We start from the raw sequence: 52,308 nt of genomic DNA on the forward strand, positions 1-52,308 counted from the left end.
GCGACCACCACGGCGAACGAGGCCCCGGCGCTGACGCCGAGCAGGCCCGGTTCGGCGAGCGGGTTGCGGGCGACGGCCTGCAGCAGGGAGCCGGCGACCCCGAGGGCGGCCCCGACGGCGATCGCGACGAGCGTTCGTGGCCAGCGCAGCATCCCCACGGTGAACGTCGCGTCGGGATCGCCGGCCCCGGTGAGCACGGCGAGGGCCCGGGCCGGCGTCACGTCCCCCGCACCGACCGCGAGGCTCGCGAGCACGGTGAGCCCGAGCAGGACCGCGGTGGGCGCGAGACCGCGGCGGACCAGCGTGGCGGTGTCCACGCCCACACCTCCCGGTTCCTTGGCATTCCCTTGACATTCAGGCGAGGCTGACCTTACCTCTGCCGGCAGAGGTTTCAGAGGCCTCCCCGGATGAGGAAGGACACGTCATGACGACTCGCCCCGCCGGCCGGGCCGCGCACCGGCGCCGCGGTGCCGCCGGACTGCTGCTGGCCGCCGCCGCGCTCCTGCTCGCCGCCTGCAGCTCCGGCGGTCAGGACGCGCAGGCGCCCGCCACCGGCCCCGCCGGCGCCACCCGCCCGGTCGCGACGGCGTTCGGCCAGGTCGAGGTGCCGTCGGCGCCGCAGCGCGTCGTCGCGCTGGGCGAGCCGGCCCTGGACACCGCGCTCGCACTCGGCGTGACGCCGGTCGGGACCACCGCCAGCCGCGGCGGCACCGCGCCGCCCGCGTACCTGGGCGCGCAGGCCGCGTCGCTGCCGATCGTCGGCACGGTCGGCGAGCCGAACGTCGAGGAGGTGCTCGCCGCGGAGCCGGACCTGATCCTCGGGACGACCAGCACCACCCGGGAGCAGTACGACGCGCTGAGCAAGATCGCCCCGACCGTCGCCCCGGCGGCCGCGGAGATGGGCCGCTGGCAGGAACCGCTGAAGGTCTACGCCCAGGCGCTGGGCAAGGCCGACGAGCTCGACACGCAGCTCGCCGACCTCGACGAGCGGGCGGCCGCGCTGCAGCAGCAGGGCACGTTCGCGGTGCTGCGCTGGATGCCGGCCGGGGCCGTGGTGATGAACGCCGGCCTGATGCCGGGCTCGCTGCTCTCGGCCACGGGCGCGACGCCGGTCCAGCCGGCGACCGCGCTCGGGAGGTCCCCGCACAGCGACCCGCTGTCGCTGGAGAACCTCACCCGGGTCGACGCGGACCGGATCTTCGTCGCCAGCCTGAACGCGGAGGGCCGCACCGCCCTCGAGGCCGCGCAGCAGCAGCCGGCGTTCACCCGGCTCAAGGCCGCGCAGGCCGGCGCGGTGGAGAGCGTCGACGGCGCGGTGTGGAGCAGCAGCTCCGGCCCGATCGCCGCCCGCCTCGTGGTGGAGGACATCGAGAAGGCCGTCGGGGGATGATGACCGCATGATCGACGGGGCGGGCGCGGCCGACGACCCGGCCGCGCTCGCGGCCGCCGTCCCCGGCGCGCTCGGCCCCTTCTTCCGGCTGATCCGCGCCGCCGTCCGCGTCGACCTCCCCACCCCCGGGCTGCCGACCGCCGAGGTCGACCTCCTGCGCGTGGTGGAGCGGCACCCCGGCATCACCGTGGCCGCCGCGGCCGAACGGCTGCGCCTCGCGCCCAACACCGTGAGCACCCGGGTGACCCACCTCGTCGGGGCCGGGTTGCTCGACCGCAGGCCGGGCGAGGCGGACCGGCGGCAGGCGACGCTGCACCTGACCGCCGAGACCGAGGCCCGGTTCGCCGCCTGGGCCGAGCACCGGTCCGCGGTGCTGGACGACCTGGTCGCCCGGCTGACCCCGGAGGAGCGGACCGCGATCACCGCGGCGCTGCCGGCGCTGGGACACCTGCGCCGCCTGCTCGAGGAGCGGGCCGGGACCGGGCCGGCGCGGTGAGACCTTCCCCCTCGATCCGAGGCTCCCCCTCACACGGACGTGCGGAACCGTCGGCACCGTTCCTCCTCGGGTCGACGGGGACCCCGCCGGGTGAGGCCGGCACCCCTTCCCACGACACTGGACGACGATGCGACGGACCTTGTTCCCCTCCCGGGAGACCCGGCCGGGCGGCGGCCCCCGACGCCGGCGGGCCCCGGGCCCTACCCGGTTCCTCGCCGTGCTCGGCGCCGTGCTCACCGGTGCCGTCCTCCTGACCGCCGCGCTCTTCCTGCTCCTCGGCGGCGCGGGGAGCCCGGGCGGCGCGACCGGTACCCCGGCCGGGTCCGCCACGAGCGGGCGCGACGTCGACCGGGTCGTCGGGCAGTTGGTCAGCGTGTTCGAGAACGGCACGCCCGAGATCCAGTACGCCTACGTCGAGGACCTCGACGACGGCCGCGGCTACACGGCGGGCCGGGCGGGCTTCTGCACCGCGTGCGGCGACCTGCTCACCGTGGTCGACCGCTACACCGCGCAGGTGCCGGACAACGCCCTCGCCGGCTACGTCCCGACGTTGAAGGCGCTCGCCGCGTCGTTCAGCGACTCCACCTCCGACCTGGACGGCTTCCCGGACGCCTGGCGCAGCGCCGCCGCGGACCCGGAGTTCCGCCAGGTGCAGGACGAGGTCACGGACGAGCTCTACGTCGCCCCGGCGCGGACCCTCGCGGACGCCAACGGGGTGTCCTCGCCGCTGGGCCTCGCCGCGCTCGTGGACACCGCCGTGCAGCACGGCACCCAGGACGGCCCCGACGGCCTCCCCGACCTCGTGCGGCGCACGAACGCGGACATGGGCGGCAGCCCCGCCGACGGGATCGACGAGAGCGAGTGGCTGCGGGGCTTCCTCGACATCCGCCGCGCCACCCTGGAGAACCCGAGCTCCTCGGCGACCAGCGAGGTCTGGGGCGAGTCCGTCGGCCGGGTCGACGCGCTCGACGCCCTGCTCGACGCCGGCAACCTCGACCTGGACACGCCGTTCACGGTCGACCCGTGGGGCGATCCGCAGACGATCGGCTGACGCCGCTCGGGGCCGGTGCCCGCGGGGTCCCGCAGCGCGGCAGGCTCGGCGGCGACGCCGCCCGCGTGATCTCCTGGGCCCTCGCGAGCGAGGAGGGCACGTGGCGGAACTGGCGATCGGGGCCTGGCTGGGCACCACGTGGTCGGCCGAGGACATCGTCGCGGTGGCGCGCGAGGTGGAGGCCGCCGGGTTCGACGGCATCTGGGTCGCCGACCACTTCATGGGCAACACGGGCACCGAGGAGCGGTCCGACACCACGCTGCGCGAGTGCTTCGCCGTGCTCGCCGGCCTGGCGACGGCGGTGCCAAGGGTCCGGCTGGGCAGCCTCGTCGCCTCCATGACCTACCGGCATCCCGCGGTGCTCGCCAACACCGCCGCCACGGTCGACGACCTCAGCGGCGGCCGGTTGGTGCTGGGCATGGGCGCGGGCTGGCAGCTCAACGAGCACGCCGCCTACGGCATCGCCCTGGGCCCGGTCCGCGAGCGGATCGACCGGCTCGAGGAGGGCCTGGCCGTGCTCGACGGCCTGCTCCGCACCCCGCGCACGACCGTCGCCGGCACGCACTACACGGTCACCGACGCCCCGGCCGTCACCAGGGGGCGGCGGATCCCGCTGCTGCTCGGGGCCTCGGGCGAGCAGCGGATGCTCGGCGTCGTGGCCCGGTGGGCCGACGAGTGGAACTGCTGGTCCACCCCGGAGGTGTTCGCGCACAAGTCCGCCGTGCTGGACGAGCACTGCGCCCGGATCGGCCGGGACCCGCGCACGATCCGCCGCTCCACCCAGGCGATCCTGCGAATCGGCGGCTCCGCCGCGGACGCGCCCGCCGGCGTCGTGGCGGGGTCGGTGGACCGGATCGTCGACACCGTCGGCCGCTGGCGCGAAGCGGGACTCGACGAGCTGATCGTGCCGGCCATCCGCGGCGACGCCGCCGAGGGGCGCGAGCTGTTCGGCCGGTTCCACACCGAGATCCGGCCCCAGCTCGACTAGCGGGCCCTCACCCCGTCCCGACCACGGCCAGGCAGTCCGCCAGGCCGTTGCACAGACGGACGGCGGGTTCGAGCGCCGCACCCTCCCAGGCGGGTCCCGCGGCGACGACCGCCCCCGGATCGGGCAGGGACCGCACGGCGCCCTCCGGGTCGTCGAGCCGCATCTGGGCGTAGACCACGATCGGGCCCGAGCCGGGCAGGCCGGCGGCGGTCAGGAGCGTCGCCGCCGGGGTGCGGGCGCCGAGCAGGGTCGTGCGCACCGCGCGCTCGGCCAGCGCGGCGGCGAGCACCGTCATCGGCAGCTCGTGCTGCTCGGCGGGGGCGCAGGCCAGCACGACGGCGGGCCGGTCCGGCGGCTCGCGGCCCACCCGTGCGCCCAGCGCCCCGGTCACCACGTGCGAGAGCAGGTGCTCCGCACCCACCGTGCGGGCGGGCGACATCGGCAGGCGCTCCAGCGCCACGAAGGCCGGGCGGATCAGCGACTCCCAGGCGCGGACCACCCCGTCCGCGGCCAGGGCCGCGCCGACGAACTGACGGGCGGTGTGCCCGTCGAGCTCCACGCAGGCGGCCACGAGCCGGCGGGCGGCGGGCTCGTCGGGGTCGGGCGCCGAGGGTGTCTGCGGCGGCCCCAGCACGGCCCGCACCGCTCCCGCCGTGGACGTCCCGGCCGCGACCAGGTCCCGCACGGTCCGCAGCCGGACCAGGTCGTCGAAGGTGTAGCGGCGATGGCCGCCGGGCGTCACCGCGCTCGCGCCGATGCCGTAGCGCCGCTGCCACGCCCGCAGGGTCTCCACCGAGACCCCGACGTAGTCCGCCGCGGCTCCGATCGACACCCCGGCGGGGCCGGGTCCCGGTCCCTCCACGCAGTGTTCCCTCACCCGGGCCACCCCCTCGCGGCAAGGTGTCGTCCGCGCCGTTCCGGCCGGGACCTCCGACCCGAACCTGAACGGCGTGGCCAGAGAATCTACTAGCCCGTGGACAGGTGCGCCCACCGGTGACTACCACTGACATCAGCCGGTGCGACACCCCCGACCTCCGGCGAGTACCACGGCATCGTCGCTGGGGAGCCGGCGATGCCCGCCCCGCGTGCTGGGCCCGGCGGGAGGGGCACCCGGGCCCAGCACGCATTATCCGGCCGCTGCGCCGGCGCTTCTCAGCGCCGCCACAGGAACCGTGCCCGCTCTCAGCGCCGCTACAGCATCGGCGACCCACACTCCTCGCAACGGATCCCGCCGACCGGCGGGCGCCCGGGACGCGACGACGAGGAGGCACGAAGTGCGGTTCGCCGATCTGCAGCAGGGCGCCGGGGTGCTCCTGTCGGTGTGCTGGCTCGTCACCGCCCTGGCCCTCTGCGCCTACCGGGTCGGGCTGCGCGCCACCACGACCGGCGGCGCGCTGGGGGTGCCGGCCCCCGGCACGCTCGTCGCGCCGGCCCGGCGGGTGCTGCGCCGGCCCGCGGTCTGGGGGACCGGCAGCGCCTCGGTCCTGTTCACCGCGCACGCGACGGTGGTGGACGCGGTCGAGGACCACGGGCCCCTCGCCGCCGCCGACCGGCCCGTGCTGGGCTGGTTCGTGGCGCACCGGGTCCCGGACTGGACCGCGGTCATGGAGACCGCCAGCCGGTACGGCGGCACCCTCGGCACGCTGGTGCTGGCCCTCGTCGCGGTCGCGCTGCTGGTGTGGCGGCGGCACTGGTGGGAGGCCGCGACCGTGACGGTCGCGAGCGCCGGGGTGGCGGTCCTCGTGCCGGTCTTCAAGGCCCTCTACGGCCGCCCGCGCCCGCCCGTCGCCACCCAGCTCGTGCGCGAGACCGACCTGTCGCTGCCCTCCGGGCACGCCCTGGGGTCGATCGTGATCGTCGGGGTCGTCGCGGTGGTGGCCGCCCGGCTCGTGCGGTCGGTCGCGGTGCGCGTGGCCGCGCTGGGCACCGCCGCCGGCACGGTCGTCCTCATCGGCGCCTCGCGGCTCTACCTGGGCGTGCACTGGTTCACCGACGTGCTGGCGGGGTGGTTCCTGGGTGCCGTGTGGCTGGCCGTCTGCCTGGCCGCGTCGGCGGCGCTCACCGCCGGTCGCGCCCCGGTCCGGCGGGACGGGACACCCGCCCTCGGCTGATCGTCCGGAGCCCTTGTGCTCCAGGTCACAGGCGACGAGTATCGGGACCGCAGGCGTCCACCACCGCCAGTCCCGGGAGCCCGCATGGCCGTGCTCGAACCGCGCAACTTCCTGCAACCCTGCCTGCTCCTGCTCCTGCGCGAGCAGGCCGACCACGGCTACGAGCTGGTCTCCCGGCTCGGCCCCCTGCACGACGGCGAGGGGGACTCCGGAGGTGTGTACCGCGCGCTCCGCGGGCTGGAGCGGCGCGGCCTGGTGCGCTCGCAGTGGTCCATCCCCAGGGCCGGGCCCGCCCGCCGCACCTACCACCTGACGGGGGAGGGCGAGGCCTTCCTCGACCTGCAGGCCGCCGAGCTGCGGCAGGTCGACGACGCCCTCCACCTCTTCCTGGACCGCTACGAACGCTCGGCGGCTCCGTCCGGCCCCGGAGGGGCGCCGGACGACGGGTTCGGGCCCGCCCACGCCCGGCCGGGAGCAGGAGGCGCCGCCCGCTGAGGCCGTCCGCCGGGCGGTGCGGCCGGCCCACCCGCGACCAACATCGACTTGCGGGCACTGGCGCCGACCTCGACGCTTCGACGTCGAGACATCGTGAGGCGGTGGCGCGGATGGCGCGGATACTGAAGGACCTCAGCGGGCCGCGGCCGGCGCGTGGCCGGTCGCTGCGCCGCGCCCTGGTGCTGCTGCCGTCGATCGGCTCCCTGGTGCGCAGGGCGCCGCGCACCTGACCCTTCCGCACCGGTTCCGCGGCTGCTTCACTCGGTCCCATGACGGCCCGCCCGCGGTGGCGCCTGGCGGAGGAGCGCCACGGGTCCCTGCCGGTGCTGCTGCTCGTCCTCACCCTGGTGACCGGCGTGATCGACGCGATCAGCATCCTCACCTTCGGCCGGGTCTTCGTCGCCAACATGACCGGCAACGTCGTCATCTCCGGCTTCGCGATCGCCGGCGTCCGGGAGTTCTCGCTGCGGACCTCGCTGTCCGTGCTGGTGGCCTTCCTGTTCGGTGCCGCGGTGGGCGGGTTCCTCATCGACCGGATCGACGGCCGGGGAGGGCTGCTGCGCGCCGCGGTGTCGACCGAGTGGGTGCTCCTGGCCGTGTGCCTGGTCCTGGTGCTCGTCCACCCGCCGGTGGTCGACTCCGCGTCGACCCTGGCGGCGGCGGTGATCGCGGCCGTCGCGATGGGCATCCAGAACGCCGTGGCCCGGCGGATCGCGGTGCCCGACCTCAGCACCAGCGTCGTCGGGATGTCGATGATCGGGCTCGCCGCGGACCACTCGCACTCGACGCGGCAGGCGGTCGTGCGCCGGGCCACGGCGGTGCTCAGCCTGCTCATGGGCGCGATCGTCGGTGCGGTGCTGGTCCGGACCGTGGGGGCCGCGGCCGGCTTCGGGCTCATCCTCGTGCTGCTCGCGGTCGTCGGTCTCGCGGCCCACTCGTTCCTGCGGCGGGGCCCGGACTGGGAGGAGGGCTGAGGGGCTCCGCCGTGAGAGCCGCGGAGGAGCCCCGCGTCAGACGAGCCCGTAGGCGGCCAGGCCGAGCACGACCAGCCCGGCGACCTTGAGGATCTCGAGGCCCACGTACCCGAGGTGCGCCCGGGAGCGGGTGTGCGGGTCGCCGGCGAGGACGCGTCGGGTGCGGGCGGACAGGGCCGGCCGGACCACCGCGAGCTGCACGAGGAGGAGGAGCGCGACCGCGCACGCCGTCCACCCCACCGGCGACGGCCGCGGGCCGGCGTACAGCGCGACCCCGACGCCGAGGAGCAGGACGACCTCGACCGCGTTCAGGGCGCGGAACACCAGGCGCCCGATGCCCAGCCCCAGCGGCACGGTGATCCCCGGCGCGCGGAACTTCAGCGGCGCCTCCAGGAACGACAGGGCCAGCACCATGCCCAGCCACACGAAGGCGATCGCGCCGACCGCGAGGTTCACGGCTCCTCCTCCGCCCGGGTCGTTCCTGCCCCGTCATCCTGCAACGCGGCCGCCGCCGACACGACAGCGGCCGCGCCGACGCACGAGCGCCGGCACGGCCGCGAGGAGAGTCGTGTCCGCCCTTCGACGGTCACGGGCCGCCGGTGGGAGGCGTCGCGGGGACCCCGCGACGGGGGAGCACCCTCCTAGAAATAGTGCTTGCGCCCGCCCACCGCCCGGCCGGCCGCACCGAGGATCGCCAGGACGGCACCCACGACCAGCAGGATGATGCCCAGGATCCACAGCAGGGAGATCTTCAGCAGGAACCCCAGCACCAACAGGATCACGCCGAGAATGATCATTGTTCCGTTTCCTCCACAGTGTCGCGCCCCCTTCCGACGGGGAGTCGCCAGAGGACCGTGCCCCCAACCGTCCACTCGCGTTTCGATGCGGAACCGTGATCATGGTGAACGCGCTGCTCACGCCCGCGGCGGCCGGCGCTCCACCGCCTCCGGCCCGGACGGGCTGCCGGTGACCGGCGGGCCGGCGTCGCCGGCGAGGGCGCGGCGGATCCGGGCGAGGTTGTCGCACAGGGCGTGCAGCCAGCCCCACCCGTCGAGCAGCCGGGCGTCGTCCTCCCCGGGGACCTGCGGGAACCGGCTGCGGCACTCCTCGGCGAGGCGGTCCGGCACGTGGCCCGCGGCGATCGCGTCCGCGCTGCTCCGGTAGGCGCGGGCGACGTCCGCGGTGGCCTCCCGCAGCGCGTCCGCGTCGGGGTCGGCGGCCCCCGGCGCGCCGGGCAGCGCGGGATGGCGCTCGCGCAGCGCCCCGTCGTAGGCGTCGAGCCGGTGCACCACGAGCACGACGCTCAACCAGTCGGGGCCCGCGTCCCCGCGCGGCATCGGTTCGGTCCGGTACTGGACGTACGCGTGCTCGAGCAGGCCTGCGGCGACGTGCAGCCGGACGGGCTCGTCCGCGCCCGGCGTGGCGGCCCGGGCCAGCATCGCGGCGAGGGCCTCGGCGTCGTCCGCCACCGCGCGGAGGGCGTCGGCGGCGGCCCGGCGGACCTCCCCGCCGCCGCCCCGGGGCCACACCGCCGCGCCGATCAGGGCCCCGATCAGCCCGCCCACCAGGACGTCGACCAGCCGGACCTCGGCGAGCTGCCAGGTCGGTGGGGAGAGCTGCGCGAACAGTGCCGCGACCAGCAGCGTGAACCCCGCCTGCGCCGCGGCGACGCCCAGCAGCGGGCCCGCCGCGAACGTGACGATCATGAGGACGGGCAGCAGCCAGACGTAGACGGCCCGGTGGTCGCCGACCAGGACCAGCATCCCGGCGGCCAGGACCGCGCCGACCAGCGTGCCGGCGAAGGCCCGGACCAGCACCGGCCGGTCGGCCGACGCGGAGGTCCGCATGAGGCTGAGCGTCGCGAGCAGCACCCAGAAGCCGTGCGCGAGGTCGAACACCCCCGCGACCACGCGGGCGACCGCCAGGCCGAGCGCGAGCCGGACGGCGTTCTGCAGGTAGACCGAGCGCGGGGTCAGGTGCGACCCCAGCCGCCGGCCCCACAGCTCGGCGGGCCCGGCGTGCAGGAACCAGAGCATGGGCGGGGTGTCCGCGGGCGCCGGGCGCGGCGCACCCGACCAGCCCGAGACGGCGAGCGCGGCGAGCCGGACGTCCTCGGCCAATGCGACGGCGGCGAGCCCGGCGCGCAGGGTCACCGCGGGCCCCGGGATGCGGGCGGCGTCGTAGGCGCCGAGGGCGGCGTCGAGCGCCGCCGTGTCGACCGGGACCGCCTCCCGGCCGGCCCGCAGGGTGCGGGCGAGCCCGCTCAGCACGTGGGCCGACTCCGCGACGAGGTCGCCGGTCCGCGGGTGGGCCGTCGCGCCCGGCCCGGTGAGCAGGTCGGCCAGCGCCACCGAACGGTCCGCCGCCGCCCGGACGGCCGCGGCGGTGGTGAGCAGGCTGCGGTCCCGCCGCCCGGGACCGAGCGGCCGTTCGGCGCGGGCGAGGCGGGTGATCCGCAGGTCCTCGGAGGACTGCAGCACCTCGCGCTGGTGGGCGAGCTCCGGGGCCGCCGCGCCCGGGACGCGGAGCGACCCGGCCAACGCTCCCGCGAAGCCCGCGACCTCGTCCGCCAGGACGGCCATCCGGTCGGGCACGGGCCGTGGCACCGGCGGGGGCAGCAGCCAGCGGTCGGCGGCGACGAGCAGCGCACCGCCGAGGACGAGCCCGAGCAGCCGCTGGTCGAGGGTGTCGGGCTGGAACGGCGGGAAGCAGGGCAGCACGTAGAGCAGCTGCAGCCCGTTGGCCACGCCCACCACGCGCGGCCCGCCCGTGCCGGCGTAGGCGACCACGAACCCGACGACGAGCATGCCCGCCGCCGCGGCCCAGGTCGAGACGGCCAGCAGGGTGCCGAGGCCGACCAGCACGGCCCCGGCGGCGATCGCGGCCAGGAAGGTCCGCAACCGCCGGTCCGGAGGCCCGGTGACCTCCGACAACGCGCCCAGTGCGATCACGGTGAACAGCGCGTAGAGCGCGGTCACCGAGTCACCGAAGCCGTACAGGCAGCCGTAGAAACCGGCGAGCGCGGCCACCGAGGTCCGGATCGCCCGTCGCACGACCGGCCCGGCCGGTCGGCTCACCGGGCGAGGGCTCCCTCCGGCGCGGCCCGCGCCGCCGGGCCGGCCGCCGCGGGGGGCGTCGCGGGCGGCAGCGGCACCCAGCCGTCGGGGCCCGGCAACCGCTCGGCCGCCTCGGGACCCCACGAGCCCCGCGGGTAGGACGTCGGCGGGGTCGCCGGGTCGAGGATCGGCTCGACGATCCGCCAGGCCTGCTCGATGGTGTCCATCCGCGCGAAGTGCGCCGGGTCGCCGGCGAGCGCGTCGGCGAAGATCCGCTCGTAGGGAGCGTGGACCGGCCCGAGCACCTCCCGGAAGTCGACGGCGAGCGGGATCCCGGTGGGCACGTCGCCGCGCCCGGGCTGCTTGGCGAGCAAGGTGATCGTGATCCCGGCCCGGGGCTGCAGGCGCAGCCGGATCCGGTCCGGCGCCATGGCGCCGTGCCCCCCGGAGAACAGCGCGCGGGGCGGCGGCCGCAGCACGGCGACGATGTCCAGCAGGGTGTCCGGGAGCGCCTTGCCGGCCCGCAGGTGCACGGGCACCCCGGCCCACCGCCAGTCGTCGACGTGGAAGGTGGCCGCCACGAACGTCTCCGTGGTCGAGTCCGGCGCGACACCCGGGGTGTCGAGGTAGCCGTCGTACCGCCCGCGGACCACGTCGGCGGGGTCGAGGCGGCGCACCGCCCGCAGCAGCCGGCACTTGGCGTCGCGCTGGTCGTCCGCGGCGTCGGAGAGCGGGGCGTCCATCAGCAGGTAGGCCATGACCTGCAGCAGGTGGTTCTGGACGACGTCGCGGACCGCGCCCACGGCGTCGTAGAACGAGCCGCGTTCGGCGACGTCGAAGTCCTCGGCCATGGTGATCTCGAACCGGTCGATCCACTGCCGGTTCCACAGCGGCTCCAGCAGCGTGTTGGCGAACCGCAGCACCAGCAGGTCCTCCACCGGCTCCTTGCCGAGGAAGTGGTCCACCCGGAAGATCCGGTCCTCCGGGTAGTGCTTCGCCAGCAGGGCCTGCAGCGCGCGGGCGGAGGCGAGGTCGCGCCCGAAGGGCTTCTCGACGACGAGGCGGGACCGGGTGTGCAGGCCCACCCCGGCGATCCCGTCGGCCACCGTGCCGAACAACGACGGCGGGACGGCGAGGTAGTGCACCGCGAACGCCGTCGGCCCGGCCTGCTCGGTGATCGCGTCGGCGAGCCGGGTGAACACGGCGGGGTCGGTGTAGTTGCCCGCCACCAGGTGCGTCGACCGCTGCAGGCGCTCCAGCGCCGCGGCGTCGACGTCCCCCTCGACCGCCCGGACGCAGTCGGCCAGGTGGGCGCGCAGCCGGTCGTCGTCCCAGTCGGTGAGCGCGACGCCGATGACCGGCACGGTCAGCTCGCCGCGGGCCGTGAGCCGGTACAGCGCCGGGATGATCATCTTCTTGGCGAGGTCGCCCGTGATGCCGAACAGCACCAGGACGTCGCCCGTGGGAGCACTCACGCCGGCCCCTTCTCCAGGTGACCGCCGAACTCCAGCCGCTGCGCGGACTCGACCTTGTCGGCGAACAGCTCGCTGCCGCGGGAGGCGAACCGGCTGTAGAGCGCCGCGGTGAGCAGCGGCGCCGACACGCCCTCCTCGATGGCGGCGATCGACGTCCAGCGGCCCTCGCCCGAGTCGGACACCCGGCCGGCGAACTGCTCCAGCCCCGGGTCCTGCCGCAGCGCCTCGGCGGTGAGGTCGAGCAGCCAGGACCCGATGACGCTGCCGCGCCGCCAGACCTCGGACACCTCGGCCAGGTCGATGCCGTCGTACGGGTAGTACTTCGGCTCGCGCAGCGGGGCCGTCTCCGCGTCGGCCGCCGCCGGCCGGACGCCCACGCCCGCGTTGCGGATGACGTTGAGTCCCTCCGCGTAGGCCGCCATCAGGGCGTACTCGATGCCGTTGTGCACCATCTTGACGAAGTGCCCGGCACCGGACGGCCCGCAGTGCAGCCAGCCCTGCTCGGCGGGGCTCGGGTCGCCGCTGCGGCCCGGGGTGCGCGGCGCGGCGGCGACGCCCGGGGCGAGCGAGGCGAACACCGGCCGCAGCCGGGAGACCGCCCGGTCCGGCCCGCCGATCATCAGGCAGTAGCCGCGGTCGAGCCCCCAGACCCCGCCGCTGGTGCCGCAGTCGACGTAGTCGACGCCGCTCGCCGCGGCCCGTTCGGCGCGGTCGATGTCGTCGCGGTAGGAGGAGTTGCCGCCGTCGACGATCGCGTCGCCGGGGTCCAGCGCCCCGAGCAGCGCGGTGACGGTGTCGCCGGTGATCGCGGCGGGCAGCATCAGCCAGACGGAGCGGGGCGCGTCGAGGCCGGCGACCAGCTCCTCGAGCGAGCCGGCGCCCCGCGCGCCCTCGGCCTCGAGGGCGGCGACGGCGTCGGGGGAGACGTCGTAGACGTGGCACTCGTGCCCGGCGCGCAGCAGCCTGCGCACCATGTTGGCACCCATCCGGCCGAGGCCGATCATCGCGATCTGCATCCCGTGGTCCTCCCGTGCGTCAGGTGAGTCGGTGCGGGCCGGAGGCGTGCGCGACCCGTCCCGGGCCGTGGTCGAGCTGGTGGTCGAGGTCCACCGCGGCGCTGATCAGCGCGAGGTGGCTGAAGGCCTGCGGGAAGTTGCCGAGCTGCTCGCCGGTCGCGCCGATCTCCTCGGAGTAGAGGCCGAGGTGGTTGGCGTAGGTCAGCATCTTCTCGAAGGCGGTGCGGGCGTCACCGAGCCGGCCGGAGCGGGCCAGGGCGTCGACGTACCAGAAGCTGCAGAGCGAGAAGGTGCCCTCGGTGCCGGTGAGCCCGTCCGGCGACGCCGAGGGGTCGTAGCGGAACACCAGGCCGTCGGACACCAGGGTCCGGTCGATGGCCTGCAGGGTGGAGTGCCACAGCGGGTCGCTCGGCACCACGAACCCGGCGCGGGGCATCATCAGCACCGCCGCGTCGAGCACGTCGCCGCCGAGGTACTGCACGAACGCCTGCCGGCCGGGGTCGAAGCCCTTGCCCATCACCTGGTCATAGAGGGCGTCGCGCTGGCGGGTCCAGTTCGCGATGTCGCCGGGGCGGGCGCGCTCGCGGGACATCCGGATCGCCCGGTCGAACGCCACCCAGGACATCAGCCGGCCGTAGACGAAGTCCCTGCGCCCGCCGCGGGTCTCCCAGATCCCCTCGTCGACCCGGTCCCAGTTCTCGCAGAGCCACGACAACATGTCCCGCACCGCCTGCCAGCCCCGGTGGTCGAGGCGCACGGCGTGCTGGTCGGCGAGCTGGAGCGAGTCCAGCGCCTCGCCGAAGATGTCCAGCTGCAGCTGCTCGGCCGCCCCGTTGCCGATGCGGACCGGCCGCGAGCCCCGATAGCCCTCGAGGTGGCCGAGGGTCTCCTCGGTGAGGTCCGCGGTGCCGTCGACCCGGTACATGATCCGCAGCGGCCGGCCCTCGGGGCCCTCGTGCTCGCCGACCCGGTCCGCCAGCCAGCGGCCGAACGCCGCGGCCTCCTCGGTGTAGCCCAGGCTCAGCAGGGCGTGCACGGAGAACGACGCGTCGCGGATCCAGGTGTAGCGGTAGTCCCAGTTCCGTTCGCCGCCGACCTGCTCGGGCAGCCCGGCCGTCGGCGCGGCGACGAGCGCGCCGGTCGGGGCGTAGGTCATGAGCTTGAGCGACATGGCGGAGCGGTGGACCGTCTCGCGCCACCGCCCGACGTAGGTCGAGCGCTCCAGCCAGGCCCGCCAGAAGGACACGGTGGCGTCGAACCGCTCGTCGGCCTCGGCGATCGGGATGCGCCGGGGCTGCAGGCCGGAGCCGGACTCCAGCACCGCGCCGACCGCCTGCCCGGCGGAGAGGGTGATCGTGGCCCGCACGTCCTGCCCGTCGCGCTCCCAGCCGAGTGCACCCCCGCCGTCGACGACGGTGTTCAGGCAGAGGTCGAAGTCCGGCCCGTGGAAGACCACGCCGTCGGCCGTGATCTCCGTCGTGTGCCCGGCGCGGCCGTAGTCGAAGCGCGGCCGGCACTCCACGATGAAGCGCATGGTCCCGCGCACCACCCGCAGCACCCGGACGATCTCGTGCCGGTCGGTCGCGGCGCCGTCCCGGACGGGCATGTAGTCGTAGAGGGCCCCGACGCCGTCCTCGGTCATGAAGCGGGTCATCAGCACGGCGGTGTCGTGGAAGTACCACTGCCGGCGCGTGACCTCCCCGTCCGTGTCCGGCGCGATCCGGAAGTAGCCGCCGCGGCGGCGGTCGAGCAGCGCCCCGAAGACGCTCGGCGAGTCGAACCGCGGGCAGCAGAACCAGTCGACGCTGCCGTCCGTGGTCACCAGCGCCGCGGTCTGCAGGTCACCGATCAGCCCGTGCTCGGCGATCGGGGGGTAGTCGTCGGGGTAGGCCACGCCGCGCCGCTCCTCCCTCGCCCGGACGCGGGCGACCGTGATCGCGCTCGTCCCGATCACTCCGGCCGTTAACGACGGCCGTGACGGGAGGCGGGTTCGGGGTACTGCGTGGACATGACCGAGTACGAGGCCGAGCGCCGGCTCCACCATCCCGCCGACACCGTATTCGCTGCCGTGGCCGATCTGCATCACGCGGACGAGTGGGGTCCGGGCGACCTCCACGTCCGCGGCCACGACGGCGACCTGACGACGGTCGACAAGGGCGGGAGCGAGGGGGACGGCGGCGTGCCCGGGCTGGCCCGGATCCGGCCCGAGCAGATGCGGGTGGAGTGGGGCGTGGAGGGCTCGCCGGACTACACGGGCTGGATCCAGGTGATGCACGCCGACGAGGGGCACTCGAGGGTGGTGGTGCACCTGTCCTTCCTCGGCGACCGGCCCGAGGCACACCCCGGGCCCGCGGCCGACGCGGTGCAGCGGCGGCTCGAGGAGGGGCTCGCGCGCCTGGCGGAGCGGCTGGACGCGTGACGGTCGGCGTCATTGCGAGGTCGCCGGCGGCTGGGCCGTCGGCCGGAACGGTAGGGCGCTCAGGTGGCCGAGCAGCCGACGGGCGGCCGCCGACGTGCGACGACCTGCCGGCGGCCGTCCGGCTTCCCGGTGGGCGTAGCGCGGTTGACGCCGGTGCGACGGGTGGAGCACGGTGCTTCAGGAAGCCGATCTCGACGAGGAGAGCGCCCATGACGACGGACGTGCCCACCGCCCACACCGCCCCCGGCCGGCTGGGCGATCCCGCCCTCACGCTCGGGACGGACCCCCGGGCCGATCCGCGGATGGTCGCGGTCCTGGGCCGGCTCGGGCTGCTCGACCACGCCGACGGCGCCCCGCTCACGCCCGACGCGGGCCGGGAGACGCTGCTGCAGTTCGTCGACGCCGTCGAGGAGGGCTTCGAGGGGCTCTTCGCCACGCTCGCGGACGGCCTGCCGCCGATCCACGGCGTCACGTCCGAGCTGCGCACGATCACCGGCGACGGCGGCCACGAGATCGGGCTGCACGTGCACCGGCCGGAGGGCGCCGAGGGCCCGCTGCCGGTGATCTACCAGGTGCACGGCGGCGGGATGGTCATGCTGGCCGCGAAGGGCGCGCTCTACACCCGCTGGCGGGACGAGCTGGCCGCGGCCGGGGCCGTCGTCGTCGGGGTGGAGTACCGCAACGGCGGCGGCGCGCTCGGCCCGCACCCGTTCCCGGCGGGGCTGGAGGACTGCGCGACGGGGCTGCGCTGGGTCGCCGGGCACCTCGAGGAGCTCGGCGGCACCCACGTCGTGGTCACCGGCGACTCGGGCGGGGGCAACCTCGCCCTCGCCCTGCCGATCAAGGCGAAGCGGGAGGGCTGGGCGGACGCGATCGCGGGCGTCTACGCGCAGTGCCCGTACATCCTCGGCGACTGGACCGAGGCCTCGCTGCCGTCGCTCGTCGAGAACGACCGGTACTGGCTGAACCGCAGCCTGTTCCCGCTGCTCTCCGAGGTCTACGACCCGGGGGCGGGCAACGCGACCGAGGCGACCTGCTGGCCGTACCACGCGACGGAGGCCGACCTGCGCGGCCTGCCGCCGCACGTGGTCTCGTGCAACGAGCTGGACCCGTTGCGGGACGAGGGGATCGCCTACCACCGCGCGCTGCTCGCGGCCGGGGTGCCGTCCGTCGGGAAGGTCAACCTCGGGCTCTGCCACGTGGGCGAGCTGATGTTCCGCGCGGCGATGCCGGACGTCTACGCCCAGGCCGTCCGGGACGTCCTCGGCTTCGCCCGGTCGCTCGGCTGACCCCGCCGGAGGGCCGGCCCGAGCTGCGCCGGCCGGCCCTCCGCGGCGCGGGCGTCAGGCGGCGGCGCCGCGCGGGTCGCGCGCGAGGGTGGCGAGCGCCAGCACGGCCAGGCCGGAGGCGACCACCATCACGACGGCCATGACCAGCGGGCTGGACCCGACCAGCGGCGAGACGACGGCGCCCAGGCCGAACTGCAGCGCGCCGAGCAGTGCGGAGCCGGTGCCGGCGATGTCGCACACCTCCGCGGAGGCCAACGCGGCGCCGTTGCCCAGCACCAGGCCCAGGCTGGTCACGGCGAGGAACAGCACGACGAGCGCGGGCCAGCGCGGCGCCCCCGCCAGCACCACGACGAGGTAGGCCACCGCGAGGACCAGCAGCGCGGCCACGCCGACGGCCAGCAGCCGCCGCGCGCCCACCCGGCCGACGAGCCGGCCGCCGACCAGGCTCGCGACGGTGAGGCCGGCGGCGTTGACGCCGAAGGCCAGCGCGTACCACCCGGTCGACAGCCCCAGCGTCTCCTGCAGGACGAACGGCGAGCCGGAGATGTAGGCGAACATCGTCGCGAAGGCCAGCGCGAAGGCGAGCGTGTAGCCGAGGTAGCGACGCCGGCCCAGGGCCGAGCGCACGTCGCGGCCCGTGCGGCGCAGCCCGCCGCGGACCCGGCGCTCGGCGGGCAGGGTCTCGGGCACGGCACCGGCCGCGCCGAGCGCCATGAGCAGGGCGAGCAGGGCGAGGGCCAGGAAGATGCCGCGCCAGCCGACCACGCCGAGCAGGCTGCTGCCGAGCAGCGGCGCGACCACCGGGGCGATCCCGTTGATCGCCATCATCACCGAGAACAGCCGCACCGCCCGGTCGCCCGTGGTCCGGTCGGTGATCACCGCGCGGCTCAGCACGACGCCGGCCGCCCCGCCGAAGCCCTGCAGGAACCGGGCCACGACCAGCACGCCCGTCGTCGGGGCGACCGCACAGGCGACGCTCGCGACCAGGCAGAGCACGGTGCCGGCGAGCAGCAGTCGGCGCCGGCCCCAGCCGTCGGACAGCGGGCCGATCACCAGCTGGCCCGCGGCGAGCCCGACGAGGAACGCGGTCAGGGTGAGTTGGATCGCCGAGGCCGAGCTGCCCAGCTGCGCCGCGACCTCGGGCAGGGCCGGCAGGTACACGTCCGTCGCGAGCGGGGCGACGGCGGTGAGCAGGGCGAGGACGGTGATCCAGAGGCCCAGCGGGGCCCGTGCGGCGACGGCGGCGAGGCCGGACGGGCGGACCGCCGCCGGGGGAGGGTCGAGACGGGGTGGGGAGGAGGACACGGGAACTCCACGGGACGACCGATATTCGGACCAGCGACCGGGCACGCGAGCACCGCGCCCTCCTGGAGCGCGCGTGGGCCCGGACGGTCGCCGGCGCTCTCGGCGCGCTGTCCGCCGAGGAGGCCGCGGCGGTCCGGGCCGCCGTCCCCGGGCTGATGCGCCTGGCCGAGGCGCTGTCGCTGGGGGAGCGGGGGACCTGAGACGCCTGCAGGGCTCCTCGCGCTCCTACTCCCAGACGACGACGTTGCGGCGCACCGGGACCGAGCCGGACGCCGAGGCGAACAGCTCGGGGGAGCGCTCGCGGATGGCCTCGACGTCGTCGAACACCGCACGCAGGTGGGTGCGCATGGCGGCGCGCGCCCGGCCGCCGTCCCCGGACAGGACGGCCTCGAGGATCTCGACGTGCTGCTCGGCGAACCCCGAGGGTGGTGTCTCCTGCAGTCCGAGGCGGCGGGCCCGGTCCAGGTGGCCCTTCGCCGAGACGACGGTGGCCCAGGCGCGGCCGTGCCCGGCGAGCCGCAGCAGCCCGTGGTGGAAGGCCTCGTCGAGCGCGAAGAAGTCCTCGACGGTGAGGCCGGCCCGGCGCTGCTCCTCGAGATTGCGACGCAGCTCCGCGACGATCTCCTCGTCGAGCTCGGCCGGCAGGTCCTCCAGGGAGGCGAGCTCCACGGCCTCCCGCAGGAACTGCGCGTCCGCGACCCGGTCCGGGTCGACCCGGGACACGAACGAGCCCACCTGGGGGAAGACCTGCACCAGGCCCTCCTCCACCAGCAGGATCAGGCTCTCCCGCACCGGCGTGCGGCTCACCCCGAGCGAGGCCGCGAGCTCGTTCTCCGAGAGCGCGGCACCGGGCGGCAGCTCGAGGGTGAGGACCTTGCGGCGCAACGTCTCGTAGACGGCGCGACGGCTGGTCCGCCGGCTGGTCGTCCGGGTCACGCTCCCCACGATATCCCGTGCCGCGCGTCACTGATCGTTCGTCCGGTCCGGTCTTGCACACCTTCCCGACCGATGCTTGTATACAAGTACTGCGCGACCGGCCGAGGGCGAGGGTGCGCGCGGACCGGATCGTCCGAAGGAGTGGGACCTGGTGAGCAGGATCGAGCGGGCCGAGGTGTTCGTCGCCTCCCCGGGCCGGACGTTCGTGACCCTGCGGATCACGACGTCCGACGGGGTCGTCGGCCTCGGCGACGCGACGCTGAACGGCCGCGAGCTCGCCGTCGCGAGCTACCTGCGCGACCACCTCGTCCCGCTGCTGGTCGGCAAGGACCCGGCGCGTATCGAGGACATGTGGCAGTACCTCTACAAGGGGGCGTACTGGCGCCGCGGCCCGGTCACCATGACCGCGATCGCCGCCGTCGACACCGCGCTGTGGGACATCAAGGGCAAGGTCGCGGGCCTGCCCGTCTACCAGCTGCTCGGCGGCCGCTCCCGGGACGGTGTGCTGGTCTACTCGCACGCCAGCGGCCGGGACACGGCCGAGCTGCTCGACGACGTCGAGCGCTTCCTGGCGCTGGGCTACAGGGCGGTGCGCGCCCAGGCCGCGGTGCCGGAGGTCGGCGGCACCTACGGCATCCGGAAGGGCACGCTCTACGAGCCCGCCGCCACCGCGCTGCCGGACGAGCAGCCGTGGGACACCGAGGCGTACCTGAACTTCGCGCCCACCTACCTCGAGGCCGTCCGCGAGCGCTTCGGGTTCGGCTTCCACCTGCTGCACGACGTCCACCACCGGCTGACCCCGCTCGAGGCGGCCCGGTTCGGCAAGGCCGTCGAGCCCTGCCGGCTGTTCTGGATGGAGGATCCGACCCCGGCCGAGAACCAGGAGGCGTTCCGGCTGATCCGGCAGCACACGACCACGCCGATCGCAACCGGCGAGGTGCTCAACTCGATCTGGGACGTCCAGACGCTGATCACCGAGCAGCTGATCGACTACGTCCGGACCACCGTCGTGCACGCGGGCGGCGTCACGCACCTGCGCCGGATCTTCGACCTTGCCGCGCTGTACGGGGTCCGCACCGGCTCGCACGGTGCCACCGACCTCTCGCCCGTGAGCATGGCCGCGGCCGTGCACCTCGACGTCGCCGTCCCGAACTTCGGCATCCAGGAGTACATGGGCCACGCCGAGGAGACCCTCGAGGTCTTCCGGGGCGGGCCGACGCTCGCCGACGGCATGCTGCACCCGAGCGAGGTGCCCGGCCTCGGCGTCGAGTACGACGAGAAGGCCGCCGAGCGGTTCCCGTACCAGGCCCGTTACCTGCCGGTCGCGCGCCGGCTCGACGGGTCGGTGCACGACTGGTGAGCACCCTTCCCACCGGCCTGGACCGCGCTGCGCTCGCCCGGGTCCCGGCCGACGCCCGCCCGCTCGTCGAGCCCGGCGCGCTGCGGCCGCGGGTCCTGCACCTGGGGCTGGGCGCCTTCCACCGCGCCCACCAGGCCGTCTACACCGAGCGCGCCGCGGCCGCCACGGGCGAGCCGTGGGGGATCGCGGTCGTCGCGCCCCGGTCCGCGGACACCGCGGCGGCGCTGCGCGTGCAGGACTGCCTGTGGTCGGTGACCGAGCGGGGCGCGGCGGGTGGCCGGACGTACGTGGTGGGGTCGGTGGTCGACGCGCTGGCCCTGGTGCCCGACGCCGCGCGCGTCGACGCCCTGCTGGCCGATCCGGACGTCGCCGTCGTCACGCTGACGATCACGGAGAAGGGCCACCACCGGCGCCCGGACGGCTCCCTCGACACCGCCGACCCGGCGATCGCCGCCGACCTCGCGGCGGGCCCGGACGAGGCCCGGACGGTCGTGGGCCGGCTGGCCGCGGGCCTGGCCGCACGGATGCGCGCGGGCGCCGCGCCGCTCAGCGTCGTGTCCTGCGACAACATGTCCGCCAACGGGACCGCGCTGGCCGCGGTCGTGCGGGGCTTCGTCGAGGCCTCCTCGTGGCCCGACCGGGACCGCGTCCTGGACCGGATGGCCGAGGCCGTCACCTTCCCCTCGACGATCGTCGATCGGATCGTGCCGGCCACCACCGACGCCGACCGCGAGGCGGCCGCCGCGGCGCTCGGCGTCGCCGACGCGCTGCCGGTCGTGGGGGAGCCCTACCGGCAGTGGGTGCTCGAGGACCGGTTCGCCGGCCCGCGCCCGGCGTGGGAGCGCGACGGCGCCCTGCTCGTCCCGGACGTCGCGCCCTACCAGCTCACCAAGCTGCGGCTGCTCAACGGCGCCCACTCGGCGCTGGCCTACCTCGGCCTCGCGGCGGGGGCCACGACGATCGCCGACGCCATGGCGACGGGCTGGGGCGAGACCCTCGTCCGCACTCTGGCCGCCGAGGTCGCGCCGACCCTGCCCGCGGACGGCCCGGACCCGGTCGTGTACGCCGCGGACCTGGTCGAGCGCTTCCGCAACCCGGGGATCCGGCACCTGCTGCGGCAGATCGGGTCGGACGGCTCGCTCAAGGTCCCGGAGCGCTGGCTCCCGGTCCTGCGCGAGCGACTCCGGGGGACCGGCGAGAGCCCCGTGCTGGAGCTGGCCCTGGCCGGGTGGGTGCACGCCACCCGCCCGGGTCCCGGCGGCGGTCAGCTCTTCGGCACCACCGACCCGGCCGCCGAGGCCCTCGCCGCCCGCTGGCACGGTGCCGGTTCCCCCGCCCGCCTCGAGGCGACCGTCCGGGGACTGCTCGACGCGATCGGCGCCCCCGACCTCGCGGCGACGGACGGCCTGGTCCGCGCCGTCGCCACCCGACTGCCGGCCCTCGCCGCGGGGCGCGTCGAACTCTGACGCGCCGCGGCCGAGCCGGCCCCGCACCCCTGATCGAAGCCCTGCCCCACCCGGCGGTCACTGAGCAACGGAGTTCACGATGACGGACAGCACGACGGACAGCACCAGGACGGAGCCCCCCGGCGTGGCCACCCGGACGACGCGCGACCTCACGAGGGCCGCGGTGTCCGGGTGGCTGGGCACCGCCATGGAGTTCATGGACTTCCAGCTCTACTCGCTGGCGGCCGCGATCGTGTTCAACAAGGTCTTCTTCCCGGACGTGAGCCCGGCGATCGGCCTGATCGCCGCGATGGCGACCTACGGCGTGGGCTACGTGGCCCGCCTCGCCGGCGCGATCTACTTCGGGCGGATGGGCGACCGGATCGGCCGCAAGAAGGTCCTCTTCCGCACCATCCTGCTGATGGGCGTCTCGACGACCCTGATCGGCGCGCTGCCCACCTACGGGACCATCGGCATCCTCGCCCCGATCCTGCTCGTCGCGTTGCGGCTGCTGCAGGGCTTCGGCGCCGGCGCCGAGATCGCGGGCGCCACGGTGATGCTCGCCGAGTACGCCCCGGTGCGGCGCCGCGGCGTCATCGCCTCGCTGACCTCGCTCGGCACCAACTCCGGCACCCTGGCCGCCTCCGGGCTCTGGGCGATCCTGCTCGCCGTGCTCAGCGACGAGCAGCTGCTGGCCTGGGGCTGGCGGATCCCGTTCCTGCTCAGCTTCGCGCTGATGGTCTTCGCGGTGTGGCTGCGCCGGAACCTCAAGGAGAGCCCGGTCTTCGAGGAGCGCGCCGACGTCGTCGACGGCGTCGCCCTGTCGAAGAGCGAGGCGTCCCGCGAGGGCGTGCTGGAGGCCGGCCTCAAGCAGCGCAAGGGCAAGGCGTTCTTCCTCGCCCTGGGCCTGCGCTTCGGCCAGGCCGGCAACTCCGGTCTCGTGCAGACCTTCCTGGTCGGCTACCTCGCCACCACGCTGCTGGTCGACCGGTCCATCCCCACGGACGCCATCGTCTACGGCTCGCTGATCGGCTTCGCCACGGTGCCGCTGGTCGGTCTGCTCGGCGACAAGGTCGGGCGCCGGCCGGTCTACCTCGGCCTCACCGTCGCGACGATCGTCGTCGCCTTCCCGGCGATGCTGCTGATCGCGAGCGGCAGCACCGTCGCGATCACGCTCGGCATGATCCTCGCGCTGAACATCGGCGTGCTGGGGCTGTTCTCGATGGAGAGCGTGACCATGGCCGAGCTGTTCGGCGCCCGCACCCGGTTCACCCAGCTCGCGCTGGCCAAGGAGATCGGCGGCATCCTCGCCACGGCCGTCGGCCCGGTGCTCGCGGCCACCCTCACCGCCGTCACCGGCAGCTGGTGGCCGATCGCCGCGATGCTCGTCGTCTACTCGGCGATCACCCTCGTCGCGACGCTGCTCGCGCCCGAGACCCGCGGCCGCGACCTCGTGGAGCTGGAGGACGCCGCATGAGGGCCGTGGTCGTCCACGGGCCCGGCGACCTGCGGGTCGACGAACGCCCGGACCCGATGCCCGGCGCGGGCGAGGTCCTCGTCGCGATGGAGTGGGGCGGGATCTGCGGGTCCGACGTCGCCTACTGGAAGAACGGCGCCTCCGGCACCGCGACCCTGCGCCACCCGCTGGTGCTCGGGCACGAGGTGGCCGGGCGGATCGCGGGCCTCGGCGCCGGGGTCTCCGGCCTCGAGGTCGGCACGCCGGTCACGGTGCACCCCGCCGAGCCGGTCGGGGACCCGCGGATGCCCGAGCGCCTGGCCGGCCGGACGAACCTGCACCCGTGCGTCCGGTACTTCGGCTCCGCGGCCTTCGACCCGCACACCGACGGCGGCTTCAGCGGCCTGCGGACCGTGCGGGCCGACCAGATCCGGGTGCTGCCCGAGGGCGTCGACACCGCGAGCGGCGCGCTGGCCGAACCGCTCGGGGTCGCCCTGCACGCCGTGTCGCGGGCCGGCGACCTGCGCGGGCGGACCGTGCTGGTCAACGGCGCGGGTCCGATCGGCGCGCTCGTCGTCGCGGCCGCGAAGCACGCCGGGGCCGCCACGGTGATCGCCTCCGACATCGCGGAGCGGTCGCTGGCGGTGGCCCGGGCGATGGGCGCCGACGAGACCGTCGACGTCTCCACCGCGACCCTGCCCGAGGACGTCGAGATCGTGTTCGAGGCCTCCGGCGCGCCGGCCGCGCTCGGGTCCGTCCTGCGGGCCACCGCCCGCGGCGGCACCCTCGTCCAGGTCGGCAACCTGCCCGGTGCGGCGGTCTCCGCCGCGCTCGGCGACCTGGTCACCCGCGAGATCACCTGGATCGGCTCGTACCGGTTCGTCGAGGAGATCTCCGACGCGCTGCGGGCCATGGCCGCGGGGCTGGTCGTCGCCCCCGTCGTCAGCCACCGGTTCGGGATCGACGACGCGGCCGAGGCGCTCGCCGTCGCGGCCGCCCCGGGCAGCAGCAAGGTCCTGCTGCGGCTGGACGGGCAGGCGGCGTGAGCGGCGTCGTCACCCTCGGCGAGACCATGGCCCTGCTCACCCCGCAGGGCCGGCTGGTGGCCGGCTCCGCGACGACCGTGGGCATCGGCGGGGCGGAGTCCAACGTCGCCATCGGCCTGGCCCGGCTCGGCGTCGAGGCGACGTGGATCAGCCGGGTCGGTGACGACGACCTGGGCCGCGCCGTGGTCCGCGAGATCCGGGCGGAGGGGGTGCGGGTGCTCGCCGACACCGACCCGGAGGCCCCGACCGGGATGATGCTCAAGGAGCTGCGGGGCGGACGGCCGCACCGGGTGCGGTACTACCGCAGCGGTAGCGCCGCCTCGCGGCTCGCGCCCGCGCACGTCGACGCCGTCGCGGACGAGATCGCCGCCGCCCGGTTGCTGCACCTGACCGGCATCACCCCGGCCCTCGGCGCCGGGCCGCGGGCCGCGGTCGCCCGGGCGGTGGAGACCGCGCACGCGGCGGGCGTGCCCGTCTCGCTCGACGTCAACCACCGCCGCACGCTCTGGTCCGACGCCGAGGCCCGTGCGGTTCTCGCCGACCTCGTCGCCGGCTGTGACCTGGTCTTCGCCGGCCCCGAGGAGGCGGAGCTGGTCCTGGGGCTGGACCCGGCACCGGTCGACGCCGAGGTCGGCGCCGACCTCGCCGCGCGCCTCGCCAAGCTCGGGCCCGCCACCGCCGTCGTCAAGCTCGGCCCGCTCGGGGCCGTCGCGGTCGCCGACGGCACGCGGGTCCACGTCCCGACCCGGCCGGTCGAGGTGGTCGACGCCGACCGCGCCGGCGACGCCTTCGTCGCCGGCTGTCTCGCCGAGCTCGTCGAGGGCCGGCCGGTCGAGGCCGCCCTCGCGCTGGGCAACGCCGCCGGCGGCGCGGTCTGCCTGGTCCCCGGGGACTGGGAGGGGCTGCCCACCCGCGCCGAACTCGCCGCCCGGCAGGCCGACCCGCCTGCCGACGTCGTCCGTTGACCACCACTCCAGGAGTGCCCGTGACCCTGCTCGCCCGCTGCCCGGTCCTCCCCGTCGTCGTGCTCGACGACCCGGGGCAGGCGCTGCCGCTCGGCGAGGCCCTGCTCGCCGGGGGTGTCGACGTCGTCGAGATCACCCTGCGGACCGCGGCGGGCCTCGCCGGGATCCGCGCCCTGACCGCCCTGCCCGAGATGTACGTCGGCGCAGGGTCGGTGCTGGTCCCGCGGCACGTCGACGAGGTCGTGGACGCCGGAGCCCGGTTCGTCGTGAGCCCCGGGCTGTCCGCCTCCGTGCTGGACCGCGCCGCCGCGCTCGGCGTGCCCGCGCTGCCCGGGGTCTCCGGCGCGTCGGACCTCATGGCCGCGGCGGAGCGCGGGATCGGCGCGGTGAAGTTCTTCCCGGCGAACCTGCTCGGCGGGCCCGCCGGGATCCGCGCGCTGGCCGCGCCCTTCCCGGGCATGTCCTTCCTGCCCTCCGGCGGGGTCAAGCCGGAGAACATGGCGGACTACCTCGCCCTGCCGAGCGTCCCGGCCGTCAGCGGCAGCTGGATGGTCGACCCGGAGCTGCTCGCCGCCGGCCGGTGGGACGAGGTCACCGGCCGCGCCGCCGACGCCGTGCGGCGGGCGCGCGGTGCGGTGCCGGTCGGCTGATCAGCGCCGATCGGGCCGATCAGGGGCTGGACGGATCAGCGGGCGCCCATGAGGTGCTCGACGGCGAGCTGGTGCAGCCGGACGAACCCGTACCCGCGCCGCCCGGCGGCGTCGGCGTCGAAGTCCTCGAACGACGCGCGGTCGGCCAGCAGTTCGGCGTACCCCTCGCCCGGGGCGAGGGTCGGCGTCGACAGCTCGGGGACCCCGGCCGTCGCCAGCGCCTCCTGCACCTCGGGGTCGGCGCGGAAGGCCGCGGCCCGCTCCTTGAGCAGCAGGTAGGCCCGCATGTTGGCGGCCGCGGAGTCCCAGACGCCGGTGTAGCTCTCGGTCCGCGAGGGCTTGTAGTCGAAGTGCCGGGGGCCGTCGTAGGCCGGTCCGCCGCCGGGGCCGCCGTGCTCCAGCAGGTCGACCAGGGCGAACGCGTTGAGCAGGTCCCCGTGGCCGAAGACCAGGTCCTGGTCGTACTTGATGCCCCGCTGGCCGTTGAGGTCGAGGTGGAAGAGCTTGCCCGCCCACAGCGCCTGCGCGATGCCGTGGACGTAGTTCAGCCCGGCCATCTGCTCGTGGCCGACCTCGGGGTTCACGCCGACCAGTTCCGGGTGCGCGAGCTTCTCGATGAAGGCCAGCGCGTGCCCGACCGTCGGCAGCAGGATGTCGCCGCGCGGCTCGTTCGGCTTGGGCTCGAGCGCGAACCGGATGTCGTGGCCGCGGTCGAGGACGAAGCCGCACAGCAGGTCCATCGCCTCGCGGTAGCGGTCGAGCGCGGCGGCGACGTCCTTGGCCGAGTCGTACTCCGAGCCCTCGCGCCCGCCCCACAGCACGAAGGTCCGCGCGCCGAGCTCGGCGGCGAGCTCGATGTTGCGCAGCACCTTGCGCAGCGCGAACCGGCGCACCGAGCGGTCGTTGCTGGTGAACCCGCCGTCCTTGAACACGGGATGGGTGAACAGGTTCGTCGTGACCATCGGGACGACCATGCCGGTGGCGTCGAGCGCCTCGCGCAGCCGCGTGACCTGCTTGTCCCGCGTGCCCGCGTCGGGGCCGAAGCCGAACAGGTCGTCGTCGTGGAAGGTCAGGCCCCAGGCGCCCAGCGCGGCCAGCCGCTCCACCGCCTCGACGACGTCGAGGGCGGGGCGGGTCGCCTCGCCGAACGGGTCCCGGCCCTGCCACCCGACGGTCCAGAGGCCGAAGGAGAAGCGGTCGGCCTGGGACGGCGTCGGTGCGGTCATCGGGCGCTCCTTCATTAGTCCAGATCGCGAACTAAAGAAGGACGCTAGACCCTGTGGTGGAGGCAGGGCAAGGGGTCGCGCGTCCGCGAGTCGCGCTCTGTGCTCCCGCGAGTCACGCTCTGTGCTCCCGCGAGTCGCGCTGCGGGCCTGACCGGTGGGAGGTGCGGACACGCTGACCCGAAGATCGCGCCGAGCGTGACACCTCGGTCGCCGACACGACCGCACCGTCACCCTCGCGCCGACCGCACCGTCACCCTCGCGCCGACCGCACCGTCACCCTCGCNGCCGCACCGCGTCACCCCGGTGAAGATCACGCCGAGGGGGACGGGAGGGTCGTCGACACGACCACACCGTCACGCTCGCTTCGATCATCCGCATACCGACGAGCACGGCGGGATGCGCAGATCAGGCGGGCATGATCCGGACCGGGTCGGCGAGCACCGCGTCGACGACGCCGAGCGCGGCGCCGAGGACGGCCGCGTCGGGCCCGAGCGCGGAGGTGGTGACCGGGGGAGAGGTGCCGCGCAGTGCCCCGACCTGTGCGGCGAGGGCGGCTTCGAGCCGCGGGACCAGGACCGGGCCGAGGGCGGCGAGCGTCCCGCCGAGCACGATCAGCCCGGGCGCGAGCAGGTGCACCGCGGCGGTGAGGGCGAGTGCGAGCCCCGCTGCGGCCTCGTCGACGGCGGCGCGGGCGGCGTCGGCGGCCGCGTCGCCGCCGGGCCGGTCCAGGGCGTCGAGCAGCGGCGCGAGGCCGCCGTCGGGGTCGAGGCCGGCGGCGCGGAGCAGGGCGGGCAGCCCGGCGACCGTCTCCAGGCAGCCCCGCCCGCCGCAGGCGCAGGGTGCCCCGCCGGGTACGACGACCACGTGCCCCAGCTCGCCGGCGAACCCGTCGGCGCCGCTGTACAGCCCGGACCCGACGACCAGCCCCGCGCCGATGCCCACCTCGCCCGTGACCACGAGGAAGGAGGGGTGCACGCGCCCGGCGCCGAGCCGCAGCTCACCCAGCGCGGCGAGGTTGGCCTCGTTGTCCACCCCCATCGGCAGCCCCGTCCGCGGCGGGAGGTCGGCGAGGTACGGGTCGAGCGGGACGTCCCGCCAGCCCAGGTTCGGCGCGGCGACGACACAGCGGCGGTCGGCGGCGGCGTGGTCGAGCAGGCCCGGGATCGCGAGCCCGGCGCCGACGAGGGTGAGCCCCGCGGCCTCCGCCCGCCGCTCGGCCGCCTCGGCCAACGCCGCCAGCTCGCCGAACACCGCGGCGGGCGGACGTCGGTTGCTGCCCACTCGCTCCAGCCGCACCCGGGTGCGCCCGCGCAGGTCGACGACCGCCACGGCGAGCCGCCGCGCCCCGATCTCGCAGCCGAGCCCGGCGACGTACCCGTCGTCGAGTGCCAGGCCGATGCCCGGCCGGCCGCGCTCGCCCTCGCCGGTGCGGCCCTCGGCCACCAGCAGGCGCGCCGCCACCAGCTCGCCGACCAGGGACGACACCGTGGACTTGGTCAACCCGGTCGCCACCGCGAGCCCGGCCCGGCTGACCGTGCCCCGCCTCGCCACCTCGCCCAGCACCACGCCCAGGTTGTGGTCGCGCATGCTGCGGTGCCGCATGGCGGGCGCGACGGCCGGGCGGTCGGTCATGGGCGCATCCTGCCCTGTCCCGGCGCGGTGCGGGACCGCCCTGCCCGCGTCAGCCGGCGCGGCGCCGGACCATCGCCTCCTGCGCCACGGTGGCGACGAGCCGACCCGACCGCTCGAAGAACCGCCCGTGACAGAGGGCGCGGCCGTCCGCCGCCCAGCTGCTCTCCTGCTCGTAGCAGAGCCACTCGTCGGCGCGGACGGCGCCGTGGAACCAGACGGCGTGGTCGAGGCTGGCCGCGGTGACCTCCGGGGCCCCGAACATCGTCGCGTGCGGGGCCAGCGCCGTGGAGAGCAGCATCATGTCCGAGGCGTACGCGACCACGCAGTGGTGGAGCAGCGGGTCGGCGGGGAGGGGCTCGCGGGCGCGCACCCAGAAGCGGTGGTGCGGCGGGGCCGGCTCTCCGCGGTGGGCGGCGGAGCGCGGCGGCTCGCCCTCGAAGCGGAGGTCGACCGGGTGCAGCCGGGCGAGGCGGGTCCACCAGCGGCGCACCGTCTCGTCGGCCTCGGCGACCTGCTCCAACGGCGTCGGGAGGTCCGCCGGGTCGGTCGCGGCGGCGCCCAGCCGGGGCACCTGGTGCGCCCAGCCCTCCTGCGGCACCTCGAAGGAGGCGGTGAGCAGGAAGATCTCCTTGCCGTGCTGCTCGGAGACGACCTGCCGGAGGCTGACGGTGGCCCCGTCGCGCACGGGCGTGACCTGGAAGCGGGTGGGCGCGGCGGCGTCGGCGGGGCGCAGGAAGTGGCCGTGGATCGAGTGGACCGGGCGGCCGGACCCCACGGACGACCCGGCGGCCCGCAGCGCGCGGCCGACGACGACGCCGCCGAAGCCCCGCTCGATCAGCCCCTGCTGGCCGGGCGCCTCGTAGCGGTGCGGACCGGTGGGACGGACGCCCAGCAGGCCCTCGACGGTCGGCGGGTCGACCGGCACGGGCACTCCTGACACGTCGAGGTGCGCCGACGTGCTCCGGGAGCCGGGCAGCGGTGCACCGATTTCGGGTCGTTCCAGTCTGCGGGCCCGGGCCGCCGCGCCTCCAGGGGATCTTCCCGTGGTCCGGCTCACAACCGCCGAGCCCTTCAGCGGCGGAAGGTGCCCGCGAGGTGCGTCTCCGGGATCCGGTCGGTGCCGAAGAGTTTCTCCCGGAAGGTCCCGGGGGCGTACTCCGTCTTGTAGCGGCCCCGGTCCTGCAGGATCGGGATGACCATGTCGATGACGTTCTCGAACGTCTCGTGCGCCACGATCCGGGCCACGTTGAAGCCGTCGAGGTCGGTCTCGTCCATCCAGCGGATCAGCTCGTCCGCGATCTGTTCCGGGCTGCCGACCAGCGCCATGTTGGTGCCGCAGAGCGCCTTCTCCTCCAGCACCTGGCGTAGCGTCCACTTGTTGCCCCGGGTGAACATCTCCAGGGCCGAGCGATTGGCGTCGTTCTCCTCGTACTCGATGGGCTGGTCCACCGGGTAGTTCGAGAGGTCGATGCCCATGATCCCGGACATCGTGGCGATGAGTCCCTCGAAGCTCGTGTACTGCAGGTAGTCGTTGTACCGGGCGCGGGCGAGCTCCTCGGTCTCGTCCACGAAGATCGACACCCCGGCGAAGAACTTTGCCGACTCCCGCGAGCGGCCGACGGCCTCCAGCTCCTTGGTCATCGTCGCGATCTTGTCCCGGACGATCTCCGTGGTGGTGCCGTTGAGGTAGATGCCCTCGGCGTGGGTGCCCGCGAAGCGGCGGCCGCGCTCGGACCCGCCCGCCTGGAACAGCACCGGGGTGCGCTGCGGGGAGGGCTCCACCGCGTGCACGGCGCGGAAGCGGTGGAACTCGCCCTCGAAGACGATCTCCTCGACCTTGGACGGGTCGGCGTAGATGCGGGTCGTCTTGTCCTTGACCAGTGATCCGTCCGCCCAGCTCTGCTCCCACAGCCGGTAGACGGCCTCGCAGAACTCGTCCGCCATGTCGTAGCGCTTGTCGTGGGCGATCAGCCCGTCCAGGCCCATCGCCCGGGCGCCGCTGGCCAGGTAGCTGGTGACGATGTTCCAACCGAGCCGGCCCTCGAGCAGGTGGTCCAGCGTCGAGATCCGGCGGGCGAACTGGTACGGCTGCTCGTAGGTGCAGCTGCCGGTCATGGTGAAGCAGAGGTTCTCGGTCACCGCGGCCATCGCGGGGAGCAGGACCGCCGGGTCGACGCTGGGGGACTGGCAGCCGTTCCGCAGGGCGCCGTCCTTGCTGCCCTCGTAGACGTCGGGCATGCCGTAGACGTCCGCGATGAAGAGGTTGTCGAACAGGCCGCGCTCGAGCAGCTGCGCGTACTCCGCCCAGTACCGGATCGAGGTGTAGTCCACGGCCTTGTCCCGCGGGTGCGCCCAGAGCCCGAAGGACTGGAAGCTCGGGTTGCCCTGTTCCAGGGCGTTGAAGCGGATCTGCTTGGGCTGGCTTCCGGGCACGCCTGTTCCTCCTCGAGGCCGTTCTCGGTGCCGGCCTGTCGCTCAACCTCGATCATGGACCGCTGCGTGAGCGTAACAACCATCACGTGAGATCTGAAGGTGGTTCGGGTCTGGACGTCGCAGGGCCGGGGGTGAATGATCGGGCGCGCACCGCCGCCCGACGGATCGAGGACGACCGCCATGTTCGTGTGCCCGCCGACCGCCCACCACCCGATCGGGGCGGCGCGATGACCGCAGGGGACGTGCTGCTGGTGGCCAGCCAGTTCGGGCAGAAGCTGGACTTCTTCGACGCGACCACGTTGGAGAAGCTCGACACGGTGCCGGACCTGATCGCACAGCCGCACGAGATGGCGTGGGACGGCGGGCGCCGGCTCGCCTACCTCGCGCACACCTACCGCGCGGGGGCCTACGGCGAGGGCAAGCCGAAGGCGCACGAGATCAGCGTGATCGACGCCGACGCCCGGAAGGTCGTCGACGTGATCGACGTCGGTCCCTACCAGGCGCCGCACGACGTGGAGTACGACCCCGCCGCCGACCTGATCTACACCGGGGTGGAGGCGGGCGACGGGCGCAACGGGATCGTGGTGGTCGACGCGGCCACCCGGCAGGTGGTCGGGAACATCCCGCTCGAGGCGCCCAATGCGCACTGGATGTGTCTGACGCCCGACGGCACCAAGGCCTACGTGGCCCACAAGGAGGCGCCGGTGCTGTCGGTCGTCGACCTCCGGGCGCGCCGGCAGATCGGCACGATCGCCGCCCCGTCCGGCGCGGAGGAGATCGACTGCGCGCCTGACGGGCGGTTCGTGTTCGCCGCCACGCCGATGATGAGCCTGGTCGTCGACGTGGCACAGGGGCAGCTGAACAAGGCGGTCCCGCCGCCCGGCACGCCCGTGCCCGGGCTGGTGAAGATCGACGTCGTCACGGACGCGGTCGTCGGCCGGCTGGAGTTCGACGAATACCTGTCCGCCCTGCGGGTCGCGCCCGACGGGCGGGTCCTGGTCACCGAGTTCCGCTTCCCCGAGCCGGGCGCGGCACCCGGCGGGTCGGTCCGCGGCCGGGTGCACGTCGTCGATCCGGAGCGGCTGGAGGTGCTGGCCTCGATCGAGGTCGACGAACTGCCCTTCACCACCCGCTTCTCCGCCGACGGACGCACCGCCTTCACGGCGAACCTCAAGACCGGCTCCGTGAGCGTGATCGATCTCGGCACCTACGAGGTCACCGCCACGTTGGACAACAACATCGGCCCGGGGTTCGGCGGGTCGCACGGCATGTGCCTGGTCCCCGCCCGGCGGGAGGGCTGACGTGGGCCTCCTCGACCGCACGGACCTCGTCGCCAGCTACTACACGCTCACCGGGGCGCACCTCAGCCTGCCGCCCCGCCACTCCCTGGCCGCCCGGGCGGAGGCCGCGGCGGCCGCCGGCTTCACCGGGCTCGCGCTCGCGCCGGCCGAGGCGGCGGCGGGGATCCCGGCCGTCGTCGGGGCGACGGGCGGTCTCGCCGTTCCCGAGCTCGAGCCGCTGCGGGGCTGGGACTCCGGCGGGCGCGGCGACGAGGAGGCGGTGTTCGCGCTCGCGGACGCCCTCGACGCCCGGCAGGTCACCACGATCCAGGTGGTCGAGGATGGTCCGGCGGACCTGCTCGCCGAGCGGTTCGCCGGGCTCTGCGCCCGCGCCGCCGAGCACGGGCTGACCGTCGGGTTCGAGGCCCGGGCGAACTCGCCGGTCTCGACACCGGCCGAGGCGGCTGCGCTCGTGCGGGCCGCCGGCGCGCCGAACGCCGGGATCGTGCTCGACGCCTACCACGTCCACCGCGCCGGGGTGACCCTCGCGGACCTGACGCCGGTGGCCGGCCTGGTGGTCTCGCTGCAGCTCAACGACATGCTCGCGGAACCGCGGCCGGACCCGGCCGAGGACGCGCTGGAGTTCCGGCTGGTCCCGGGCGAGGGGGCGATCGACCTACCGGCGTGGCTGGCGGGGCTCGCCGGCCTGGGGATCGACGTGCCGATCGCCGTTGAAGCACTGTCCCGCGAGCACAACGCCCGGCCGCTCGAGGAAGCCGCCGCCCGCGCGGCCGAGGGCGCCCGGCGCACCCTGGCCGCGGCGCGGGAGCTCGCGGCCCGCTGACCGGATCGGCCCGATGGCCGGATCAGCCCGGCCCGCGCACCCAGGGCGCGATCCGACGGGCCGCGTCCTCGAGGTCCGGCAGGCACTTCTCCACGATCTCCGGCGACATCCGGGTGGTCGGCCCGGACAGCGTGAGGGCCGCGACCACCGCCCCGCCGGACCGTACGGGGACCGCGACGCCGGTCACCCCGGAGATCAGCCCGTCCGCCTGGACGGCCCAGCCCCGCTCGGCGGTCTCGCGCAGCCGGGCCAGCAGGTCCACCCGCGAACCGGCGGCGTCGCGGGCCCGGTCGATCAGGGCCGTCTGCTCCGCGGCGCTCAGCTCGGCCATCAGCACGTCGCCGGTGGCCGTGCCGACCAGCGGCATCGTGTCACCCACCGGCACGACCCGGCGCAGCTCGTGCCGGCTGTCGACGGAGGCGATGCAGACGCGGGTGTCGTCCCGCCGCACGTTCAGCGACGCCGTCTCGCCGGTCCGGTCCCGCAGCTCGGCGAGCACGCGATGGACGGTGGCCATGGGGTCGCCACCCGCCCGTGCGTCCCGGACCAGCCGGAACACCCGCGGGCCCAGGACGTAGGAGCCGTCGTCCAGCCGGTCGAGCATCTGCTCCTCGGCCAGCTCGCGCATGATCCGCGAGACGGTGGACAGCGACAACCCGATCTCGGTGCTGACCCGGCCCGCGGTGGCCGGCCCGCGGGCGGTGGCCACGCCCTCGAGGATCGCGACCACGCGTTGCATCGACCGCACCCGGACTCCCTCCTGACGGCGCGAGCCTACTGGCCCGCACGGGCTTGACGCGCTCCGGCGGCGTTCCTACGGTTGTGCCAACCAGCAAGAGTAGCTCTCACTGTGTGAGTGTGAGAGCGGACGGGAGACCAGGTGGCGCCTCGCGCACTGGACGGCGTGACCGTCGTCGACCTGACGCAGATCGTGAGCGGGGCCGTCACCAGCATGATGCTGGCCGACTTCGGCGCGGACGTGATCAAAATCGAGCCGGTCGGCGGGGAGACCTACCGCAAGGCGGGCTACGAGCTGCACGGTCCCGGCGGCTCGACCAACCTGAACATCCTGCGCTTCACCCGCGGCAAGAAGAGCGTCGAGCTGGACCTCAAGTCCGAGCGCGGCGCGCAGATCCTCGCCGACCTCGTGGTCCAGGCGGACGTGCTGGTCGAGAACTTCCGCCCCGGCGTGCTGGCCCGGCTCGGCTTCGGCTGGGAGCGGCTGCACGCGCTGAACCCGCGCCTGGTCTACACGTCGATCAGCGGGTTCGGGCACGACGACGTGCTGCCCAGCCCGTACCGCGACCTGCCGGCCTACGCGATCATCGCCGAGGCGATGGCCGGCCTGACCCACCTGGCGGGGGAGAAGGACCGCCCTCCGGCGTGGATGGGCTTCGCGATGTCGGACATCTTCTCCGGCACCTGCGCCTTCGCCGGCACCCTCGTCGCGCTGCGCGACCGCGACCGCACCGGGGAGGGCACCCGGGTCGACATCGGCATGTTCGACGCGTCGCTGCTGATGAACGACCTGCCCATGGCCTACAAGGAGCACGTCGGCGAGGCGATGGGGCGCGGGCAGTACGCCTTGCAGTCGCCCTGGGGCCCGTTCGCGACGAGCGACGGGTACGTGATCATCGCCGTGCTCAACGGCCGCGAGTGGGCGGCGCTCTGCGAGTGCATCGGGCGGCCCGACCTCGCCGGGCACCCCGAGCTCACCACCGGTCACCAGCGGTCGAAGGCGCACGAGCGGCTCGTCCGGCCGGCGGTGGAGGAGTGGGCCCGAGCCCGCACAAGGGCCGAGGCGGTGGCGGACCTGCAGGGGCACCGGGTCCCCTCCGCGCCGGTCAACACGACGGACGACCTGCTCGACGATCCGCAGGTCGCCGCCCGGCAGATGCGCCAGGAGACCGCGAACCGGGAGCTCGGCACCATCCGCACGGTCGGCAACCCGATCAAGGTGGCGAGCTCGCTCGTCGGACAGGAGCCGGCGGCGCTGCCCGGGCTGGGCGAGCACACCGACGAGGTGCTGCGCGACCGGCTCGGGCTCGACGACGCGGCCATCGCCGCGTTGCGCGAGGCGAAGGTGGTGGGCTGATGCCGTTCCCGCACGCCGCCGACCCGCGCGTCGCCCCGGTCGGGGACCCGGAGCCCGAGGTCGCGGAGATGCTGGCCAAGACCCTCGGCGACGACCGGGGCGTGCCCTTGGCGATCTTCCGGACGATGGCCCGGCACCCGCGGATGATGAAGCGGTTCAACGTGCTCGGCGGGTTCTTCCTCACCCGGGGCGACCTGCCCGCGCGGGAGCGCGAGCTCGTGGTCCTGCGCGTGGCCTGGCGCAGCGGCTGCGAGTACGAATGGGCGCAGCACGTCCTGATCGGCCGGCGGGCCGGGTTGGCCGACGAGGAGATCGTCCGGGTCACGGATCCCGACGCGCCGTGGCCGCCCGCCGACGCGGTGCTCCTGCGGGCCGCCGACGAGGTGCTGGACCACACCGACCTCTCCGACGCGACCTGGGCCGAGCTGGCCGGCCGGTTCACCGAGACCCAGCTCGTGGAGCTGGTCGTGCTCGTCGGCTTCTACCGGATGGCGGCCGGGTTCCTGAACGCGGCGGGCGTGCAGAAGGAGGAGGACCTGCCGGGCTGGCCGACGGGATTCCGGCCGGGCGACGGGACCTGAAGCCGCCGTCACCGGCAACCGTGCAACCGGGGCCACGACCTCGGCGCCACCGGGCTCGCGCCGCTCGCCGAGCTCGGCCGCCGGCGCCGCGCGGCGATGCTCACGGGGCGGAGGTCTCGCTCTCGGTCGCCGCGACCGCGGGCTGTCCCGGCTTGCGGACCAGGACGGCCGTGGCCACCAGCCCGATCAGGGCGAGGACGGTGGTGACGAGGAACGTGACGGAGTAGCCGAAGTCGGACGCGACCCGGGCGGAGCCGAGGTACCGGGCGACCCGGGGGTCGAAGGTGTCGGGATGCAGTCCGAACTGCTCGGCGGCGTTCAGCGCGTCGCGCAGCAGGGGGCCGGTCTGGTCGTCGAGCGGCGGGAGGTCCCGGTCCGCGACGTCGGCGTGCAGCCGCGAGAGGTAGACGCCGTGGAACACGGCGTAGAGCAGGGCGATGCCGATCGCGCCGCCGCCCTGTTCCGCGGTGGCCGACACGCCCGACGCCTGGCCGTGGTCCCGTTCCGGGACCGTGTCGATGCTGACGGGGTCGTTGACGGTGAGGACGATCGCGAGGCCGACGCCGTAGACCAGCAGGCCCGGCAGCAACCAGGGGTAGCCGCGCGCCCCGGCGCCCAGTGCCAGCAGGACGCCGGCGAGGGCGAGGCAACCGAACCCGACGACGAGGGGCGGCCGCCCGCCGGACCGGTCGTACCAGCGCCCGACCAGGGGGGCGAGGACCACCATGGGCACGGTGGTGGGGATCAGGGCCAGGCCCGCGACCGCGGGGTCCATCCCGAGATTGAGGATGAGCAGCAACGGGAAGATCAGCCCGAGGCCCATCTCGGCCATGCCGGCCAGGCCCTGGCTGATCGTGGCGCCGAGGTAGTTGCGGCTCCGGCGCAGCAGGGCGAAGTTCATCAGCGGGTCGTGGGCCCGCCGTTCGCGCAGCACGAACGCGGTGAACGCCACGACGCAGACGACCAGCGAGACGATCACCCCCGGCGAGCTCCAGCCCCACGCCGTGGTCTGCCCGAGCCCGAACACCAGGGCAACCAGCCCGACGCCGGCCGTGACCGCGCCGCTGAGATCGATGTGGGGGCGACCCGTCGACCGCGCGTCGGCGGGCACGGCGCGCACCGTGCAGACCAGCGTGACCACGAGGAGCGGAACGTTGATCAGGAGCACCGCACGCCAGCTGAGGGTCGAGGTCAGCACGCCGCCGATGGTGGGTCCCAGCGCACCGGCCACGGCGGCGATCCCGCCCATCGTGCCGAGGGCCCGGCCGGCCGCGTCGCGGGAGAAGGCCGAGCTGACGATGGCCACCGTCGTGGGCAGCATCAGCGCGCCCCCGGCGCCCTGCAGGATCCGGGCGGCGAGCAGCACCTCGAACGAGGGCGCCAGGCCGCCCAGCGCCGAGGCGCCCGCGAACAGGACCGATCCGGTCACGAAGACCTTGCGCCTGCCGAGCAGGTCGCCCAGCCGTCCCCCGAGGATCGTCAGGCCGGCCAGGGGCAGGAGGCTCGCGTTGAGCACCCACTGCACCGACTGCGAACCGACCCCGAGATCGTGGGCGATGTCGGGCAGGGCCAGCGGGACGGCGGTCTGGTCGATGAGGATCATCGCGTTGGCCAGCGTCATCGCGACCAGGACCAGCGTTCCTCGTCCGGACGTGCCGTCCTTCGCCATCCGCGCATCCCAACAGCTCCCCGGGCGTCGGGACAAGGGCACTTCCGACCGTCGTCACCGCCCGGTCGTCCAGTCGGAAACCCCCTCTCGTGGGTGAGCGACGGGCCGATGGGCCATTCTCGGCGCATGTCATCTGCCTCGGAGCCGCAGGCGACGGTGCCGGCCGTCCCGACACCGTCCGACGTCCGCGCGGCCTACCGCGAGGGGCTCGGGCCACGGGAACGGGCGGTCCTGTGGTCCTGGACGGGCTTCACCGCGACCTTCGCGGGGGTCCGTGGCATCACCCACAGCATCCGGCGTGGCGGCGGCCCGTTCCGGAACGTGTCGGTCGGGGGTGCACACCTGCACCACTACCTCTGGGGGATCGGCCTGCTGGCGGGGGTGGGCGCGGTCGCGGTGCGCGGCACCGACAGGACCCGGCGCCATCCCCTGGTCGCGCTGGCCTACGGCAGTGGCCTGGCGCTGATCGTCGACGAGTTCGCCCTGCTGCTGGACCTGAAGGACGTCTACTGGGAGCGCGAGGGGCGGATCTCGGTCGACCTGGGCGTCGGGCTCGTGGCGGCCGGGGGAACCTCGTTCAGCGCGTTGCCGATGCTGCGGCGGCTGCGCGCCGACCGCCGGCGAGGCGGCCGCCGACGGTGAATCGTCCGGACCTCGGCAGGCTGTCCGGCCGCGGTGTTCTCCCTGATGGACGGTGGCCCCGTCCTGTCCGGACAATCCCACGCGGCCTCGATCACACTCCTCACCCGGAGGATTGACGGGAGCGCCCTCCGGATCCGTAGAGTGAAGCCCGGCCCCACGGGGCCACACCATCCAGAGCGGCCGAGAGACCTGGCTCGACGACGCCGCAGCAACCCCCCGCTCGACGGGTGCGGGTGCTAAGGCCGGGAGCGATGGAGGAGTCATGTTTCTCGGGGTGCGGCGGCGCCACGTGGATCTCCTGCGCACGGCCAGCGCCGGCTGTCGGGGCTGACGAGGACCCGATCCCCGTTCCCCCTCCCGCAGGAGAGGTGTGCCCTCATGGCCCCCATCCACCTCGCCGTCGCGCTCGACGGCGCCGGCTGGCACCCCGCCGCCTGGCGCGAGCCCGGTGCCCGCCCCGATCTGCTCTTCACCGCCCGCTACTGGGCCGCCCTGGCCCGCGCCGCCGAGCGCGGCCTGCTCGACCTCGTCACGATCGAGGACGGCCTCGGCCTGCAGTCCGGTGATCACCTCGGCGCGTCCGACCGCCGCACCGACCAGGTCCGCGGGCGGCTCGACGCCGAGCTGGTCGCCGCGTTCGTCGCGCCGCTGACCCGCCACGTCGGGCTCGTCCCGACCGTCACCACCACGCACACCGAGCCCTTCCACGTCGCCTCGGCGATCTCCACGCTCGACCACGACAGCCGCGGCCGGGCCGGGTGGCGGGTGCAGACCTCGGCCCGCGCCGACGAGGCGCGGCACTTCGGCCGGCGCACCCTGCCGGAGATCCGCCGCGAGACGCTCGGCACCCCGGAGACCGCCGCCGCCGTCCAGGAGCTGTTCGACGAGGCGGCCGACGCCGTCGAGGTCGTGCGGCGGTTGTGGGACAGCTGGGAGGACGGCGCCGAGATCCGCGACGCCGCCACGAACCGGTTCCTCGACCGGGACAAGGTGCACACGATCGACTTCGCGGGGCGCTTCTTCTCGGTGCGCGGGCCGGCCATCGTGCCGCGACCGCCGCAGGGCCAGCCGCTGGTCGTCGCGCTCGCCCACGCCCGGGCCGCGTACGAGCTGGCCGCCCGCGCCGCGGACGTCGTGTTCACCACCCCGCAGGGCGCCGCCGACATCCCCGCGATCCTCGGCGAGATCCGCGCCGCACAGCACACGGTCGGGCGTACGCAGCCGGCGTTGCGCGTGCTCGCCGACCTCGTCGTGGTCCTCGACGCCGACGCGGACGCGGCGCACGCCCGCCTGCGCCGGCTGGAGGAGCGGAGCCCGCTGCGCTCCGACGCCGCAATGCTGGCCGGCACCCCGACCGCGCTCGCCGACCTGCTCGAGTCCTGGCGGGACGAAGGGGTCGACGGGTTCCGGCTGCGGCCGGCGGTCCTGCCCACCGACCTCGACGCGATCGTTGACGGGCTCGTACCGGAGCTGCAGGAGCGGGGCCTGTTCCGCACCGCCTACGAGCCCGGGACGCTGCGCGAGCGGTTCGGCCTGGAACGCCCGGCCAGCCGGTACGCGGGGGTGGCGGCGTGAGCGAGCGTGCGAGCGAACCATCGACGCCGCGCGGGAAGAGGCAGGTGATCCTCGGCGCCTACTTCCCGGGCGTCAACCACGACACCGTGTGGAGCGACCCGGCGTCGGGCAGCCACATCGACTTCGCGTCCTTCGAGCACTGGGCCCGCACCGCCGAGCGCGGCACGTTCGACCTGCTGTTCCTCGCCGAGGGGCTGCGGCTGCGCACCCGCGGCGGGCAGGTCTTCGACCAGGACGTCGTCGGACGGCCGGACACCTTCACGGTCCTGGCCTCGCTGGCCGCGGTGACCGAGCACATCGGGCTCACCGGCACGATCAACGCGACCTTCAACGAGCCCTACGAGCTGGCCCGCAGGTTCGCGACGCTGGACATCCTGTCCGGCGGGCGGGCCGCGTGGAACGTCGTGACCAGCTCCGACGCCGACACGGGGGAGAACTTCCGGCGCGGCGGGTTCCTGCAGCATTCGCAGCGGTACGAGCGCGCGGGGGAGACCCTCGACGCCGTCCGGGCGCTGTGGGACTCCTGGGGCTCCGACGCCGTCGTCGCCGACCCGGCGAGCGGGCGGTTCCTGCGTGACGGGCACGTGGGCGACTTCGCCTTCCGCGGCGCCCAGTTCGACATCGCCGGGCGCTTCAGCACCCCGCGCAGCCCGCAGGGCCATCCGGTGGTGCTGCAGGCGGGGGAGTCGCCGGCCGGCCGGGACTTCGCGGCCTCGCGCTCCGACGCGATCTTCTCCCGCTACCAGAAGTTCGACGAGGCCAGGGCCTTCTACGCCGACGTCAAGGCGCGGGTGGCGAAGTTCGGCCGGGCCCCCGACCAGGTCAAGATCCTGCCGTCGGCGTCGGTGATCCTGGGCGACACCGAGGCCGAGGCCCGCGACCGGCACCGGGACGTCCGCAGCCGGCAGGTCGACCCGTTCACCGCGATCGTGCTGGCCGAGATGGTGTGGAACCGCGACCTCTCGCAGGTCGACCCGGACGGCCCCGTCCCCGAGCTGGAGCCCACGCCCGAGGCGCCGAAGTGGATCCGCGGGCGCGCCCCGCTGACCCAGGACGCGCGCGCCACGGCCGAGGCCTGGCGCGCGCTCGGCCGGCGGCACGGCTGGTCGCTGCGCGAGGTCGTCACGCATGAGTTCGACAGGGCCGTGTTCGTCGGCACACCCGTGCAGGTCGCCGCCGAGATCGACCGGTACGTGCAGGACGACGCGGTCGACGGCTTCATCCTCGGCTCGTACGTCAGCCCCGCCGGCCTCGACGAGGTCGTGGAGAAGGTGGTCCCGCTGCTGCGCGACCGCGGCGTCCTGCGCGACCGCTACACCGGCTCCACGCTGCGCGAGAACCTCGGCCTGCGCCCACCCGCCGGCCTCGGCGAGCCGTCGGCCGACCGCACCACCGCCCGCACCGCCTCCTGAGCCCTCCGCTCCCACGCACCCCGGGCCTGCACGCCCGCCGGCCCGGGGCCCTCCCCGAAGGACTCCCATGACCGTCAGACCTCGCGGGCTGCTCCTGCCCGCACTGCTCTCCGCCGCCGCCGTCGTGCTGGCCGCGTGCGGCGACGCGAGCGGCCCCGCCTCCGGCGCCGACGCCGGCCCGCCGCAGGCCGGCGGCACGCTGCGCTTCGCCGTGTCCAGCGACCAGGGCTGCGTCGACCCGCAGCAGGTCGCCAGCAACGACACGATCTACTCACTGCGCCAGGTCGTCGACTCGCTCACCGACCAGGACCCCCGGACCGGGGAGCTCGAGCCCTGGCTCGCGACCTCCTGGCAGACCTCGCCCGACGCGAAGAGCTACACCTTCACCCTGCGCGACGGGGTGACCTTCTCCGACGGCACCCCGCTCGACGCGAACGCGGTCAAGGCCAACTTCGACCGGGTCCCGCAGATCGGCGCCCGCGGTACCCTCCCCAAGGGCTACCTCGCCGGCTACCAGGGCACGACCGTCACGAGCCCGACGCAGTTCACCGTGACCTTCAACCAGCCCAACGTGCAGTTCCTGCAGGGCACCTCGACCCACAGCCTGGGCATCCTGTCCCCGGCGACCGTCGCGAAGTCCGACGACGAGCGCTGCGCCTCGGTGATCGGCTCCGGCCCGTTCACCGTGGAGAACTACGTGAAGAACGCCTCGCTCACCCTGGCCAAGCGGCCCGGCTACAACTGGGGTTCGGCGCTCTTCGCCCACCAGGGCGAGGCCTACCTGGACACCGTCGAGTTCCGGATCGTGCCCGAGTCCGGTGTGCGGACCGGCAGCCTGCAGTCCGGCGAGGTCGACGCGATCGGCAGCATCGGCCAGCAGGACGAGGCGCCGCTGACCGGGGCCGGGGCGCAGCTGCTGGCCCGGCCCAACCCGGGCATCACGTTCGGCATCGGCTTCAACCTCGGCAAGCCGATCGTCTCCGACCCGGCCGTGCGGCAGGCCCTGTCGCTGGCGATCGACCGGCCGGAGGTCGTCGGGGCGGTCTACACCTCGCAGACCAGGCCCGCGACGAGCGTGCTGGCCTCCACCACACCGTCGTACGCGGACGAGTCGGCCGACCTCGGGTTCGACCTGGAGAAGGCGAGGTCCACGCTCGACGCGGCGGGCTGGGCCCCGGGCCCGGACGGCATCCGGGTCAAGGACGGGCAGCGGCTGAGCTTCCCGCTGTCCTTCGCCAACAACGCGGGCACCAACAGGCCGACCCTCGAGCTGATCCAGCAGCAGGCCAGGGCGGCCGGGATCGACCTGCAGGTCCAGGAGTTCCCGATCGCGCAGTTCCCGACGATCCAGTCCTCGGGCGACTTCGTCGCGATCTGGGGCAACCTGACCCGCGCCGACCCGGACATCCTGCGCAGCTCCTTCTCCACGGCCGGCGCGAACTACTACCGGGTGCCGCAGAGCCCGCTGGAGCCGCTGCTGCAGCAGCAGGCCGCCGAGCCGGACCCGGCGAAGCGCACGCAGATCGTCGCGCAGGCCCAGCAGGAGCTCCTCGCCCAGCGCTTCTACGTGCCGGTCGCCGAGCTCACGACGGTGCTCGCGGTCGCGCCGACCGTGCACGGCGTGTCCTTCGACGCCTCCTCCCGTATCCAGCTCCACGACGCCTGGAAGAACGACGGGGCGCAGTAGATGAGCGCACCCGGCACCCTGCCCCGCTACCTGCTCCGGCGCCTCGGGACCGCGGTCGCGGTCCTGTGGGCGGCCTACACGGTGAGCTTCGTCGTGCTCTACCTGCTGCCCGGTGACCCCGTCACCACCATGGCCGGCGGCGGGCTCGACGGCGAACCGCTGACCCCGGAGCAGATCGAGGCCCTCAAGGCGCGGTACGGCTTCGACAAGCCGCTGGTCGTGCAGTACGGCACCCGGCTGTGGGCGGCACTGCACGGCGACCTCGGTGCCTCGATCCAGAACGGGCAGGACGTCCGGGGGGCCATCCTCGAGGCGCTGCCGCCGACCGTGCAGATCGCGCTCGGCGGGCTGCTGGTGGCGGTCGTGCTCGGCGGCGGCCTCGCGATCGCCGCCACGTACACCTCGCAGCGCTGGCTGCGGCAGCTGCTGATGGCGCTGCCGTCGCTCGCGGTGTCGCTGCCGGTGTTCTGGGTGGGCCTGATGCTGGTGCAGGTCTTCGCGTTCGGCCTGCACTGGCTCCCGTCGGTCGGGGCGTCGGGCTTCTCGGCGCTCGTGCTGCCGTCGCTCACGCTCGGGTTGCCGATGGGGGCGCTGCTCGCGCAGGTGCTGGCCAAGAGCCTGACCACGGTGCTCGACGAGCCGTACGTCCAGACGGCACGGGCCAAGGGAGTCGGGCGGGCGGCGATCCACCTGCGGCACGCCCTGCAGAACGCGGCCATCCCGGCCCTGACGGTGCTCGGCTACGTCGCCGGGAACCTGCTGGCCGGCACCGTGGTCGTCGAGACGGTGTTCACCCGGCCCGGTCTCGGCCGGCTCACCGTGCAGGCGGTCGGCGTGCAGGACATCCCGCTGGTGCAGGGCATCGTGCTGTTCGCCTCGCTGGTCTTCGTCGGCGTGAACCTGCTGGTCGACCTGATCTACCCGGTCCTCGACCCGAGGATCGCCAAGGGGGTGCCCGCGACATCGTGACCGAGCTGCTGATCCGGGAGGGCCCTCCCGACTCGTCCGGCACCGCGCCCGGGTCGTCCGTCGCGCTGCCCACCCCGCCGACCCGGCGAGAGCGCCTGCAGCGCCTGCTGCGCTTCCTCGGGCACCGGCCCGGCCTCGTCGTCGCCTCCCTCGTGGTGCTTCTCGTGCTGGTGGCGGCGTTCGCGCCGGGTGTGCTGGCGCCGGGGGACCCGAACGTCGGCGTCGTCGCCGAGAAGCTGCGCCCGCCGAGCGGCGCGCACCTGTTCGGCACGGACTACCTGGGCCGGGACGTCTACACCCGGGTGGTGCACGGGGCCTCGCTGTCCCTGCAGGCCACCGTGATCGCGGTGGCGGTGGCGCTCGTCGTCGGCGGGCTGCTGGGGCTGCTCGCCGGGTTCGTCGGCCGCTGGGTCGACGAGGCGCTGATGCGGGTGGTCGACGTGCTGCTGTCGATCCCCGCGATCCTGTTGTCCCTGGCGCTGATCACCGCGCTGGGCTACGGCACGATCAAGGTGGCGATCGCGGTCGGCGTCGCCAGCGTGGCGAGCTTCGCCCGGGTCATGCGGGCGGAGACGATGCGGATCCGCCGGTCCACCTACGTCGAGGCCGCCCGCTCCGTCGGAACCCGCTGGTACGCGACGCTGCGGCGACACGTGCTGCCCAACGCCGCCGGTCCCGTGCTGGTGCTCGCGGTGCTCGAGTTCGGCCTGGCGATCCTGGCCGTGTCCTCGCTGTCCTTCCTCGGCTACGGCGCCCCGCCGCCGGCCCCCGAGTGGGGTTCGCTGATCGCCGAGGGCCGCAACTACCTGGCCACCTCGTGGTGGCTCTGCGCCATGCCGGGCCTGACGATCGCCGCGACCGTGCTGTCGGTGAACCGGATCTCCCGGGCGCTCGACGGGGAATGGAGCCGGGCCCGATGAGCGGTAGGAGCGGCACGATCCTGGCGGTCGAGGGCCTCGACGTCGGGTACCGGATCGCGGGTGGGCACCTCCACGCCGTCCGCGGGGCCTCGCTGACCGTCGGGGAGGGCGAGGTCGTCGCCGTCGTCGGCGAGTCCGGCTCCGGCAAGTCCACGCTGGCCCAGGCGGTGATCGGGCTGCTGCCGGGCAACGGCGCGATCGAGGGCGGTCGCATCCGGCTGGGCGCGCCCCCGGACGGGATCGAGCTGACCGGGCTCTCCGAGAAGGCCTTCCGTGGGGTCCGCGGCCGCCGGATCGGGCTGGTGCCGCAGGACCCGACGGTCTCGCTCAACCCGGTGCAGCGCATCGGCGTGCAGGTCGGCGAGGTGCTGCGGGTGCACGGGCTGGCCGACAAGCGCACGGCGCGGCTGCGGGCCGTCGAGCTGTTGGCCCGGGCCGGGCTGCCCGACCCCGAGGTGCGCGCGGGGCAGTATCCCCACGAGCTCTCCGGCGGCATGCGGCAGCGCGTGCTGATCGCCATCGCGATCGCCGCCCGCCCCGGGCTGATCATCGCCGACGAGCCGACCAGCGCCCTGGACGCGACGGTGCAGCGGCGGATCCTCGACCACCTCGACGCGCTACGCGCCGAGACCGGCACCGCGATGCTGCTGATCACGCACGACCTCGGGGTGGCGGCGGACCGGGCCGACCGGGTCGTCGTGATGTCCGGCGGGCGGATCGTGGAGGAGGGCCCGGTCGAGCGGATCCTCGCCGGCCCGGCCGATCCGTACACCCGCGCGCTGGTGGCCGCCGCGCCCGGCCTCTCCGCACCGCGCGCACCGCGGACGCCGCCGCCGTCCGACACGCGCCCGATCGTCGAGGTCCGCGGGCTGACCAAGGACTTCCCGCTGCCCCGCGTGCAGGGCCGGCGCGGGGTGCTCCGCGCGGTCGACGACGTCTCCTTCGATCTCGTCCGCGGCGAGACGCTCGCGCTGGTGGGGGAGTCCGGCTCGGGCAAGTCGACGACCGCCCGGCTGGTGCTGCGGCTGGCGGACCCGACCGCCGGCGAGATCCGGTTCGACGGCGCCGACGTCACCCGGGTCACGGGCCGCCACTGGCGGGAGCTGCGCCGGCGCGCCCAGCTCGTCTACCAGAACCCGTACGCCTCGCTCGACCCGCGGTTCTCCGTCGAGGAGGTCGTCACCGAACCGCTGCGGGCGTTCGGCGTGGGCAGCCCCGCGGAGCGGCGCACCCGGGCGGCCGAGCTGGTCGGGCGCGTGGCCCTGCCGGCGGCGGTGCTCGCCCGCAGGCCCGCCGAGCTCTCCGGGGGCCAGCGGCAGCGGATCGCCATCGCGCGGGCGCTCGCCCTGTCCCCGGACCTCGTCGTGTGCGACGAGCCGGTGTCGGCCCTGGACGTCTCGGTGCAGGCGCAGGTCCTGGCGCTGCTGGAGGAGCTGCAGACCGACCAGGGGCTGGCGTACCTGTTCATCTCGCACGATCTCGCCGTCGTCCGGCGGATCGCGCACCGCGTGGGCGTGATGCGGGAGGGCCGGCTACTGGAGATGCGGCCGACGGAGGAGCTGTTCACCGATCCGCGCGAGGACTACACCCGCGAGCTGCTCGGCGCGATCGCCGGCCGCCGGCGCGCCACCGAGGCCGCCTGAGCCCCGCCCGCCACAGGGCCGCGCAGGAACGCCGCCCCGCAGCGCCGGCGCAGCGGGCGCCAGGACCGGGTTGCCGGTGGGCGTCCGGTGCGGTTCCCACCAGGTGGGCCGGTGGGCCGAGGCGCGCTCCGTGATCGCGCGGCGGCCCCGCAGGCGGTACGGTCCAACCAGGGTGAAGCAGGCCGCCCGTCCGCCGACGGAAGGAGAGGCGGCCGATGACGCTCGCCCATCCCGCTCCCATGGCCATCGACGTGCCCGAGCCGGGCGTCTACACCATCCGCCTCCGCGGTCACCTCGACCGGCTCACCGGGGCGCGCCTGCTCCGGCTGATCGACGCGCGGCTGCAGCTGGCCCGCCACGGGCACGCGACCACCCGGCACGTCCTGATCGACCTCGCGGAGGTCGACGCGATCGGTCCGGGCGCCCTCGCGGCGCTCTCCCACGCCCAGCACGCCGCCGACCGCTGCGGCGCCACCCTGGACCTCGTCGGGTCGGCGCTGCTCGCCGGGCGGCTGGGCACGGCGGACCGGCAGGCGCTGGCGCCGTTCCGCGCGTTCCCGACGGTGGCCGCGGCCCTCGCGGGTCTGGAGGCGGAAGGCTGATCCCGGCAGCGCTCAGGCGCGCGGGGTCCGCGCGCTCGCCGCGCGGTGCGCGGCGGTGACCAGCGCGGCGACGATCTCCACCTCGGCCTCGTCGCGCGGGGCCGGGACGAGCACCAGCCCCGCCGGAAGCCGGACGCCGGCGAGCGGGTGGGCGAGCGCCCAGCCCTTGCCGAGGGCGTCGTAGGCCAGGGCGTCGGGCAGGACGAGGTGCAGGCTGCCGTCGGGGTGCAGGTGGGCGAGCTCGCCCTCGGCCGCGTGCACCAGGGCGGCGGGATCGCCCGGGACATCCGCGTCCAGGACCAGCGAGCGGGTGCCCGCCGGGCCGATCGCGGCGGGTCGCTCCCGGCCGAGGCCGCGGATCCGCGCCCACACCGCGTCCTGCAGGGTGCCGGGCGGCCCGACCGGCAGCTGGGGCAGGTCGGGCGTGGGGTCGGGCGGTGTCCCGGCCCGCTCGGGCAGCCGACCCAGCCCGGGCCAGGCGGGTTCGTCGCCGTCGGGCAGGGGGTTCTCGCCGTGGGCGCGCAGGAAGTCGAGCCGGTCGCCCAGCCAGCTCCCGGCCGCCGCGACCACCGAACCCGCCAGCGTCCCGCCGTCCGGCGTGCGCGCGACCCGGACCGGGGCACCCGACCACCGGCGCAGCCAGTCCCACGTCCGCTCGAGCAGGGCCGTCGGCGTGCGGGGATCGGCGTCCGCGTGCGCGAGGAACACCGGCATGCCGCGCAACGCCCCCGGCGCCGGCTCCGCCCCGAGGGATCCGGCGTCGAGCGGGAGGGCGCCGTGCAGCAGGACCGCGCCGGAGAACCGCTCCGGCGCCCGCAGCATCAGGTACCCGGCCAGCGCGACGCCGCTGCGGAAGGCCAGCAGCAGCACGGACCGGTCGGGATGGCCCTCGGTGTCCAGCCAGCGCAGCACCCAGTCCCCGGCCTCGGCCAGCCCCGCGGGATCCGGGCGCCCGTCGGTCTCGGCGAACCACGCGTACCCGCGCTCGACGGTCAGCGGCGCCCGGACGGCCACGTACGCGACCGGGCCGTGCGGCAGCCACGGCGAGATCTCGATCATGGAGTGCTCGCTGGTGCCGTTGCCGTGCAGCACCACGACCAGCGGTGCGGCCGGGTGCGGCGACCCCCACCGCGCGACCATCGGCTCGTCGCCGGGACCGGTGGAGCGCGCGCCGACCGTCATCCGGCGACCGTAGGGCGGGAGACGGGCCGGGCCCGTCTCACTTCGACGCACCGACTGGGCCGGCCCACGACGGTCCCGCCGCCGGGGCCGCGGGGTCAGCCCTCCCGCAGGTCCCCGTACGCCACCACGGACAGGAACCGGATCGGCAGGGCGACCAGCTCGCGCGGGCCGTGCACCCCCTCCCCGTCGAGCTGCAGGGCGTCGCCGGGGCGCAGTGTGTAGCTGGACTCGCCGTGCCCGTAGACCATCTCGCCCTCGAGCATGTAGAGCAGCTCGGTGCCGGGGTGCTGGAAGAGCGGGAACTCCTCGCTGCGCTCGGTGAGCGTGACGAGGTGGGCCTCCATCCGCTTGTGCGGCCCGCGCAGCGCGCCCAGCAGCGTGTAGTCGTGCCCCACCCGGGTGCCGCGGGCGACGATCCGGGCGCCGGACCCGGCCGCGGTGAACACGGCCTCGCGGGGGGTGTCGGCGCCGCGGAAGAGCGAGGTCACCGGGACGTCGAGGGCGTCGGCCAGCCGGGCGAGCGTGGTCAGGCTGCACGAGGTCTGCGCGTTCTCGATCTTGGACAGCATCGGCTTCGAGATGCCGGTGCGCACGGCCATGTCCGCCAGGGTCAGCCCCCCGGCCTGCCGCAGCCGCCGGACCTGGACCGCGATCGCCCGCTCCAGCCGGCCCTCCTGCGGCGCGGGCCCGGTCACCTCGCGGGCCGCCGGCCCGTGCTGCGGTACCTGCGGCACCTGCTCGCTCGCACCCTCCACGGGCCGAGGCTAGCCCAGGGGCCGACCGCCTCCGGCCGCACCGCGCGCCGCGGACCACCCTGCCCCACCGCGGGCCCCGGCGGCTCGACCCCCTTTCGCCGCACCCGTTCCGCCGAGGGCCGGCGGGATGGCACGATCGGGTCGTCCTGAACGATCGATCAGGACGGGTGCGTGAACGACGGACGGGAGCGGGCGTGATCGACCTGACGGGCCTCAACGCGGTGGTCACCGGCGGCAACGGCGGTATCGGGCTGGGCATGGCGACCGGCATGGCGAAGGCCGGCGCGAACATCGCGATCTGGGCGCGGAACGAGGCGAAGAGCGCGGAGGCGGTCGCCGGGCTCGAGAAGCTGGGCGTGCGTGCCCTGGCCCTGGCCTGCGACGTCGCCGACGAGGCCCAGGTGGCCGAGGCCATGGAGCGCACGGTCGCGGAGCTCGGCCCGCTGGGCTGCCTGGTCGCGAACTCCGGGACCTCGGGCCGGCACACCGTCGTCGAGAGCTCCCTCGAGGACTGGCGGCGGATCATGCGCGTCAACCTCGACGGCGCGTTCCTGACCTGCCGGGAGGCCGCCCGCCGGTTCGTCGACCAGGGCACGGGCGGCTCGATCGTCGTCGTCAGCTCGATGATCGCGGCCTTCGGCGGCGTCGGGCAGTCCGCCTACGCCGCGAGCAAGACGGGGCTGCTCGGGCTGAGCCGCACGCTCGCCGTCGAGCTGGCCCGGCACCGGGTGCGGGTGAACGCGCTGATCCCGGGGTGGACGGTGACCGGGCTGAGCTCGGGCGGCTACGCCGACGACCGCTTCCGCACCGCGACCACGCAGCGCACCCCGGTGCGGCGGTGGGCGGACCCGGCCGAGTTCGAGGAGGTCGGCGCGTACCTCGCGGACCCGTCGTTGACCTTCCACACCGGCGACGAGGTCCGGATCGACGGCGGCTACACGATCTTCTGAGCGGAGCCGGCATCGGTACCGGCGCTCTGGGACCCTGGGCCGGGTGAGCACGACGAGACGGAGCGGCGTCGCCGGGGTCGTGGTCGGCGCGGCGGCGGCCGGGATCGGCTGGGCCGCGCGCGACTACCGGCGGTGGAAGGCCCTGGGCCCGGGCGGTGTGCCGGCGAACCCGGTCGGATGGCTGGCGGTCAGCGGGATGCGGCTGCGCGCCCGCGAACCCTACGCGTGGCGGCAGGCGGGCAGCGGGGACGTCGACCGCGCGCTGCTCACCCTGCCCTCGCGGGCGGGGGAGCGGCCGGAGGTCGGCCCGTACCCGGTCCCGCACCGGGTCCTGACCCAGCACGCGGACCAGGCACGGGTCGCCGCCCTGCAGGACGTGGTCGAGGAGCTCGCCGCGCGCGAGGGCCTGGAGATGCGGACGAGCGGGTGGGAGAAGCACCACCCGGCGTTGTGGCACGTGGGCGGCCCGGAGATCGGGCACGTCCGCCCGGCGGACGGCTCGATGCACGTCGCGCTGTCCCCGCTCGACGCCCGGGTGGTCGTCGCCCGCCGCTGGGGCGAGTTCCACCCGCTGGCCGGCGTGATGCTCGGCCTGCCCGAGGGCTACGTGCTGCTCTACCCCCCGCGGAACGACGCGGAGATCGGGCACCTGCGGTCGATCCTCGAGGCCGCGGCCCGCTGACCTCCACGCGTCGACCCGCCCCCACCGAGCCGTTCCCAACCGCACGGGCTGCGGCGCGGCGCCCACCCCCCGGTCGGGCGCCGCGCCCGTGCTCGGTCCCCGCCCGGCCCCGCTCGGTGCCGGGGCCGGCCCGGTCGGCTCGGTGCCGGGGCCGGCCCGGTCGGCTCAGTGCCGGGCCCCGCAGGGCCGACGCCCCCCGAGCGAGCCCAGGAGCAGGACCGCGCCCCACGGGCCGGCGACCCACACCGGCCAGAAGGGCAGCGGGTGCCCGGCGCCGACCGCGGTCGCGACCCACACGACCAGGCAGATCGCGTTCACGACCACCCACGGCACCCACATCCACACCGCCGGCGGCAGCGCGCGCGGGAGGCCCGGCGGCACCGGGGGGGCCGGCGGGACCGGCCGCCTCCGCCCCGCCGGCCGCACCTGCGCCGGCAGGTCCGCGAACACCGCGGCGAGCTCGGCGCGGGTGCGGGCCGCGTAGACCCGCCCGACCCGCTCCTCGTACTCGGCGAGATCGAGCCTGCCCGCCCCCACCTGCTCGGCGAGCCGGGCCGCCCCGCGCTCCCGCTCGTCGTCGCCGATCCGCAGGTCCTGTCCGGTCGACGCGCTCTGCTGCGTCATCACACCACCCCCGTCCGAGGCACGAGTGTGCTCCGGACGGGTCTGACATGTCAAGTTCGACATGTCGATTCAGGAGGGCGGGACGGCGCACCTCAGCACGAGCATCGAACGGGGCGCCACCCGCAGCCGCGCCCCGGCCTTCTGGTTCCTCCGGCGGGTGTTCGCCAGCAGCGGGTCCGAGGTGTCGACGGCCGTCTCCCACACCCGGCCGTACTCCTCGCCGGGCAGCGTGAACTGGACCTGCTGGTGATGGGCGTTGATCAGCAGCAGGAAGGAGTCGTCCTCGATCCGCACGCCCAGGTGGTCGCGGTCCGGGATGCCCTGCCCGTTGAGGTAGATCGCCAGCGACCGGGTCTGGGAGGTGTGCCAGTCCTCGTCGGTCATGTAGTCGCCGTCGGGCCGAAGCCAGGCGATGTCCTCCATGCTCGACCCCTGGATGCGCCGGCCCTGGAAGAACCGCTGGCGGCGGAAGATCGGGTGCTTCGCGCGCAGTTCGGTGAGGCAGCCGACGAACTCGGTGAGCACGTCGTGCTCCCGGGCGCGGTCCCAGTCGACCCAGGACAGCTCGTTGTCCTGGCAGTAGACGTTGTTGTTGCCCTGCTGGGTGCGGCCCAGCTCGTCGCCGTGCGCGAGCATCGGCACGCCCTGGGAGAGCAGCAGCGTGGTGAGGATGTTGCGCTTCTGCCGCTCGCGCAGCGCGTGGATCTGCACGTCCTCGGTCGGGCCCTCCGCGCCGTGGTTCCACGAGCGGTTGTGGCTCTCCCCGTCCCGGTTGCCCTCGCCGTTGGCCTCGTTGTGCTTCTCGTTGTAGGAGACGAGGTCCTCGAGGGTGAAGCCGTCGTGGGCGGTCACGAAGTTGATCGACGCGATCGGCCGACGGTTGTCCGCCTCGTACAGGTCCGAGGAGCCGGTGAACCGGGCCGCGAACTCGCCGAGGCTGGCCGGCTCGCCGCGCCAGAAGTCCCGCACCGTGTCGCGGTAG

General features: G+C 75.0%; 49 protein-coding genes, 1 pseudogene and 1 riboswitch. Of the genes and pseudogenes, 30 read left to right on the top strand and 20 right to left on the bottom strand.

Annotated elements, in window-relative coordinates:
* Positions 1–317 (bottom strand): iron chelate uptake ABC transporter family permease subunit (locus ACFQH9_RS24435; RefSeq protein ID WP_379569356.1); only part of this gene is annotated, 317 nt, incomplete at its 3' end.
* A gap of 107 nt (positions 318–424) precedes the next feature.
* Here ACFQH9_RS24435 and ACFQH9_RS24440 point away from each other — a divergent pair.
* From ACFQH9_RS24440 to ACFQH9_RS24455, 4 genes are all read left to right on the top strand, one after another.
* Positions 425–1,390, top strand: a complete 966-nt coding sequence (locus tag ACFQH9_RS24440; protein WP_379569358.1) for an ABC transporter substrate-binding protein — start codon at positions 425–427, stop codon at positions 1,388–1,390.
* Positions 1,391–1,397: 7 nt separating this feature from the next.
* The gene (locus tag ACFQH9_RS24445) at positions 1,398–1,886 is read left to right on the top strand and encodes a MarR family winged helix-turn-helix transcriptional regulator (protein WP_379569360.1); all 489 of its coding nucleotides are present in this window, start codon (positions 1,398–1,400) and stop codon (positions 1,884–1,886) included.
* Positions 1,887–2,013: 127 nt separating this feature from the next.
* Complete coding sequence (locus ACFQH9_RS24450) at positions 2,014–2,937, top strand: chitosanase (RefSeq protein ID WP_379569362.1); 924 nt, start codon at positions 2,014–2,016, stop codon at positions 2,935–2,937.
* Positions 2,938–3,037: 100 nt separating this feature from the next.
* On the top strand, positions 3,038–3,925 hold the full coding sequence (locus tag ACFQH9_RS24455) for an LLM class flavin-dependent oxidoreductase (protein ID WP_379569364.1): 888 nt from the start codon (positions 3,038–3,040) through the stop codon (positions 3,923–3,925).
* A gap of 7 nt (positions 3,926–3,932) precedes the next feature.
* Here ACFQH9_RS24455 and ACFQH9_RS24460 read toward each other — a convergent pair whose 3' ends face one another.
* Positions 3,933–4,787 (bottom strand): MerR family transcriptional regulator, encoded by an 855-nt coding sequence (locus tag ACFQH9_RS24460; protein WP_379569366.1) that lies wholly within the window; start codon positions 4,785–4,787, stop codon positions 3,933–3,935.
* A 412-nt stretch (positions 4,788–5,199) separates the two neighbouring features.
* Between ACFQH9_RS24460 and ACFQH9_RS24465 the strand changes: the two genes are divergently transcribed.
* The 3 genes from ACFQH9_RS24465 to ACFQH9_RS24475 all read left to right on the top strand — a co-directional run bounded on the left by ACFQH9_RS24465 (position 5,200) and on the right by ACFQH9_RS24475 (position 7,505).
* Entirely contained in the window at positions 5,200–6,036 is an 837-nt protein-coding gene (locus ACFQH9_RS24465) for a phosphatase PAP2 family protein (RefSeq protein ID WP_379569368.1), read from the top strand.
* A gap of 84 nt (positions 6,037–6,120) precedes the next feature.
* Positions 6,121–6,531 carry a helix-turn-helix transcriptional regulator gene (locus tag ACFQH9_RS24470; protein WP_379569370.1) on the top strand — a complete coding sequence of 137 codons (411 nt, stop codon included), beginning with the start codon at positions 6,121–6,123 and terminating at the stop codon, positions 6,529–6,531.
* Positions 6,532–6,800: 269 nt separating this feature from the next.
* A complete protein-coding gene (locus tag ACFQH9_RS24475; RefSeq protein WP_379569372.1) occupies positions 6,801–7,505 on the top strand; it encodes a YoaK family protein in 705 nt (234 codons plus the stop codon).
* A gap of 36 nt (positions 7,506–7,541) precedes the next feature.
* On the opposite strand, the gene ACFQH9_RS24480 is transcribed toward ACFQH9_RS24475, so the two are convergent.
* From ACFQH9_RS24480 to ACFQH9_RS24505, 6 genes are all read right to left on the bottom strand, one after another.
* Complete coding sequence (locus ACFQH9_RS24480) at positions 7,542–7,919, bottom strand: hypothetical protein (RefSeq protein ID WP_379569449.1); 378 nt, start codon at positions 7,917–7,919, stop codon at positions 7,542–7,544.
* 227 nt (positions 7,920–8,146) lie between these two features.
* Complete coding sequence (locus ACFQH9_RS24485) at positions 8,147–8,302, bottom strand: DUF6131 family protein (protein WP_379569374.1); 156 nt, start codon at positions 8,300–8,302, stop codon at positions 8,147–8,149.
* A 117-nt stretch (positions 8,303–8,419) separates the two neighbouring features.
* Complete coding sequence (locus ACFQH9_RS24490; protein WP_379569376.1) at positions 8,420–10,582, bottom strand: FUSC family protein; 2,163 nt, start codon at positions 10,580–10,582, stop codon at positions 8,420–8,422.
* On the bottom strand, positions 10,579–12,036 hold the full coding sequence (zwf, locus tag ACFQH9_RS24495; RefSeq protein ID WP_379569378.1) for a glucose-6-phosphate dehydrogenase: 1,458 nt from the start codon (positions 12,034–12,036) through the stop codon (positions 10,579–10,581). The genes ACFQH9_RS24490 and zwf overlap by 4 nt, the downstream gene beginning before the upstream one ends.
* Positions 12,033–13,052: a phosphogluconate dehydrogenase (NAD(+)-dependent, decarboxylating) gene (gnd, locus tag ACFQH9_RS24500; RefSeq protein ID WP_379569380.1), complete on the bottom strand. Its 1,020-nt coding sequence runs from the start codon at positions 13,050–13,052 to the stop codon at positions 12,033–12,035. Before gnd ends, zwf begins: the two co-directional genes overlap by 4 nt.
* Before the next feature lie 19 nt (positions 13,053–13,071).
* Entirely contained in the window at positions 13,072–15,135 is a 2,064-nt protein-coding gene (locus ACFQH9_RS24505) for a glycoside hydrolase family 15 protein (protein WP_379569451.1), read from the bottom strand.
* On the opposite strand from ACFQH9_RS24505, the gene ACFQH9_RS24510 reads away from it, so the two are divergent.
* Positions 15,061–15,471, top strand: coding sequence for an SRPBCC family protein (locus ACFQH9_RS24510; RefSeq protein WP_379569382.1), 411 nt, complete (start codon positions 15,061–15,063; stop codon positions 15,469–15,471). The genes ACFQH9_RS24505 and ACFQH9_RS24510 overlap by 75 nt on opposite strands.
* Before the next feature lie 209 nt (positions 15,472–15,680).
* Positions 15,681–16,760: an alpha/beta hydrolase gene (locus ACFQH9_RS24515; protein ID WP_379569384.1), complete on the top strand. Its 1,080-nt coding sequence runs from the start codon at positions 15,681–15,683 to the stop codon at positions 16,758–16,760.
* A 54-nt stretch (positions 16,761–16,814) separates the two neighbouring features.
* Here ACFQH9_RS24515 and ACFQH9_RS24520 read toward each other — a convergent pair whose 3' ends face one another.
* Complete coding sequence (locus tag ACFQH9_RS24520; protein WP_379569386.1) at positions 16,815–18,065, bottom strand: multidrug effflux MFS transporter; 1,251 nt, start codon at positions 18,063–18,065, stop codon at positions 16,815–16,817.
* Here ACFQH9_RS24520 and ACFQH9_RS24525 point away from each other — a divergent pair.
* Positions 18,050–18,265: a hypothetical protein gene (locus ACFQH9_RS24525; protein ID WP_379569388.1), complete on the top strand. Its 216-nt coding sequence runs from the start codon at positions 18,050–18,052 to the stop codon at positions 18,263–18,265. The genes ACFQH9_RS24520 and ACFQH9_RS24525 overlap by 16 nt on opposite strands.
* A gap of 25 nt (positions 18,266–18,290) precedes the next feature.
* Here ACFQH9_RS24525 and ACFQH9_RS24530 read toward each other — a convergent pair whose 3' ends face one another.
* Positions 18,291–19,001 carry a GntR family transcriptional regulator gene (locus tag ACFQH9_RS24530; protein WP_379569390.1) on the bottom strand — a complete coding sequence of 237 codons (711 nt, stop codon included), beginning with the start codon at positions 18,999–19,001 and terminating at the stop codon, positions 18,291–18,293.
* A 151-nt stretch (positions 19,002–19,152) separates the two neighbouring features.
* Here ACFQH9_RS24530 and manD point away from each other — a divergent pair, with 151 nt between their 5' ends.
* From manD to eda, 6 genes are all read left to right on the top strand, one after another.
* A complete protein-coding gene (gene manD, locus ACFQH9_RS24535) occupies positions 19,153–20,361 on the top strand; it encodes a D-mannonate dehydratase ManD (protein ID WP_379569392.1) in 1,209 nt (402 codons plus the stop codon).
* The gene (locus tag ACFQH9_RS24540; protein WP_379569394.1) at positions 20,358–21,827 is read left to right on the top strand and encodes a mannitol dehydrogenase family protein; all 1,470 of its coding nucleotides are present in this window, start codon (positions 20,358–20,360) and stop codon (positions 21,825–21,827) included. The genes manD and ACFQH9_RS24540 overlap by 4 nt, the downstream gene beginning before the upstream one ends.
* Before the next feature lie 79 nt (positions 21,828–21,906).
* On the top strand, positions 21,907–23,283 hold the full coding sequence (locus ACFQH9_RS24545; protein ID WP_379569396.1) for an MFS transporter: 1,377 nt from the start codon (positions 21,907–21,909) through the stop codon (positions 23,281–23,283).
* Positions 23,280–24,308: an L-idonate 5-dehydrogenase gene (locus ACFQH9_RS24550; protein ID WP_379569398.1), complete on the top strand. Its 1,029-nt coding sequence runs from the start codon at positions 23,280–23,282 to the stop codon at positions 24,306–24,308. Before ACFQH9_RS24545 ends, ACFQH9_RS24550 begins: the two co-directional genes overlap by 4 nt.
* Positions 24,305–25,273: a sugar kinase gene (locus ACFQH9_RS24555; protein ID WP_379569400.1), complete on the top strand. Its 969-nt coding sequence runs from the start codon at positions 24,305–24,307 to the stop codon at positions 25,271–25,273. The genes ACFQH9_RS24550 and ACFQH9_RS24555 overlap by 4 nt, the downstream gene beginning before the upstream one ends.
* Positions 25,274–25,293: 20 nt before the next feature.
* Positions 25,294–25,923, top strand: coding sequence for a bifunctional 4-hydroxy-2-oxoglutarate aldolase/2-dehydro-3-deoxy-phosphogluconate aldolase (gene eda, locus ACFQH9_RS24560; protein WP_379569402.1), 630 nt, complete (start codon positions 25,294–25,296; stop codon positions 25,921–25,923).
* Positions 25,924–25,958: 35 nt separating this feature from the next.
* Here eda and xylA read toward each other — a convergent pair whose 3' ends face one another.
* From xylA to ACFQH9_RS24580, 4 genes are all read right to left on the bottom strand, one after another.
* Entirely contained in the window at positions 25,959–27,149 is a 1,191-nt protein-coding gene (gene xylA / locus ACFQH9_RS24565) for a xylose isomerase (RefSeq protein WP_379569404.1), read from the bottom strand.
* A gap of 405 nt (positions 27,150–27,554) precedes the next feature.
* Positions 27,555–28,781: an ROK family transcriptional regulator gene (locus ACFQH9_RS24570; RefSeq protein WP_379569406.1), complete on the bottom strand. Its 1,227-nt coding sequence runs from the start codon at positions 28,779–28,781 to the stop codon at positions 27,555–27,557.
* A 49-nt stretch (positions 28,782–28,830) separates the two neighbouring features.
* Positions 28,831–29,706: an acyl-CoA thioesterase gene (locus tag ACFQH9_RS24575; RefSeq protein WP_379569407.1), complete on the bottom strand. Its 876-nt coding sequence runs from the start codon at positions 29,704–29,706 to the stop codon at positions 28,831–28,833.
* A gap of 146 nt (positions 29,707–29,852) precedes the next feature.
* Positions 29,853–31,214 (bottom strand): LLM class flavin-dependent oxidoreductase, encoded by a 1,362-nt coding sequence (locus ACFQH9_RS24580; protein WP_379569409.1) that lies wholly within the window; start codon positions 31,212–31,214, stop codon positions 29,853–29,855.
* A 227-nt stretch (positions 31,215–31,441) separates the two neighbouring features.
* Here ACFQH9_RS24580 and ACFQH9_RS24585 point away from each other — a divergent pair, with 227 nt between their 5' ends.
* Both ACFQH9_RS24585 and ACFQH9_RS24590 read left to right on the top strand, forming a co-directional pair.
* Positions 31,442–32,515 carry a YncE family protein gene (locus tag ACFQH9_RS24585; RefSeq protein ID WP_379569411.1) on the top strand — a complete coding sequence of 358 codons (1,074 nt, stop codon included), beginning with the start codon at positions 31,442–31,444 and terminating at the stop codon, positions 32,513–32,515.
* Position 32,516: 1 nt separating this feature from the next.
* A complete protein-coding gene (locus ACFQH9_RS24590; protein WP_379569413.1) occupies positions 32,517–33,338 on the top strand; it encodes a sugar phosphate isomerase/epimerase family protein in 822 nt (273 codons plus the stop codon).
* 22 nt (positions 33,339–33,360) lie between these two features.
* Here the strand turns inward: ACFQH9_RS24590 and ACFQH9_RS24595 are convergent, their stop codons facing one another.
* Positions 33,361–34,077, bottom strand: a complete 717-nt coding sequence (locus ACFQH9_RS24595) for an IclR family transcriptional regulator (protein ID WP_379569415.1) — start codon at positions 34,075–34,077, stop codon at positions 33,361–33,363.
* A 141-nt stretch (positions 34,078–34,218) separates the two neighbouring features.
* Here ACFQH9_RS24595 and ACFQH9_RS24600 point away from each other — a divergent pair, with 141 nt between their 5' ends.
* Together ACFQH9_RS24600 and ACFQH9_RS24605 are read left to right on the top strand one after the other, a co-directional pair.
* Positions 34,219–35,433: a CaiB/BaiF CoA transferase family protein gene (locus ACFQH9_RS24600; protein ID WP_379569417.1), complete on the top strand. Its 1,215-nt coding sequence runs from the start codon at positions 34,219–34,221 to the stop codon at positions 35,431–35,433.
* A complete protein-coding gene (locus ACFQH9_RS24605) occupies positions 35,433–36,014 on the top strand; it encodes a carboxymuconolactone decarboxylase family protein (protein WP_379569419.1) in 582 nt (193 codons plus the stop codon). Before ACFQH9_RS24600 ends, ACFQH9_RS24605 begins: the two co-directional genes overlap by 1 nt.
* 100 nt (positions 36,015–36,114) lie before the next feature.
* Here the strand turns inward: ACFQH9_RS24605 and ACFQH9_RS24610 are convergent, their stop codons facing one another.
* Positions 36,115–37,683, bottom strand: coding sequence for an MFS transporter (locus ACFQH9_RS24610; RefSeq protein ID WP_379569421.1), 1,569 nt, complete (start codon positions 37,681–37,683; stop codon positions 36,115–36,117).
* 126 nt (positions 37,684–37,809) lie between these two features.
* Between ACFQH9_RS24610 and ACFQH9_RS24615 the strand changes: the two genes are divergently transcribed.
* From ACFQH9_RS24615 to ACFQH9_RS24650, 8 genes are all read left to right on the top strand, one after another.
* Positions 37,810–38,325: a hypothetical protein gene (locus ACFQH9_RS24615; protein ID WP_379569423.1), complete on the top strand. Its 516-nt coding sequence runs from the start codon at positions 37,810–37,812 to the stop codon at positions 38,323–38,325.
* Positions 38,326–38,489: 164 nt separating this feature from the next.
* Positions 38,490–38,583, top strand: a riboswitch (SAM riboswitch).
* A gap of 120 nt (positions 38,584–38,703) precedes the next feature.
* The gene (locus tag ACFQH9_RS24620; RefSeq protein ID WP_379569425.1) at positions 38,704–39,900 is read left to right on the top strand and encodes an LLM class flavin-dependent oxidoreductase; all 1,197 of its coding nucleotides are present in this window, start codon (positions 38,704–38,706) and stop codon (positions 39,898–39,900) included.
* Entirely contained in the window at positions 39,897–41,312 is a 1,416-nt protein-coding gene (locus ACFQH9_RS24625; protein WP_379569427.1) for an NtaA/DmoA family FMN-dependent monooxygenase, read from the top strand. The genes ACFQH9_RS24620 and ACFQH9_RS24625 overlap by 4 nt, the downstream gene beginning before the upstream one ends.
* Positions 41,313–41,379: 67 nt before the next feature.
* Positions 41,380–42,999 (top strand): ABC transporter substrate-binding protein, encoded by a 1,620-nt coding sequence (locus ACFQH9_RS24630; protein WP_379569429.1) that lies wholly within the window; start codon positions 41,380–41,382, stop codon positions 42,997–42,999.
* The gene (locus ACFQH9_RS24635; RefSeq protein ID WP_379569431.1) at positions 43,000–43,968 is read left to right on the top strand and encodes an ABC transporter permease; all 969 of its coding nucleotides are present in this window, start codon (positions 43,000–43,002) and stop codon (positions 43,966–43,968) included. It abuts the gene before it with no gap.
* Positions 43,965–44,888, top strand: coding sequence for an ABC transporter permease (locus tag ACFQH9_RS24640; RefSeq protein WP_379569433.1), 924 nt, complete (start codon positions 43,965–43,967; stop codon positions 44,886–44,888). Before ACFQH9_RS24635 ends, ACFQH9_RS24640 begins: the two co-directional genes overlap by 4 nt.
* Positions 44,885–46,531, top strand: coding sequence for a dipeptide ABC transporter ATP-binding protein (locus tag ACFQH9_RS24645; RefSeq protein WP_379569435.1), 1,647 nt, complete (start codon positions 44,885–44,887; stop codon positions 46,529–46,531). The genes ACFQH9_RS24640 and ACFQH9_RS24645 overlap by 4 nt, the downstream gene beginning before the upstream one ends.
* Before the next feature lie 215 nt (positions 46,532–46,746).
* Positions 46,747–47,133 (top strand): STAS domain-containing protein, encoded by a 387-nt coding sequence (locus tag ACFQH9_RS24650; protein ID WP_379569437.1) that lies wholly within the window; start codon positions 46,747–46,749, stop codon positions 47,131–47,133.
* A 12-nt stretch (positions 47,134–47,145) separates the two neighbouring features.
* On the opposite strand, the gene ACFQH9_RS24655 is transcribed toward ACFQH9_RS24650, so the two are convergent.
* Both ACFQH9_RS24655 and ACFQH9_RS24660 read right to left on the bottom strand, forming a co-directional pair.
* The gene (locus tag ACFQH9_RS24655) at positions 47,146–48,315 is read right to left on the bottom strand and encodes a luciferase domain-containing protein (protein ID WP_379569439.1); all 1,170 of its coding nucleotides are present in this window, start codon (positions 48,313–48,315) and stop codon (positions 47,146–47,148) included.
* A 95-nt stretch (positions 48,316–48,410) separates the two neighbouring features.
* Entirely contained in the window at positions 48,411–49,070 is a 660-nt protein-coding gene (locus ACFQH9_RS24660) for a helix-turn-helix domain-containing protein (RefSeq protein WP_379569441.1), read from the bottom strand.
* 194 nt (positions 49,071–49,264) lie between these two features.
* Between ACFQH9_RS24660 and ACFQH9_RS24665 the strand changes: the two genes are divergently transcribed.
* Entirely contained in the window at positions 49,265–50,020 is a 756-nt protein-coding gene (locus ACFQH9_RS24665) for an SDR family NAD(P)-dependent oxidoreductase (protein ID WP_379569443.1), read from the top strand.
* 43 nt (positions 50,021–50,063) lie between these two features.
* Complete coding sequence (locus ACFQH9_RS24670) at positions 50,064–50,702, top strand: luciferase domain-containing protein (RefSeq protein ID WP_379569445.1); 639 nt, start codon at positions 50,064–50,066, stop codon at positions 50,700–50,702.
* A gap of 165 nt (positions 50,703–50,867) precedes the next feature.
* Here the strand turns inward: ACFQH9_RS24670 and ACFQH9_RS24675 are convergent, their stop codons facing one another.
* Together ACFQH9_RS24675 and ACFQH9_RS24680 are read right to left on the bottom strand one after the other, a co-directional pair.
* Complete coding sequence (locus tag ACFQH9_RS24675) at positions 50,868–51,326, bottom strand: DUF1707 SHOCT-like domain-containing protein (protein ID WP_379569447.1); 459 nt, start codon at positions 51,324–51,326, stop codon at positions 50,868–50,870.
* 69 nt (positions 51,327–51,395) lie between these two features.
* Positions 51,396–52,308: pseudogene (locus ACFQH9_RS24680) on the bottom strand (glycogen debranching enzyme); the annotation flags it as partial.

This window comes from Pseudonocardia lutea (assembly GCF_042658055.1).
In the GTDB taxonomy this organism is placed as follows: Bacteria; Actinomycetota; Actinomycetes; order Mycobacteriales; family Pseudonocardiaceae; genus Pseudonocardia; species Pseudonocardia lutea.

What these genes read in the sequence shown, in the direction of transcription:
- ACFQH9_RS24510 (WP_379569382.1), top strand. Translation starts at nt 15,061, where the DNA reads ATGACCGAGTACGAGGCCGAGCGCCGGCTCCACCATCCCGCCGACACC.
- ACFQH9_RS24450 (WP_379569362.1), top strand. Translation starts at nt 2,014, where the DNA reads ATGCGACGGACCTTGTTCCCCTCCCGGGAGACCCGGCCGGGCGGCGGC.
- ACFQH9_RS24545 (WP_379569396.1), top strand. Translation starts at nt 21,907, where the DNA reads ATGACGGACAGCACGACGGACAGCACCAGGACGGAGCCCCCCGGCGTG.
- ACFQH9_RS24620 (WP_379569425.1), top strand. Translation starts at nt 38,704, where the DNA reads ATGGCCCCCATCCACCTCGCCGTCGCGCTCGACGGCGCCGGCTGGCAC.
- ACFQH9_RS24550 (WP_379569398.1), top strand. Translation starts at nt 23,280, where the DNA reads ATGAGGGCCGTGGTCGTCCACGGGCCCGGCGACCTGCGGGTCGACGAA.
- ACFQH9_RS24475 (WP_379569372.1), top strand. Translation starts at nt 6,801, where the DNA reads ATGACGGCCCGCCCGCGGTGGCGCCTGGCGGAGGAGCGCCACGGGTCC.
- ACFQH9_RS24610 (WP_379569421.1), bottom strand. Translation starts at nt 37,683, where the DNA reads ATGGCGAAGGACGGCACGTCCGGACGAGGAACGCTGGTCCTGGTCGCG.
- ACFQH9_RS24595 (WP_379569415.1), bottom strand. Translation starts at nt 34,077, where the DNA reads ATGCAACGCGTGGTCGCGATCCTCGAGGGCGTGGCCACCGCCCGCGGG.
- ACFQH9_RS24615 (WP_379569423.1), top strand. Translation starts at nt 37,810, where the DNA reads ATGTCATCTGCCTCGGAGCCGCAGGCGACGGTGCCGGCCGTCCCGACA.
- ACFQH9_RS24605 (WP_379569419.1), top strand. Translation starts at nt 35,433, where the DNA reads ATGCCGTTCCCGCACGCCGCCGACCCGCGCGTCGCCCCGGTCGGGGAC.
- ACFQH9_RS24630 (WP_379569429.1), top strand. Translation starts at nt 41,380, where the DNA reads ATGACCGTCAGACCTCGCGGGCTGCTCCTGCCCGCACTGCTCTCCGCC.
- ACFQH9_RS24585 (WP_379569411.1), top strand. Translation starts at nt 31,442, where the DNA reads ATGACCGCAGGGGACGTGCTGCTGGTGGCCAGCCAGTTCGGGCAGAAG.
- ACFQH9_RS24440 (WP_379569358.1), top strand. Translation starts at nt 425, where the DNA reads ATGACGACTCGCCCCGCCGGCCGGGCCGCGCACCGGCGCCGCGGTGCC.
- ACFQH9_RS24645 (WP_379569435.1), top strand. Translation starts at nt 44,885, where the DNA reads ATGAGCGGTAGGAGCGGCACGATCCTGGCGGTCGAGGGCCTCGACGTC.
- ACFQH9_RS24635 (WP_379569431.1), top strand. Translation starts at nt 43,000, where the DNA reads ATGAGCGCACCCGGCACCCTGCCCCGCTACCTGCTCCGGCGCCTCGGG.
- xylA (WP_379569404.1), bottom strand. Translation starts at nt 27,149, where the DNA reads ATGACCGCACCGACGCCGTCCCAGGCCGACCGCTTCTCCTTCGGCCTC.
- ACFQH9_RS24655 (WP_379569439.1), bottom strand. Translation starts at nt 48,315, where the DNA reads ATGACGGTCGGCGCGCGCTCCACCGGTCCCGGCGACGAGCCGATGGTC.
- ACFQH9_RS24675 (WP_379569447.1), bottom strand. Translation starts at nt 51,326, where the DNA reads ATGACGCAGCAGAGCGCGTCGACCGGACAGGACCTGCGGATCGGCGAC.
- ACFQH9_RS24650 (WP_379569437.1), top strand. Translation starts at nt 46,747, where the DNA reads ATGACGCTCGCCCATCCCGCTCCCATGGCCATCGACGTGCCCGAGCCG.
- ACFQH9_RS24480 (WP_379569449.1), bottom strand. Translation starts at nt 7,919, where the DNA reads ATGGTGCTGGCCCTGTCGTTCCTGGAGGCGCCGCTGAAGTTCCGCGCG.
- ACFQH9_RS24570 (WP_379569406.1), bottom strand. Translation starts at nt 28,781, where the DNA reads ATGACCGACCGCCCGGCCGTCGCGCCCGCCATGCGGCACCGCAGCATG.
- ACFQH9_RS24470 (WP_379569370.1), top strand. Translation starts at nt 6,121, where the DNA reads ATGGCCGTGCTCGAACCGCGCAACTTCCTGCAACCCTGCCTGCTCCTG.
- gnd (WP_379569380.1), bottom strand. Translation starts at nt 13,052, where the DNA reads ATGCAGATCGCGATGATCGGCCTCGGCCGGATGGGTGCCAACATGGTG.
- ACFQH9_RS24445 (WP_379569360.1), top strand. Translation starts at nt 1,398, where the DNA reads ATGATCGACGGGGCGGGCGCGGCCGACGACCCGGCCGCGCTCGCGGCC.
- ACFQH9_RS24505 (WP_379569451.1), bottom strand. Translation starts at nt 15,135, where the DNA reads ATGCAGATCGGCCACGGCAGCGAATACGGTGTCGGCGGGATGGTGGAG.
- ACFQH9_RS24485 (WP_379569374.1), bottom strand. Translation starts at nt 8,302, where the DNA reads ATGATCATTCTCGGCGTGATCCTGTTGGTGCTGGGGTTCCTGCTGAAG.
- ACFQH9_RS24515 (WP_379569384.1), top strand. Translation starts at nt 15,681, where the DNA reads ATGACGACGGACGTGCCCACCGCCCACACCGCCCCCGGCCGGCTGGGC.